This is a genomic window from Ruegeria sp. BC8 (genome assembly GCF_056535705.1).
Map to the genome: position 1 here is coordinate 2,657,559 of NZ_JBQFIV010000001.1, position 54,747 is coordinate 2,712,305.

The 54,747-nt window shown below is 62.2% G+C and carries 59 protein-coding genes (2 of these 59 running past the window's edge); 23 read left to right on the forward strand and 36 right to left on the reverse strand.

Annotation, left to right across the window (positions count from 1 at the left end; translation table 11 throughout):
* Together ACR3EK_RS13390 and mnmC2 are read right to left on the reverse strand one after the other, a co-directional pair.
* Nucleotides 1-422: the 5' end (the start) of a DMT family transporter gene (locus ACR3EK_RS13390; RefSeq protein ID WP_093964295.1), read on the reverse strand. 448 nt of this gene lie to the left of the window's left edge; the window shows 422 of its 870 coding nt (coding positions 1-422); it begins with the start codon at nt 420-422; its stop codon lies beyond the left edge, outside the window.
* Entirely contained in the window at nt 419-1,084 is a 666-nt protein-coding gene (gene mnmC2, locus ACR3EK_RS13395) for a tRNA (5-methylaminomethyl-2-thiouridine)(34)-methyltransferase MnmC2 (protein ID WP_170360866.1), read from the reverse strand. The genes ACR3EK_RS13390 and mnmC2 overlap by 4 nt, the downstream gene beginning before the upstream one ends.
* Before the next feature lie 55 nt (nt 1,085-1,139).
* Here mnmC2 and ACR3EK_RS13400 point away from each other — a divergent pair, with 55 nt between their 5' ends.
* Nucleotides 1,140-2,174, forward strand: coding sequence for an NAD(P)/FAD-dependent oxidoreductase (locus tag ACR3EK_RS13400; protein ID WP_480633608.1), 1,035 nt, complete (start codon nt 1,140-1,142; stop codon nt 2,172-2,174).
* Here the strand turns inward: ACR3EK_RS13400 and ACR3EK_RS13405 are convergent.
* The 4 genes from ACR3EK_RS13405 to ACR3EK_RS13420 form a co-directional block, all read right to left on the reverse strand.
* The gene (locus tag ACR3EK_RS13405) at nt 2,166-2,978 is read right to left on the reverse strand and encodes an HTD2 family dehydratase (RefSeq protein ID WP_480633609.1); all 813 of its coding nucleotides are present in this window, start codon (nt 2,976-2,978) and stop codon (nt 2,166-2,168) included. The two genes, ACR3EK_RS13400 and ACR3EK_RS13405, sit on opposite strands and share 9 nt — an antisense overlap.
* Before the next feature lie 38 nt (nt 2,979-3,016).
* On the reverse strand, nt 3,017-3,559 hold the full coding sequence (locus ACR3EK_RS13410; protein ID WP_170420042.1) for an NADPH-dependent FMN reductase: 543 nt from the start codon (nt 3,557-3,559) through the stop codon (nt 3,017-3,019).
* 137 nt (nt 3,560-3,696) lie between these two features.
* Nucleotides 3,697-4,368, reverse strand: coding sequence for a YiaD family glycine zipper/OmpA-like lipoprotein (locus ACR3EK_RS13415; protein ID WP_170341353.1), 672 nt, complete (start codon nt 4,366-4,368; stop codon nt 3,697-3,699).
* A 129-nt stretch (nt 4,369-4,497) separates the two neighbouring features.
* Nucleotides 4,498-5,145 carry an RluA family pseudouridine synthase gene (locus ACR3EK_RS13420; RefSeq protein ID WP_480633610.1) on the reverse strand — a complete coding sequence of 216 codons (648 nt, stop codon included), beginning with the start codon at nt 5,143-5,145 and terminating at the stop codon, nt 4,498-4,500.
* A 94-nt stretch (nt 5,146-5,239) separates the two neighbouring features.
* Here ACR3EK_RS13420 and ACR3EK_RS13425 point away from each other — a divergent pair, with 94 nt between their 5' ends.
* Entirely contained in the window at nt 5,240-5,650 is a 411-nt protein-coding gene (locus ACR3EK_RS13425) for a nuclear transport factor 2 family protein (protein WP_480633611.1), read from the forward strand.
* A gap of 7 nt (nt 5,651-5,657) precedes the next feature.
* The gene (locus ACR3EK_RS13430; protein WP_480633612.1) at nt 5,658-6,365 is read left to right on the forward strand and encodes an SGNH/GDSL hydrolase family protein; all 708 of its coding nucleotides are present in this window, start codon (nt 5,658-5,660) and stop codon (nt 6,363-6,365) included.
* On the opposite strand, the gene rarD is transcribed toward ACR3EK_RS13430, so the two are convergent.
* The 10 genes from rarD to ACR3EK_RS13480 all read right to left on the reverse strand — a co-directional run bounded on the left by rarD (nt 6,356) and on the right by ACR3EK_RS13480 (nt 17,544).
* A complete protein-coding gene (gene rarD, locus ACR3EK_RS13435; protein WP_170369206.1) occupies nt 6,356-7,261 on the reverse strand; it encodes an EamA family transporter RarD in 906 nt (301 codons plus the stop codon). The two genes, ACR3EK_RS13430 and rarD, sit on opposite strands and share 10 nt — an antisense overlap.
* Before the next feature lie 245 nt (nt 7,262-7,506).
* Entirely contained in the window at nt 7,507-9,960 is a 2,454-nt protein-coding gene (locus ACR3EK_RS13440) for a GcvT family protein (RefSeq protein ID WP_480633613.1), read from the reverse strand.
* An 87-nt stretch (nt 9,961-10,047) separates the two neighbouring features.
* Nucleotides 10,048-11,031, reverse strand: a complete 984-nt coding sequence (locus tag ACR3EK_RS13445; RefSeq protein ID WP_170342312.1) for a GlxA family transcriptional regulator — start codon at nt 11,029-11,031, stop codon at nt 10,048-10,050.
* A 9-nt stretch (nt 11,032-11,040) separates the two neighbouring features.
* On the reverse strand, nt 11,041-11,934 hold the full coding sequence (locus tag ACR3EK_RS13450; protein WP_480633614.1) for a homocysteine S-methyltransferase family protein: 894 nt from the start codon (nt 11,932-11,934) through the stop codon (nt 11,041-11,043).
* Nucleotides 11,935-11,946: 12 nt separating this feature from the next.
* A complete protein-coding gene (locus ACR3EK_RS13455; RefSeq protein ID WP_480633615.1) occupies nt 11,947-12,999 on the reverse strand; it encodes an alcohol dehydrogenase family protein in 1,053 nt (350 codons plus the stop codon).
* 12 nt (nt 13,000-13,011) lie between these two features.
* A complete protein-coding gene (locus ACR3EK_RS13460) occupies nt 13,012-13,488 on the reverse strand; it encodes a cupin domain-containing protein (protein ID WP_093964282.1) in 477 nt (158 codons plus the stop codon).
* A 15-nt stretch (nt 13,489-13,503) separates the two neighbouring features.
* Nucleotides 13,504-15,951, reverse strand: coding sequence for a GcvT family protein (locus ACR3EK_RS13465; RefSeq protein ID WP_480633616.1), 2,448 nt, complete (start codon nt 15,949-15,951; stop codon nt 13,504-13,506).
* A gap of 15 nt (nt 15,952-15,966) precedes the next feature.
* On the reverse strand, nt 15,967-16,347 hold the full coding sequence (locus ACR3EK_RS13470; RefSeq protein WP_170342302.1) for a GFA family protein: 381 nt from the start codon (nt 16,345-16,347) through the stop codon (nt 15,967-15,969).
* A 4-nt stretch (nt 16,348-16,351) separates the two neighbouring features.
* Complete coding sequence (locus ACR3EK_RS13475) at nt 16,352-16,975, reverse strand: LysE family translocator (RefSeq protein WP_480633617.1); 624 nt, start codon at nt 16,973-16,975, stop codon at nt 16,352-16,354.
* Nucleotides 16,975-17,544, reverse strand: coding sequence for a helix-turn-helix domain-containing protein (locus ACR3EK_RS13480; RefSeq protein WP_260063599.1), 570 nt, complete (start codon nt 17,542-17,544; stop codon nt 16,975-16,977). Before ACR3EK_RS13480 ends, ACR3EK_RS13475 begins: the two co-directional genes overlap by 1 nt.
* 56 nt (nt 17,545-17,600) lie before the next feature.
* On the opposite strand from ACR3EK_RS13480, the gene ACR3EK_RS13485 reads away from it, so the two are divergent.
* Nucleotides 17,601-17,933 (forward strand): DUF1294 domain-containing protein, encoded by a 333-nt coding sequence (locus ACR3EK_RS13485; protein ID WP_367647887.1) that lies wholly within the window; start codon nt 17,601-17,603, stop codon nt 17,931-17,933.
* 38 nt (nt 17,934-17,971) lie between these two features.
* Nucleotides 17,972-18,868, forward strand: a complete 897-nt coding sequence (locus ACR3EK_RS13490) for a cation diffusion facilitator family transporter (protein WP_170341329.1) — start codon at nt 17,972-17,974, stop codon at nt 18,866-18,868.
* A 5-nt stretch (nt 18,869-18,873) separates the two neighbouring features.
* Here ACR3EK_RS13490 and ACR3EK_RS13495 read toward each other — a convergent pair whose 3' ends face one another.
* Both ACR3EK_RS13495 and ACR3EK_RS13500 read right to left on the reverse strand, forming a co-directional pair.
* On the reverse strand, nt 18,874-19,329 hold the full coding sequence (locus ACR3EK_RS13495; protein ID WP_170342295.1) for a GAF domain-containing protein: 456 nt from the start codon (nt 19,327-19,329) through the stop codon (nt 18,874-18,876).
* A gap of 73 nt (nt 19,330-19,402) precedes the next feature.
* Nucleotides 19,403-20,575, reverse strand: coding sequence for an acetyl-CoA C-acyltransferase (locus tag ACR3EK_RS13500; protein ID WP_170341327.1), 1,173 nt, complete (start codon nt 20,573-20,575; stop codon nt 19,403-19,405).
* A gap of 100 nt (nt 20,576-20,675) precedes the next feature.
* On the opposite strand from ACR3EK_RS13500, the gene ACR3EK_RS13505 reads away from it, so the two are divergent.
* The 3 genes from ACR3EK_RS13505 (at nt 20,676) to ACR3EK_RS13515 (ending at nt 23,262) form a co-directional block, all read left to right on the forward strand.
* Nucleotides 20,676-21,014: an STAS domain-containing protein gene (locus tag ACR3EK_RS13505; protein WP_480633618.1), complete on the forward strand. Its 339-nt coding sequence runs from the start codon at nt 20,676-20,678 to the stop codon at nt 21,012-21,014.
* A gap of 20 nt (nt 21,015-21,034) precedes the next feature.
* Entirely contained in the window at nt 21,035-21,496 is a 462-nt protein-coding gene (locus ACR3EK_RS13510) for an ATP-binding protein (protein WP_170342288.1), read from the forward strand.
* A 188-nt stretch (nt 21,497-21,684) separates the two neighbouring features.
* Nucleotides 21,685-23,262 (forward strand): gamma-glutamyltransferase family protein, encoded by a 1,578-nt coding sequence (locus ACR3EK_RS13515; protein ID WP_480633619.1) that lies wholly within the window; start codon nt 21,685-21,687, stop codon nt 23,260-23,262.
* A 24-nt stretch (nt 23,263-23,286) separates the two neighbouring features.
* On the opposite strand, the gene hspQ is transcribed toward ACR3EK_RS13515, so the two are convergent.
* On the reverse strand, nt 23,287-23,613 hold the full coding sequence (hspQ, locus tag ACR3EK_RS13520; protein ID WP_170342283.1) for a heat shock protein HspQ: 327 nt from the start codon (nt 23,611-23,613) through the stop codon (nt 23,287-23,289).
* Nucleotides 23,614-23,800: 187 nt separating this feature from the next.
* On the opposite strand from hspQ, the gene ACR3EK_RS13525 reads away from it, so the two are divergent.
* Entirely contained in the window at nt 23,801-24,382 is a 582-nt protein-coding gene (locus ACR3EK_RS13525; protein ID WP_093964271.1) for a transglycosylase SLT domain-containing protein, read from the forward strand.
* Nucleotides 24,383-24,394: 12 nt separating this feature from the next.
* Here the strand turns inward: ACR3EK_RS13525 and ACR3EK_RS13530 are convergent, their stop codons facing one another.
* The 4 genes from ACR3EK_RS13530 to ACR3EK_RS13545 all read right to left on the reverse strand — a co-directional run bounded on the left by ACR3EK_RS13530 (nt 24,395) and on the right by ACR3EK_RS13545 (nt 30,567).
* On the reverse strand, nt 24,395-24,991 hold the full coding sequence (locus ACR3EK_RS13530; protein WP_170342281.1) for a LolA family protein: 597 nt from the start codon (nt 24,989-24,991) through the stop codon (nt 24,395-24,397).
* A 39-nt stretch (nt 24,992-25,030) separates the two neighbouring features.
* A complete protein-coding gene (locus ACR3EK_RS13535; protein WP_480633620.1) occupies nt 25,031-27,934 on the reverse strand; it encodes a DNA translocase FtsK in 2,904 nt (967 codons plus the stop codon).
* A gap of 13 nt (nt 27,935-27,947) precedes the next feature.
* Complete coding sequence (locus ACR3EK_RS13540; RefSeq protein ID WP_480633621.1) at nt 27,948-29,129, reverse strand: aminotransferase class I/II-fold pyridoxal phosphate-dependent enzyme; 1,182 nt, start codon at nt 29,127-29,129, stop codon at nt 27,948-27,950.
* Between the two features lie 109 nt (nt 29,130-29,238).
* A complete protein-coding gene (locus tag ACR3EK_RS13545; protein ID WP_480633622.1) occupies nt 29,239-30,567 on the reverse strand; it encodes an amidase in 1,329 nt (442 codons plus the stop codon).
* A 93-nt stretch (nt 30,568-30,660) separates the two neighbouring features.
* On the opposite strand from ACR3EK_RS13545, the gene ACR3EK_RS13550 reads away from it, so the two are divergent.
* Nucleotides 30,661-31,887 (forward strand): FAD-dependent monooxygenase, encoded by a 1,227-nt coding sequence (locus ACR3EK_RS13550; protein WP_480633623.1) that lies wholly within the window; start codon nt 30,661-30,663, stop codon nt 31,885-31,887.
* Here the strand turns inward: ACR3EK_RS13550 and ACR3EK_RS13555 are convergent.
* The 5 genes from ACR3EK_RS13555 to ACR3EK_RS13575 form a co-directional block, all read right to left on the reverse strand.
* On the reverse strand, nt 31,884-32,069 hold the full coding sequence (locus ACR3EK_RS13555; RefSeq protein ID WP_093964266.1) for a Trm112 family protein: 186 nt from the start codon (nt 32,067-32,069) through the stop codon (nt 31,884-31,886). The genes ACR3EK_RS13550 and ACR3EK_RS13555 overlap by 4 nt on opposite strands.
* Nucleotides 32,066-32,707: an LON peptidase substrate-binding domain-containing protein gene (locus ACR3EK_RS13560; RefSeq protein ID WP_480633624.1), complete on the reverse strand. Its 642-nt coding sequence runs from the start codon at nt 32,705-32,707 to the stop codon at nt 32,066-32,068. The genes ACR3EK_RS13555 and ACR3EK_RS13560 overlap by 4 nt, the downstream gene beginning before the upstream one ends.
* A 27-nt stretch (nt 32,708-32,734) precedes the next feature.
* On the reverse strand, nt 32,735-33,652 hold the full coding sequence (locus ACR3EK_RS13565; RefSeq protein WP_170341311.1) for a thioredoxin family protein: 918 nt from the start codon (nt 33,650-33,652) through the stop codon (nt 32,735-32,737).
* Between the two features lie 88 nt (nt 33,653-33,740).
* Nucleotides 33,741-34,529 carry an exodeoxyribonuclease III gene (locus ACR3EK_RS13570; protein WP_260063608.1) on the reverse strand — a complete coding sequence of 263 codons (789 nt, stop codon included), beginning with the start codon at nt 34,527-34,529 and terminating at the stop codon, nt 33,741-33,743.
* Nucleotides 34,530-34,721: 192 nt separating this feature from the next.
* Nucleotides 34,722-35,408 carry a response regulator transcription factor gene (locus tag ACR3EK_RS13575; RefSeq protein WP_093964262.1) on the reverse strand — a complete coding sequence of 229 codons (687 nt, stop codon included), beginning with the start codon at nt 35,406-35,408 and terminating at the stop codon, nt 34,722-34,724.
* Between the two features lie 162 nt (nt 35,409-35,570).
* Here ACR3EK_RS13575 and ribA point away from each other — a divergent pair, with 162 nt between their 5' ends.
* A complete protein-coding gene (ribA, locus tag ACR3EK_RS13580) occupies nt 35,571-36,665 on the forward strand; it encodes a GTP cyclohydrolase II (RefSeq protein WP_480633625.1) in 1,095 nt (364 codons plus the stop codon).
* Entirely contained in the window at nt 36,662-37,162 is a 501-nt protein-coding gene (locus ACR3EK_RS13585; protein ID WP_170420021.1) for a L,D-transpeptidase family protein, read from the forward strand. The genes ribA and ACR3EK_RS13585 overlap by 4 nt, the downstream gene beginning before the upstream one ends.
* Here ACR3EK_RS13585 and ACR3EK_RS13590 read toward each other — a convergent pair.
* Both ACR3EK_RS13590 and ACR3EK_RS13595 read right to left on the reverse strand, forming a co-directional pair.
* The gene (locus tag ACR3EK_RS13590; protein ID WP_480633626.1) at nt 37,146-37,805 is read right to left on the reverse strand and encodes a YggS family pyridoxal phosphate-dependent enzyme; all 660 of its coding nucleotides are present in this window, start codon (nt 37,803-37,805) and stop codon (nt 37,146-37,148) included. The genes ACR3EK_RS13585 and ACR3EK_RS13590 overlap by 17 nt on opposite strands.
* A gap of 103 nt (nt 37,806-37,908) precedes the next feature.
* Nucleotides 37,909-39,009, reverse strand: a complete 1,101-nt coding sequence (locus tag ACR3EK_RS13595; protein WP_480634026.1) for a porin — start codon at nt 39,007-39,009, stop codon at nt 37,909-37,911.
* A 280-nt stretch (nt 39,010-39,289) separates the two neighbouring features.
* Between ACR3EK_RS13595 and ACR3EK_RS13600 the strand changes: the two genes are divergently transcribed.
* The 5 genes from ACR3EK_RS13600 to ACR3EK_RS13620 all read left to right on the forward strand — a co-directional run bounded on the left by ACR3EK_RS13600 (nt 39,290) and on the right by ACR3EK_RS13620 (nt 44,578).
* Entirely contained in the window at nt 39,290-39,778 is a 489-nt protein-coding gene (locus ACR3EK_RS13600) for a DUF3576 domain-containing protein (RefSeq protein WP_170588615.1), read from the forward strand.
* A 72-nt stretch (nt 39,779-39,850) separates the two neighbouring features.
* Entirely contained in the window at nt 39,851-42,388 is a 2,538-nt protein-coding gene (leuS, locus tag ACR3EK_RS13605; RefSeq protein WP_480633627.1) for a leucine--tRNA ligase, read from the forward strand.
* On the forward strand, nt 42,375-42,875 hold the full coding sequence (gene lptE, locus ACR3EK_RS13610; RefSeq protein WP_170342238.1) for an LPS assembly lipoprotein LptE: 501 nt from the start codon (nt 42,375-42,377) through the stop codon (nt 42,873-42,875). Before leuS ends, lptE begins: the two co-directional genes overlap by 14 nt.
* Nucleotides 42,872-43,900 carry a DNA polymerase III subunit delta gene (gene holA, locus ACR3EK_RS13615; RefSeq protein ID WP_170342235.1) on the forward strand — a complete coding sequence of 343 codons (1,029 nt, stop codon included), beginning with the start codon at nt 42,872-42,874 and terminating at the stop codon, nt 43,898-43,900. Before lptE ends, holA begins: the two co-directional genes overlap by 4 nt.
* Nucleotides 43,901-43,981: 81 nt before the next feature.
* A complete protein-coding gene (locus tag ACR3EK_RS13620; RefSeq protein WP_170529704.1) occupies nt 43,982-44,578 on the forward strand; it encodes a glutathione S-transferase family protein in 597 nt (198 codons plus the stop codon).
* Here the strand turns inward: ACR3EK_RS13620 and ACR3EK_RS13625 are convergent.
* The gene (locus ACR3EK_RS13625; protein WP_480633628.1) at nt 44,575-45,765 is read right to left on the reverse strand and encodes a TIGR03862 family flavoprotein; all 1,191 of its coding nucleotides are present in this window, start codon (nt 45,763-45,765) and stop codon (nt 44,575-44,577) included. The two genes, ACR3EK_RS13620 and ACR3EK_RS13625, sit on opposite strands and share 4 nt — an antisense overlap.
* 48 nt (nt 45,766-45,813) lie before the next feature.
* Between ACR3EK_RS13625 and ACR3EK_RS13630 the strand changes: the two genes are divergently transcribed.
* Nucleotides 45,814-46,110 carry an HNH endonuclease gene (locus ACR3EK_RS13630; protein WP_170582585.1) on the forward strand — a complete coding sequence of 99 codons (297 nt, stop codon included), beginning with the start codon at nt 45,814-45,816 and terminating at the stop codon, nt 46,108-46,110.
* Here the strand turns inward: ACR3EK_RS13630 and ACR3EK_RS13635 are convergent, their stop codons facing one another.
* Genes ACR3EK_RS13635 through ACR3EK_RS13645 form a run of 3 tightly spaced genes read right to left on the reverse strand, consistent with a single transcriptional unit; the run spans nt 46,111 to nt 48,196 of the window.
* Nucleotides 46,111-46,845 (reverse strand): VOC family protein, encoded by a 735-nt coding sequence (locus ACR3EK_RS13635; protein WP_480633629.1) that lies wholly within the window; start codon nt 46,843-46,845, stop codon nt 46,111-46,113. It lies immediately after the preceding gene.
* Nucleotides 46,842-47,450 carry an enoyl-CoA hydratase/isomerase family protein gene (locus tag ACR3EK_RS13640; protein WP_480633630.1) on the reverse strand — a complete coding sequence of 203 codons (609 nt, stop codon included), beginning with the start codon at nt 47,448-47,450 and terminating at the stop codon, nt 46,842-46,844. Before ACR3EK_RS13640 ends, ACR3EK_RS13635 begins: the two co-directional genes overlap by 4 nt.
* Complete coding sequence (locus ACR3EK_RS13645; protein ID WP_170420014.1) at nt 47,447-48,196, reverse strand: SDR family oxidoreductase; 750 nt, start codon at nt 48,194-48,196, stop codon at nt 47,447-47,449. The genes ACR3EK_RS13640 and ACR3EK_RS13645 overlap by 4 nt, the downstream gene beginning before the upstream one ends.
* Nucleotides 48,197-48,329: 133 nt before the next feature.
* Between ACR3EK_RS13645 and ACR3EK_RS13650 the strand changes: the two genes are divergently transcribed.
* Entirely contained in the window at nt 48,330-49,853 is a 1,524-nt protein-coding gene (locus tag ACR3EK_RS13650; protein WP_222457603.1) for a DUF2125 domain-containing protein, read from the forward strand.
* Between the two features lie 78 nt (nt 49,854-49,931).
* On the opposite strand, the gene ACR3EK_RS13655 is transcribed toward ACR3EK_RS13650, so the two are convergent.
* Nucleotides 49,932-50,504 carry a hypothetical protein gene (locus ACR3EK_RS13655; protein ID WP_480633631.1) on the reverse strand — a complete coding sequence of 191 codons (573 nt, stop codon included), beginning with the start codon at nt 50,502-50,504 and terminating at the stop codon, nt 49,932-49,934.
* A gap of 162 nt (nt 50,505-50,666) precedes the next feature.
* The gene (locus ACR3EK_RS13660; RefSeq protein ID WP_480633632.1) at nt 50,667-50,858 is read right to left on the reverse strand and encodes a hypothetical protein; all 192 of its coding nucleotides are present in this window, start codon (nt 50,856-50,858) and stop codon (nt 50,667-50,669) included.
* A gap of 210 nt (nt 50,859-51,068) precedes the next feature.
* Here ACR3EK_RS13660 and ACR3EK_RS13665 point away from each other — a divergent pair, with 210 nt between their 5' ends.
* The 4 genes in view from ACR3EK_RS13665 to lpxK are tightly spaced (each overlapping or abutting the next) and all read left to right on the forward strand, a layout consistent with a single transcriptional unit that may run on beyond the window.
* The gene (locus tag ACR3EK_RS13665; RefSeq protein WP_480633633.1) at nt 51,069-52,415 is read left to right on the forward strand and encodes a TldD/PmbA family protein; all 1,347 of its coding nucleotides are present in this window, start codon (nt 51,069-51,071) and stop codon (nt 52,413-52,415) included.
* Nucleotides 52,402-53,202, forward strand: a complete 801-nt coding sequence (locus tag ACR3EK_RS13670) for a 3'(2'),5'-bisphosphate nucleotidase CysQ (protein ID WP_480633634.1) — start codon at nt 52,402-52,404, stop codon at nt 53,200-53,202. Before ACR3EK_RS13665 ends, ACR3EK_RS13670 begins: the two co-directional genes overlap by 14 nt.
* A complete protein-coding gene (locus ACR3EK_RS13675) occupies nt 53,199-54,434 on the forward strand; it encodes a 3-deoxy-D-manno-octulosonic acid transferase (RefSeq protein WP_170420009.1) in 1,236 nt (411 codons plus the stop codon). Before ACR3EK_RS13670 ends, ACR3EK_RS13675 begins: the two co-directional genes overlap by 4 nt.
* On the forward strand, nt 54,421-54,747 hold the 5' portion of the coding sequence (gene lpxK, locus ACR3EK_RS13680; RefSeq protein ID WP_480633635.1) for a tetraacyldisaccharide 4'-kinase. 672 nt of this gene lie beyond the right edge of the window; only the first 327 of its 999 coding nucleotides appear in the window; its start codon is at nt 54,421-54,423; its stop codon lies off the right edge, out of view. The genes ACR3EK_RS13675 and lpxK overlap by 14 nt, the downstream gene beginning before the upstream one ends.

The following is a 54,747-nucleotide window of genomic DNA, read 5'->3' on the forward strand; positions in this document are numbered from 1 at the left end:
ATCAGCACGCCAACGCATCCGACCCCGATGGCCGACCAGCGCCGCCAGCCGACCTTCTCGCCCAGCACCGGCCCGCTGAGCGCGGCGACCAGAAGCGGATAGCAGATGAACACCGCCTGGCTCTCGATCAGACCGAGAATGGTAAAGCCGTAGACGGCGACGCAGATCTCGCCGGCAAGCAGCAGACCGCGCAGAATCTGCAGGCCCGGTTGCCGCGTCCTGGCGGCGGCCGCCAGACCACCGGGTGCACGCGCCGCCAAGGCAATCACGAAAGCTGCAAAGAACCAGTATCGCAGCATGACCACCATGTAGGTGTTGTACGTGCCGGCCAGATGGCGCGAGATGCCGTCCTGCAACGCAAACACGATCGTGGCCGCGATCATCAGCGCAATACCCGCCCGCACGTTGTTTGTCTGGGTCATGCCTTGGTCGCCCGCGTCATGTGCCGTTTGCGGCCGTATCCCGGCGCGCGGGATACCGAAAACCCGGCTTCCTGCAACCCACGCCGCACGAACCCGGCTGCGGTATAGGTGGCGGCCGTCCCTTCGGGCGCTGTATGGGCCGCCACTTGCCGTATCAGTTCCGGCTGCCACAGCTCAGGGTTCTTGGCGGGCGAGAACCCATCCAGGAACCAGGCATCGGCGAGCCCGTCCCAAACAGGCAGGGTCTGGCGGGCATCACCTTCGATCACGGTCAGACGCAGCGTGTCCAAATCACAGCCGCCACCCTGCCATCGGTCAAGGAACCGGTCGGCCCAGGGCGCCAGCTCGGGAAAGGCCGCAAGCGCGCGCTTCATATCGGCAGGGGCCATCGGAAAGGCTTCGAAACTGGTGAACGTCAGCGGACCCGATTGTCCGGACTTCTCCCATTCCGACCAAGCGGTCAGCATGTTCAGTCCGGTTCCGAACCCCAGCTCGGCGATGTGAAAACCGGGGGCAAAGCGAGCGGGCAGATCGTTGCCTTGCAAAAAGACATGACGGGTCTCCTCCAGTCCGTTCTGAAGGCTGAAATAGGGGTCGTCGAAACGATCAGAAACAGGGACTGTCTCATCCCTCCACGACAATTTGGCGCGCTGGTCTGCCATCGGGAATTCCTGTAGCTAAGCGGCGCGACACTGAACAAGGAAAAGGGGATTGGCAATGGTCGATGTGACGATCCGCGGGGCTGGGATATTCGGCCTGTCCATCGCCTGGACCTGTGCGCGACGTGGCGCCAGGGTCCGGGTCGTCGATCCCTACGGCGCGGGTTCAGGGTCCAGCGGCGGGCTGGTGGGCGCCCTTGCCCCGCACGTTCCGGAAAACTGGAACGACAAGAAAGCATTTCAATTCGAAAGCCTGCTGATGGCCGAACCGTTTTGGCGACAGGTGGAGGCCACCGGCGGCGTTTCGCCCGGCTATGCGCGTCTGGGGCGGATCCAGCCCATCAACGACCCAAAGAGCCTCGACCTGGCGCATCAGCGTGCGGCCTCGGCCCGCGACCTGTGGCAGGGTCGGGCTGAATGGACCGTGGTCGAGGCGCGCTCGGTCGGATCGTGGTGCCCGCCCACCGCAACGGGTTTCGTCATCCACGATACGTTGAGTGCACGCATGCATCCACGCCGGGCCTGCGCCGCGCTGGTGGCCGCGCTGGCCGTGATGGGGGTTGAGGTCGTGCCCGAGGCCCCGGACACCGGGGCAGTCATTCATGCGACCGGGGTGTCCGGCCTGTTGGAACTGTCCGATGCTTTGGGCAAGGCGGTCGGAAACGGGGTCAAGGGACAGGCGGCACTGCTGCGGTTCGACGCGGGCCAGGTGCCGCAGCTGTTTGCGGAGTCGATCCATTTCGTGCCCCACGCCGACGGGACACTGGCCATCGGCTCGACGTCCGAGCGGGACTATGACGACCCGACCGGCACCGATGCTGCGCTTGACGATGTGATCCAGCGCGCGTTGCAGGCGGTTCCTGTTCTACACGGCGCGGAAGTGATCGAGCGTTGGGCCGGAGTCCGCCCCCGCAGCAAGAGCCGAGCGCCGATGCTGGGCGCACACCCGCTGCACAAGGGTCAGTTCATTGCCAATGGCGGCTTCAAGATCGGGTTCGGCATGGCCCCAAAGATGGCCGAGGTCATGGCAGACCTTGTACTGGACGGACAGGATTCGATCCCCGAAGGCTTCCGCCCCGAGGCGTCACTGTGACCGTGGAAGGGCCACGGCCTGCATGCACTGCCGCCCGTCCGGACCGCGGACCCATAAATCGTTCCCGTTTCGGCACAGCGTGGCAGCCTCGAGATGCATCAGCGGAGAGGACGCGCGAAAGGAAAACTCGGCCAGCGGCCCCATGAGATCAGTGGCGAGCAGCATCAGATGCTGCGCCAGAAGCGGTCCATGAACCACCAGCCCGGCATAGCCTTCGACATCGCGGGCATAATCAAGGTCATAGTGGATGCGGTGGCCATTGAAAGTCAGCGCCGAGTACCGAAACAGCAGCGTGGTGTCGAACGCGACCTGGCGCAGGTCTGTTTCGTCCGTCCGGGCAACCGGGGCCGCTGATTTTGGTGCATCGGCCGACGGATCCTCGCGATAAACAAGGTCCTGCCATTCGGTCAGGCACAGCGTATCGTCCTGCCAGATTTCGTGCTTGAGGGTCACAAACCCCAAGGGCCCGGTCCGTCCAGTTTTGGTGCTCACATTGCTCAAGGTCGAGCGGCGTTCGGCTGGTGTGCCAGCAATCAGCGGAGCGGCGAACCGTAATCGCCCACCGGCCCACATCCGACGCGGAAGACCGAGGTCGGGGACCAGCCCTCCGCCCACCGCGGGATGGCCGTCGCGCCCCAAGCCCTCGGGCGGGAGCGGTGACCAGAAATACAACTGGTGAAAAAACGGCGGCAGCGACGTGCCCATGCCGATCGAAGGTGCCTGCCCCAACGCCACCTGAAACGCCGCCGCCCGGGCAGGATCCATCACGTCGTATTGAATTTCCGAGGAAACTTGATCCGTCATGGGCGCACCCTAAGCAGGCTCGGCCAGCCCGACAAGGCTCAGAAACCTGCTTCGGCCCGCAGCTTCTCCATCAACTGGCCCAGCGTCCGTTCGTACCGGTCGCTGCGCAACCGACCTGCATCGTCGAACTCGTTCGAGCTGTCGGCCAGATGAATTTCGGGGCCCTGAAGGATCCGCGGCTGAAACGGCACCATGAAAGACCGCAGGATCATCTGCGCCCGTTCGCCTCCGGCCCGGCCCGCCGCCGCGGACATCACCGCAACCGGTTTGTCGGCCCAGGGATTGCCCTTGGTTCGGCTGACCCAGTCCAGCGCGTTTTTCAGAACGCCTGACGGCCCCTTGTTGTATTCCGGAGTGGAAATGACCACCGCATGGGCACCGGCGATCTGGTCCGCCAGGATCTGAACTTCGGCCGGGACCCCCTCGGCCTCCTCTGCATCTCCATCATAGAGTGGCAGGTTCAGATCAGCTTCGATGAACGTTCCCGCGCCGAACAGGCGCGCCGCTTCACGGATCAGGCGTCGATTGGTGGCGTTCTGCCGCAACGAGCCGGACAGGCCCAGAAGGATCGGTTCGGACATCAGGATATCTCCGTCATGTGTTTCGGCTGCAGTTTAGTCATCCCGACCGCAAACCATAGCCCGCCTGACGCGCAGTCAATGTGCAAAAAAGAAAGGGGCCGCTTGCGGCGGCCCCCGGCGGTTGGCAGTTGATCGGCTCAGGCGTTGCCGCTGGGCACGATCACGATCTCGACCCGGCGGTTCTGCGCCTTGCCCTCGGGCGTCAGGTTCGAGGCGATCGGTTGGTTTTCACCGCGGCCGATCGTGGCAATGCGCGCATAGCTGACGCCATTGGCCTGCAGAACATCCGCCACCGCATTGGCGCGGCGTTCGGACAGGATCTGATTGTAGCCGGCTTCACCATCGCTGTCGGTGTGCCCGATGATCTGTACGTTCGAGTTGGGATAGTTCACCAGGTTTTGCCCCACGCGGACCAGATCCGCTCTCAGCGCAGGCCGGACCGTGGCGCTGTCGGTGTCGAAGGTGATGTCATTCGGAACCGTGACGATTAGCCGGTCTCCGGCGTTGACGATCGTGATACCGTCATTGGCCAGTTGCTGACGCAGTTCGGCTGCCTGCCGGTCCAACTGGTTGCCGATCAACCCGCCGCCGGCAGCACCGATGGCCGCACCGGCAACGGCACCCAGCCCAGGGTTCGAGTCATTGGCGATGGCGCCAACACCGGCGCCAATCAGACCGCCCAGCAACGCTCCCTGCTTGGCGTTCTGGTTCGGGTCGTCCTGAACCCGCAACGTACCGGGGTCGGTACAGGCCCCCAGCACAAATGCGGCGCTCAGCCCGACCGGCAGCAAGAATCTGGAAATTTTCATGGGTTCACCTTCTGCTCCTGCACCCGTTTTTCCGGGTTACGTGTTTGACGTGATTATAGCACGCCTGACACAAACAGGCTCAAGCGACAAAAACGTGAGATCGGCGAATACCCGCCGCCCTCAAGGCGCTCAGAAATCCGGCAGAGCGCGAAATTTCATCGATATGCCATCCTCGGGGTGTTTGACGCGCAATTCCTCGGAATGAAGCATCAGTCTGGGGAAATCGCGCGCCGGTCCTTCGGCATAGAACGGGTCGCCCAGGATCGGATGGCCCAGTGCCTGCATATGGACCCGCAACTGGTGCGAGCGACCGGTTTTTGGAAACAGGCGAACGCGGGTGGTGTCCCCGTCGTACCGGACGACCCGCCAATCCGTGACTGCCGGCTTGCCGGTTTCGTGGCACACCATCTGGCGCGGCCTGTTGGGCCAATCCACGATCAACGGCAAGTCTACCGTGCCGGTTTTGGGTTCCAGCCGGCCCCACACGCGGGCGACGTAGGTTTTTCGTGTCTGCCGGTTTTCGAATTGCTGCCCCAGATACCGTTGAGCGTGCGGTGTCTGGGCAAAGATCATGACGCCTGAGGTATCGCGGTCCAACCGGTGGACCAGCAAGGCCTGCGGAAATGCAGCCTGCACACGGACCAGCAGGCAATCCGCCAGGTGCTCTCCCCGGCCGGGCACCGACAGCAGGCCCGCCGGCTTGTTCACCACGATCACCTGCGCATCCTCGTGCAGCACGTCCGGCGGCGTTTTGGGGGGATCATAGGTATCGCTCATGCGCGCTGCCTATCGCAGGGCGCCGCCTCCCGCAACGTCGTCCTTGCGATGAGAAGGCTTCTCGGCAACTCTCGCGCCAGGCAGAGGAGATGACATGCACCCGACGATCGAACGAATGCAGGAAGTGGTCGCCAAGGGCGACGAGAGCCTGATCCATGAATTGCTGGCAGAAGACGTGCAGTTCCTTCCGCCGACCTACTACAGCACCTGGACAGGCCGCGCCCCGGTGGCGGCGGTATTGGGTCATGTCGGACAGGTTTTTTCGGAGTTTCGCTATCGCCGGATCATGGGCGATGGCAAAGACTGGGCATTGGAGTTTCAATGCAAGGTGGGTGAACTGGACGCGGTTGGCGTTGACCTGATCACGCTCAACGATGACGGGCTGATTCAGACATTCGAAGTCGCCATGCGTCCCTTTAAGACCGTTGGCGCCCTGCGCGAGGCCATGATGGCCCGCGTCATGAAAGACCCCCGATTCCTGGAATTTCGGAACGCTTTGAGCTGAGCCACCCGTGCCCATTGACGCCGATCAGCTTCTGAGGGTTCCGCTGCTGCCGGTTCTGGCGGCACAGGCTCTGCTGTTGCGGCGAAGGGCCGTGCAGCTGCCCGAACCTTCCGGTGCGCGTGAGGGCCGGCAAGGCCGCGGGCCGAGACTTCGCCTGCTGATCGCCGGCGACAGTTCAGCCGCAGGCGTTGGGGCAGGCACTCAGGAACAGGCGCTGTCGGGCCAGCTGGTGAAACGGCTCAGCCGCCAGTTCAGCGTGGAGTGGCGCCTTGTTGCAACGACCGGCCACACGACCGGTGACACGATCGAAGACCTGCGCAGGATCGAAGGCCAGTTTGACGCGGCTGTTACGGCCTTGGGCGTCAACGACGTCACCCGAGCCGTGACCTGCAACCGGTTCAAACGGCAGCAGGCAGAGTTGATGCGCTTGCTTACCGTCGATCTGGGCGTGCGGACTGTGATCGTGACGGGCGTCCCGCAGATGGATCGGTTCCCGGCCTTGCCACAGCCCTTGGCATGGGTTCTGGGCCGGCAATCCGCGCGCCTTGACGAAGGGCTGAGAGAGGTGATCGCGAGCTTTCCACAGGCCCGGCATCTGGCACTGCACCTGCCCGACGATCCGGCCTTGGCCGCTGTGGACGGCTATCACCCAAGCCCCAAAGCCTATCGCCTTTGGGCAGAGCAGGCCGCGCGAATGATCCTCGATCAGGTCTGACCGCGCACCTGACGGATCATGGGCACTGAATAGACTACCAGTGCGGCCCAGATCAGCGGAAAGGCAATCATGCGCCCGCGGTCGATCTGCTCACCAAACAGCGTGATCGCCGTGATGAATATCATGGTCGGCGCGATGTACTGTAGGATGCCCATGGTCGAAAGTCGCACCAGCTTGGCCCCGTTGGCATAGACCAGCAGCGGAACGGCGGTCACGATACCCGCCCCGGCCAACAGTATGGTATCTGTTGCGGCGCCTCCAAAATGCCCGGTGCCCTGCACGCCCAACCAGGTCACATAAGCCAGCGCGGGAACCAGCAAAATCAAAACCTCAAGCAGGAAACCCTGGTTTGGTCCGATGGGCAACGAGCGCTTGAAGAACGCATAAAATCCCCAGCTGACCATCAACCCCAGCGCCGCCCATGGCAGACGGCCGGCCTCGACCACCAGAACCAGAACGCCCAAGGCGGCAAGCCCCACGGCAATTAACTGTGTTCGGGTCAGGGACTCGCGTAGCAGGATCGCTCCCAGCGCTATGCTGAACAGCGGGTTGATATAATACCCCAGCGCCGCGTCCAGAGCGTTGCCACTGGCGATCGCCCAGACATAGATAGCCCAGTTCACCGAAATCAGGGCCGCCGTCACGCATGCCATTCCCAACATGCGCGGATCGCGCAGCGCCGCCTTCAGATCACCGGTTCGCCCCAGCGCGACCAGCAACAGCCCGGCCACCGGCACCGACCAGATGATGCGATGCGCCACGATTTCGACGGGACCGATATGCGCCATTGCCTTCATGTAGAGCGGCAGAAAACCCCAAAGGACATACGCCGTAACAGCCAGCGCAAGGCCTTTTGGCGAATCCGTGTTCTGGGCTTGGGTCGGGCGCTCGGCCATGAATGGTCTCCAGCTGATACCCCCCGTCTTTAGGCAAAGTCCCTTGCCATTGAAACTCAGAAAAGCTTGAAGACGCTCATAACGAATTGTGATGGGTCGGCGGCCCTATCGTCCGGTGTGCGACCGGCAGAACCATGTTCGGCTATGCTTGGTTTTCCGGTAAAGTCTTGTCCAGATGGAGGCCTCGTCAAGAACCTCCATCCGGCGCTATGCAATTGCATAGGAGCAACGCCCCCAACCCGCCATCAGACCTTCACACGTTCGGATTTCGGATCGTACATGGGTTTGAGCGACGCCTCGGCGCGGACCTTTACTCCGCAGACGTCAATCTCGTATGTCGAGGACAGCACGTCGGCCGCGCTTTCGCCCTTGCAGGGGACATAACCCATGCCGATCGCGCCACCCAAAGTGTGGCCATAGTTTCCTGAGCTGATGTAGCCCACATATTCGCCATCTCGGATAATCGGTTCGTTGTGGAACAGCAGAGGTTCAGGTTCGGTCAGCTTGAATTGCAACAGCCGGCTGTGGGGGCCGCTGTCCTTGCGGGCAATCACCGCATCTCGGCCAATGAAATCACATCCCTTGTCCACCTTGACGGCAAAGCCGAGACCGGCGTCCACAACGTGATCTTCGCAGGTGATGTCATGGCCGAAGTGACGGAAGCCCTTTTCGATCCGGCAGCTGTCCATCATGTGCATGCCGCACAGCTTCAGGCCCATGTCCTGCCCGGCCTCGTGCAGCGTTTCAAAAACGTGGCCGGCCATATCCGACGACACGTAGACCTCCCACCCAAGTTCGCCCACATAGGTCACGCGGTGAACGCGTGCCAGGCCCATTCCGATCTCGATTTCCTGCGCGGTGCCGAATGGGTTTGCCGCGTTCGAGAAGTCGTTGGGCGAAACTTTTTCAAGCAAGGTCCGCGCGTTGGGCCCCATCACCGCCAGAACGCCTTCGCCTGCCGTGACATCGGTGATGACCACATTGAAATTGCCCGAATGACGCATCATCCACGTCTGGTCGGCCAGTCGCGTCGCCGCCGGGGTCACGACCAGATAGGCGGTCTCGGAAAGGCGGGTCACGGTCACGTCTGCCTCGATCCCGCCATGCCGGTTCAAGAATTGGGTGTAGACGATCTTGCCGTTTGGAACCGCGTAGTCGCCGCCACCGATATAGTTCATGAAAACCTGGGCATCGGGGCCTTCGACCCGAATTTTTCCGAACGAGGACATGTCATACATGCCCACGTTCTCGCGCACTGCACGGTGTTCGGCGGCCGAGTTTTCGAACCAGTTCTGGCGCCTCCAGCTGTAGCGGTATTCGCGTTCCTGCCCCTCATTGGCGAACCAGTTCGCGCGCTCCCAGCCGGCCAGCTCGCCAAAGACGGCCCCGTTTTCTTTCAGGTGGTGGTGGAACGGCGTCCGGCGCACGCCGCGCGCCGTGGCCTTTTGCCGATAGGGGTAGTGGTCGGCATAGAGCAGGCCCAGCGTTTCCTTGGACCGCTCGAATAGATACTGCTTGTTACCCTGGAAGGGCTGCATCCGGCTGATGTCCACGTCGCCCAGGTCAAAGGGTTTTTCACCCGAGTCCATCCATTCCGCCAGCGCCATTCCCGCGCCGCCCGCAGACTGGATCCCGATCGAGTTGAACCCGGCGGCGACCCAGACATTGTCCATCTCGGGCGCAAGGCCAAGGTGATAGGCGTCGTCGGGCGTGAAGGATTCCGGCCCGTTGAAGAAGGTATGGATGCCCGCCTCGGCCAGCATCGGCATGCGGTTGCAGGCGGCCTCGAGGATCGGTTCGAAATGGTCGAAATCCTCGGGCAGTTGGTCGAACTCGAAACTGTCGGGGATGCCGTCCATCGCCCAGGGCTTGGCGTTGGGCTCGAAGGCGCCCAGCAGGATTTTCCCGGCGTCCTCCTTGTAATAGGCGCATTCGTCCGGCACCCGCAGAACCGGAAGCTGGGTCAGGCCGTCGATGCCCTCTGTCACGATGTAGAAATGCTCGCAGGCATGCAGCGGAACGTTCACGCCCGCCATGCGCCCCACCTGATGCCCCCACATGCCGGCGCAGTTGACCACCATGTCACACTCGATATGGCCCGAGGCGCTGCCATCATCCGCCACCCAGTCGACGCCGGTAACTTTGCGGCCCTGCTTTGCGATCTCGGTGACCTTGACCCGTTCCTTGACGACGGCGCCGCGCTGACGGGCACCCTTGGCCAGCGCCAGCGCGATATTGGCCGGGTCGCCCTGGCCGTCCAGCGGCAGATAGACGGCGCCCTTGACCCCATCCAGATTCAGATGCGGATAAAGCTCGGCCACCCGCTCGTGCGAGATCTCCTCGACCTCGACCCCGAAGGCGCGGGCCATGGCGGCCTGGCGGTAGATCTCTTCCTTGCGCTCATCCGTCAGCGCCACGGTGATCGAGCCGCAGCGTTTGAAGCCGGTGGCGACGCCGGTTTCCTCCTCGAGCGCGCCATAGAGTTCCTGGCTGTATTTCGCCAATTTGGTCATGTTCGCGGTGGCGCGCAGTTGGGCGATCAGGCCAGCCGCGTGCCAGGTCGTGCCGCTGGTCAGCTGCTTGCGCTCCAGCAGAACAACGTCGCTCCAGCCCTTCTTGGTCAGGTGATAGGCCACCGAACATCCGATCACACCGCCACCGATGATCACCACGCGGGCCTTGCTGGGAAGATCAACCATTCCGAAGTCTCCAATCTCGAGTCGGCATAAGAGTGTCACGAACAGGCGACAAAGAATGCAGCAAAAACGTCAACTACGGCACAAAAATCACCGCAGCGCCGATTGGCGTTTCTGGCGGCGCAGAGCGAATGGCGTGATCCCGAAAAAGCTTTTGTAGACGGATGAGAAGCCGTTGGGAAAGCCGCAGGCGAGGCCGATTTCACGCACGCTCATAGTGGTATTCAAAAGCAGGTTGTTGGCCTTGGCCAACCGCATCTCCCGGTAGAACCCATTCGGTGTGGTGCCAAAGAATGTCTTGAATTTGCGCTCCAGCGAGCGGTTCGACATTCCAAGCTCTTCGACCAGTTGATTGATGGGCAACGGATCTTCGATATTGGCCTGCATCAACTTGATGCACTGATCCAGCCGGGCGTCCCCGGTCGTTGTCGTCTTGGCGCCCGAAAACGGCTGCAACGACGAAAAGTCGCGGATGTGTTCGTGCAGCATGATGTCAGCCACCGTCATCTTGGCCGGCCCCGAGATGTGACGCCCGATCACCGCCAAAGCAATATCGGCCGTGGCCCCCATTCCCGCGCAGGTCACGACCGGGCCCTGCTCGGTCGCGATCGAAAGCTTGGCCTCGAACCGGGCACCGCGTTCGCGGAAGATCGACGCGTTTTCCCAATGTGTTGCCATGTCGGGCGTGCCGTGTTCGTCGATATATCGGCTGGCGGCCTCGGCCAGCAAAAAGACCTGCGCACCGCGATAGGTATAGTCGGACACAACCCGGCCCAGCGACAGCTCGGGCTGGTCCGGGTCGGTGTTGCCGATCACGAACAGATAGTCGGCGTCCGGTTGGCGCGTAACGGGCTGGGTCGGAATGCTGGCGCCGCTGCTGCTGACGATGGTCCCTCCCTTGAGCGACCGATAGGCATAAGTGAACGGCGGGTGCGGGCAAACCCGATTGGCAAGACGCAGCACATCCACCACCGACGCCAGTTCCAGCAGAACGAAGCCCGGCGCGGTGATGATGTCAAAATGCCACTGCGCCTTGACGCCTTCGGGTTTTCCAGGGTCCGGTTTCTCCGCCATACCCGCCACTCACACGATCCTGTGCCCGGCCGAGCGCAGGGCGTTGGCCAAAGCTTCGATGTGCTCAGGGCCCACTTCGCAGCATCCACCGATGATCGTGGCCCCTTGGTCAACCCAACTCATCGCATGTACGGCATAGGCCGACGGGTCCAGATCGTGGCGCGCCTCCAGCGCGTCGACTGTCGGAGCGTCTTTCAGGAAGCCGTCGGAAATCCGGGTGAAACCATTCGCGTAGGCACCGTAGGGCTTTTCAAGTTTCGCAAGGATCTCCAGCGCCGCGGGCACCGCCTCGGGTCGGGTGCAATTGATCAGAACCGCCTGGGGATCGAAGCGTTCGACCAGTGGCGCGATCGCGCCCAGCGGTTCGCCCGACCTCAGCCGCGTACCGTCCTCGTCCATGACCGACAGGGCCAGCCAGACCGGCTTGCCACAGCCTTCAGTTCCACGCAGCGCGCCTTCGGCCTCGGTCACGGACGAGACGGTTTCGATCAGAAACAGGTCCACCCGGTTCTGCATCAATCGCACCAGTTCCGCGAATTTCTGCGCGGCCTCGTCGGGATCGGGGTTCAGATCGGGGCGATAGGTGGCCAGCAAGGGGCCCAGCGCACCGGCGATACGCCCCGCCCGCCCATAGCGCGCCAGTTCGGCCTGTGTCAGAGCCGCATCAATAAGTTGCTCCAGCTGGTCCTCGATCCCCGCTCGTACGAGGCGAGAGCGGTGCACGGCGTAGGTGTTTGTCGTCGCGACGGTTGCCCCGCGGTCGAAATAATCCCGATGGATCTCTCCGACCAACCCCGGCTCGTCGATCATTACGCGGGTTGACCACAAGGCGGTTGGCTGTTCGCCACGACGTTTGACCAGCTCTTGACCGATCGAACCATCCAACAGCGTGATGTCTGCCATCTCGGTGCCTCCTTACGGTATGAGAACCAGCTTTCCGGGCAGGGTCTTTGATTGAAAGGCCGTCTGCGCCTGCACGATCTCGCGCAGCGGGTAAGTCTTGGAAATCAACGGCTTGATCCGACCCGCGTTCATCAACTCGACCAACCGGCCGAAGACCTCGAAAGCCTGATGGGTGCAGCCGTGGATCGTGATGTCACGCAGGTAGATCTCGCGCAGGTCGGCCTGCACGATCGGGCCGGCGATGGCCCCGGACACGGCATATTGGCCGCCCGGCTTCAGCGTCCGGATCAGTCCGGGAAAGGCCGAGCCGCCGACTACGTCGATCACCACGTCAAAGCTGTCCGGCGGCAGCGGCGTGTCGCGGTCGAACGTCCCAGCCGCACCCTGCGCCCGCACCACTTCGGCCTTGGCCGCACTGGTCACCGCCCAGACGGTTGCTCCCCGCAAGGCTGCCAATTGCACGGCCGCCAGCCCGACGCCGCCCGAGGCGCCGGTGATCAGCACCTTGTGCCCGGCCGTCACGCAGGCGCGGGTCAACAGGTTCTCGGCCGTGCCAAACGCACAGGGGATGGCGGCGATTTCCACATCCGACAGCGGTGAGGCGGTCACGTCATAGAGGTCATCCGCCTCGAGCAGGCAGTATTGCGCAAAAGCCCCGTCGATCTCGGACCCAAGCGCGATGAAGCCTGTCGGGTTACCCGGGCGCGGGCGCGGCAGGTTGATCGGGCAGGTCACGCGTTGCCCCGGTTTGAAGCCGGCACCCGGCCCGATCTGCTCGACTATGCCGCAAAGATCTCCGCCTTGAATGCGGGGAAAGGACAGCGCGCCGCCCCACCCGCCGGCTTCGACCTCTTGGTCAACCGCGTCCGTCGCGCCGGTGACGTCCGAGGAATACCATCCGATCCGCGTGTTGATGTCGGTGTTGTTGACGCCTGCCGCGACCACGCGGACCAGAACCTGCCCGGGCCCGGGTACTGGAACCGGAATATCCTCGCGCCATTCCAGAACTTCTGGACCACCGTGACCTGTCAGATAGACACCGCACATCGTCTTTGGAGCATTCATTTCGCTGGCTTCTCAGGTCTGGTCGTCGGGATGGGGCGGCACCGGCCCCATCGGCACGATGTCGTAGCGGGCATTCAGATCGGCCATCTTGGCCTCGTCCTCAAAATCTGCCTGGGTCATGGTTGCCAGTTCCGCAAGGAAACCGTCAAACCCGGAGGGTTGAAAGATCATGAGCATTCGTGCCGGTTTGTTGTCGGCGACGCGGCAGGCATGCGGCACACCCGGCGGAACATGCATGGTGGTGCCCGGCGTGCACAGGTGCCAATCTCCGTCGACGTAGAAATCCACGGCGCCCTCAAGGAAATAGAAAGTCTCGGCGTGGCTGTCGTGGCGATGAAGGCCAAGCGCGAAGCTGGCCTTCAAGTTGTCTTCCATCAGGGTGTAGGCCCCGCCCGTGTCCTGACCGGAAACCTTCACGAAGGTATGGTCATTCTCCCAGTCATAGTTGGGACCCTCACCGGGTCCCTGCTTGGAATATCGCGGGCGCATATGGGCCTCCTTGTGTCAGGCGCGCAGCCGCTCGTTTGCGGGATCCCACAACGGCTGATCCTCCTGTACCACGGCGCGACACTTTTCGCCGTAGATTTCCACCTCAAGCTCGGTGCCCGGGTTGGCCAGATCGGCCTTGATCATACCCAGCGCGACGGACTTGCCGACACGATAGCCCCAGGCGCCCGATGTGGTCTCGCCCACGATCTGGTCGCCCTGCCAGATGCAGGACATGTAAGGCGCATCGCAGTCACCGGCCTCGACGACCAGCGTGACGAAAGACTTCTTCACTCCACGCTGCTTTTCCGCCAGCAACGCGGTCTTGCCGGGGAAATCCTGCGGCTTGTCGAACTTGACGAAGCGCTCCAGCCCGCCTTCGAGCAGCGAGTAGTCGGTGCTGAGATCTCCCTTCCACGCGCGGTATCCCTTTTCGATGCGCAGGCTGTTCAGCGCATACATGCCGAACGGCTTGGCCCCGGCGGCAAGGATCGCGTCATAGATCGCGGGCATGTGCTCGTTGAGCGCATGCACCTCCCAGCCCAGTTCACCGGCAAAGGACACACGGATCAGGTGGGCGGGCTGTCCGGCCACGGTGGCCGCCTGATGGGTCAGCCAACCCAGCGAGAGGTCGGCATCGGTCAGACCCGACAGGATCTCACGCGATTTCGGACCGGTCACGATCAGCGTGTCGCGGGTGGTGGTCACGTCCTCGACCGTGACGCCCGCGGGCATTGCGTTCATCAGGATGTCGCGGTCGTGCCATTGCGCGGTGGCGGCGGTGATCATCACGAACTCATCCTCGCCCAGGCGCATGCAGGACATCTCGGTCAGGATGCGGCCGCGATTGTCGGCGATGTAGACGAGGTTGATCCGCCCCACCTTGGGCAGGCCGCCGGTGACCAGCCCGCGCAGCGCCTCGGCCGCGCCTTCGCCCTTGACGACAAAGCGCGAGAAACCCGGCAGGTCGAGCACGCCGCAATGGTCGCGCACGGCCTCGCATTCTTCCTTGATCCGCTGCTCCCACGGACCCGAGCGGCCCCAGGTGTGGGTGCTTTCCTCGGAGGTGTCGTCGCCCGGCTGCGCGAACCAGTTGGCGCGCTCCCAGCCGTTGTAGGCCCCCATGACGCCGCCCAGTTCGTTGACCTTGGCATGCACGGGCGACAGCTTCTTGTCGCGCGCGGCGGGCCATTCGTGATGGGGGAAGTGCATGGCGTATTCGTTGCCGTAGACCTCCATGCCCTTCTGGTTGCAGTAGTCCTGATCGGTGTAATCGGTGTAGCGTCGCGGATCGACGGCCCACATGTCCCATTCGGTGGCACCATCCACGATCCATTCGGCCAGCACTTTGCCTGCACCGCCGCCTTGGGCGATGCCGAAGGTGAAGGTATGCGCCTCGAAGGCGTTCTTGACGCCGGGCATCGGCCCGATCAGCGGCAGGCCGTCGGGCGCATAGGGGATCGGCCCGTTGATCACGCGGCCCACGCCCGAGGTCGCCATCAGCGGCACCCGCTCCATTGCGTCAGTGACGATGTCCTCGATCCGGTCCAGATCGTCGTTCCACAGCTGAAAGCTGAAATCCTCAGGCATCGGGTCGTCCTCGGTCATCCAGTGGCCCTTGCAATTGGGCTCGTATGGGCCAAGGTTGAAGCCGTGCTTTTCCTGTCGCAGGTAGTAGGAGATATCCACGTCGCGCAGCAGCGGCAGCTTGCCACCGTTTTCCTTGGACCAGGCTTCGACCTCGGGGATCTCGTCGGTCAGCAGGTACTGGTGGCTCATGACCATCGCGGGCACGGTGCGGCCGCCAAAGGGTTTGAACCATTCGCCCACGCGCTGCGCGTAGTAGCCGGCCGCGTTGACGACATAGTCGCAGTCGATGTCGCCTTTTTCGGTGTGGACGGTCCAGGTGCCGTCGTCATGCTGGGTCACGCCGGTGGCCGGGCAGAACCGGATGATCTTCTGCCCCATGTCGCGTGCGCCCTTGGCCAGCGCCTGGGTCAGCTGCGCAGGGTCGATGTCCCCATCGGTCGGGTCATACAGAACGCCCTCAAGATCATGAGTTTCCAGGAACGGGTAGCGTTCCTTGGCCTGCTCCGGCGTCCACATTTCCATCGGGATTCCCTGGTAGCGGCCCATCGACATGGCCCGCTGGAACTCCTGCATCCGCTCTTTGCTGTGCGCCAGACGGATCGAGCCGGACACGTGGTAGTTCATCGGGTAGTCGACCTCTTCGCCCAGACGTGAATACAGCTCGGTCGAATAGCGCTGCATGTTCATGATCGCCCACGAGGTCGAGAATGTCGGCACGTTGCCAGCCGCGTGCCAGGTCGACCCTGCGGTCAGCTCGTTCTTTTCCAGCAGAACGCAGTCGGTCCAGCCCTTTTTGGCCAAATGGTACAGCGAGGACGCCCCTACGACGCCGCCACCGATGATGACCACGCGGGCCTTGGTCGGAAAATCGCTCATGTTTCTAGATCCCTGTCATTGTGCCCTTTGGGGCAGTTCATCCGTGATGTCGTAGTAGTCGCCCTTGTCCGCCACGAAGATGTGGCGAGCCAGTTTCAACTGAGTGGGCTGGTCCAGAGCCCCCATCGAAACCGAAATCGTGTCTTCGTCCTTGTGCTGCCAGAACAGAAAGCTCCCGCATGCCTTGCAGAAACCACGCCGGGCCGTGTCCGAAGCCTGAAACCACCCCAGCGTATCGCTGCTGTTCAGGGTCAGGTTGTCCTGGTGGGTCGCGGTCGAGGCCCAATAATGCCCTGACTGCCGACGGCATTGCCCGCAGTGGCAGGCCGAGGGCGGTGACAGCTCTCCGTTGATCGTGAAGGCCACCGAACCGCAAAGGCACGATCCTTTTTGCATGGCTCTATCCCTTTCCTGCAGGTGTCGCGCTGGTTCCCAGCAGGGCGCCATAAATGATGAAACAGGTGGCCATGACGCGGCGCACCCAGACGTTGAACACGGCGCCCAGTGCCGCCCGCCCCATCACCGCACCCAACAGTGTGAACCCGGTGTAGCTGAGCGTCGTGATGATCAGCGCCGTCGGCATGATGATCGCCATTTGCTGCCAGATCGGCACATCAGGCTGCACGAACTGGGAAAACCCGGCCAGGTAACCTGCGACGCTCTTTGGATTGATCGTGGCGACGGCCAAGGCATGCAGGTAGACATGGCGGGCCGGGCGCTGGCTGGCCGGCGCGGGACGCGCGGCGTTCATCCACCCCCGGAGTCCCATCCAGATCAGGAACCCCGCCCCGATCAGTTTGGCCACGAAAAACCCGGTTGGCGAGGCCGCGATCAGGGCTGTCACCCCCAGAGCCGACAGGATCAGAAAGGCGCTGGCTTGGGTCAGGATCGCCAGAACCCCAAGCATTGCCTTGGGAAATGGCAGGCTCATCCCGTTCGAAATGCAATTCACCGCATTCGGACCCGGCGTGGTCACGAACACCACCCAGAACAGCGCGAATATGGTCCAGGCCTCAAAGCTCATCAGTACACCGGCGGAGCGATCACCCAGACGGCCACGGCGGGTTCGTCGTAAGGGTTCGCCCATTGATAGGGTTCGTGCTTGATTCGAAAGCTGTCCCCGACGCCGACAGTGAAATTTCGGCCTCCGATCGTAAGGTCAAGGCGGCCCGCGATCATGTATCCAACCTCCTGCGTCGGACGGTTGGCCGGGGTCTGCATCCGGGAATGGGGCTCAAAGGTGGAATGCACCATCTCGAAATCATCGGTCAGGTCAGGCGACAGCAATTCCTCGATCAGCCCTTCCTCGCCCGACCCCATCGGCCGGCGCGAACCGGCGCGCACCACATAGCCCTGTTCCCCGGCCAGAACGCCGGTATGGGCGAACAGCATCGACATCGGCACACCCAGGCATTCCGCGATCAGGCGCAGATCCGAGATCGACGGAGCAGACAAATCGCGCTCGACCTGGCTGAGCCAGCCCACCGACCGGTCCAACCGCGAAGCGATATCGGTTAGCGTCAACCCGCGCGCCTTGCGCAGCGCGCGAATGTCCGCCCCCAGCGTCGCAGCGATATGGGCCTGGTCGTTCACGCTACCACCCCCGATTCATGAAATTTACGTCACATTTTTCACGATGTCCCGAATCGGTGAAAATTCCAAGAGATTTTTCACTACCGATCCTGATCCTTCCACGCTATGGCTGCGGAATGTGGATCGTCATTCTGTATTTCTGGGCCATCAACGCGTTGACTTTGCTGGTGTTCGGCTGGGACAAGCTGCGGGCGATCCGACGCAGGCGGCGTGTCCCGGAGAAGTGGCTTTTGCGACTGGCGCTGTTGGGCGGCAGCCCCGCAGCTTTGTTGGGTCGCTGGATATTCGGGCACAAGACCCGGAAAAAGCGGCTGACGACTGTGCTGTATGCCATTGCGGCTCTGCAGGCGGGCGCGATCTACCTGTTCCTCACCTACAGTTCTGTTTGAAACTGGCAATTGGCAGTGCGATCGGGCAATGGTTGCACATGATTGACAGAACTTCGTCCCAGGCGCTGGCCATCGGGTCAGTGGCGGTGTCCCTGCTGGTGCTGCTGCTCAAGGTCCTGGCATGGCATTTGACCGGGTCGGTCGCTCTGTATTCCGACGCAATGGAGTCTTTGGTCAACGTGGTCGGCGCGCTGCTGGCGTGGTTTGCCATTCGGATGGCAGAGCGTCCTGCCGACAGCAATCACCCTTTCGGACATCACAAGGCCGAGAACTTCTCGGCCATCGCCGAGGGGACCCTGATCGTTCTCGCCGCAATCCTGATCATTCAGGAAGCCTGGGGCGCCTTGTTCGCGCCTCACCTGGACCAGCTCGGACCGATCGGACTGGCCGTGAACGCAGCGGCCATGGTCCTGAACCTGGTCTGGGCCCGCGTCTTGATCTCGGCGGGTCAGAAACGGCGCTCGCCGGCCATGACCGCCAATGGGCGCCACCTGATGACCGACGTCTGGACCTCGGCCGGGGTCTTGTTGGGACTGATCCTGGTATTGCTCACAGGCTGGGCCGTTCTTGACCCGTTGCTGGCCATTCTGGTGGCCGCGAATATTCTGCGCGAAGGTTGGAAGGTCATTTTCCATTCGGCCGGAGATCTGATGGATTCAGCTGCCCACACCGAGGACACGGACATCATCGAGGCCGCCGTTCGGAACTCGTCTCAGGGAGCCTTGCAGATCCACGATCTGCGCACCCGTCGGGCCGGCAAAGCCGTGTTCATCGAATTTCACCTGGTCGTCGATCGCAACATGACAGTCGGTGACGCCCACGACATCTGTGACGCGATCGAAGATGCAATCGCGGAAAAGCTGCCCGAGGCCCGGACCATCATTCACGTGGAGCCGGACTCTCAGCTCAAAGCCTCGGGAATCGAACCGGAATAAAGGTTCTACAGACGCCCGAAAACCTGCGCGAGGATACGCGACAGCCCATCGGCATCGGCCTGCTCGAACGCATCGGGCTGATCGCTGTCGATATCAAAGACCCCGATGACCTGCCCCGCAGAGTCCCGCACCGGCAGAACCAATTCGGACCGGGTCGACGAGGCACAGGCAATGTGCCCCTCAAACGCATCCACATCCGGGACCAGCTGAACCTCTCCGGTCCGCGCTGCTGCCCCGCAGACCCCGCGCGAGAACGGAATGACCAAACACCCATGCCCGCCTTGATAGGGTCCGATCTTCAACAACTCCGGCTCGGTCACACGGTAAAACCCTGTCCAGTCAAAGCGGTCGTCGCTGTGATGCACCTCGCAGGCGACGGTGGCCATCAGAGCGACCTGGTCAGTTTCACCTTCCGTCAGGGCTTCGATGGTTTTGGACAAGAGCGCGTAGTCAGCTTTCATGGGGTCATTTCCAATGTGCAACCGGGCCGCAACCTCTGCGGCCCGGTTCAGCTAATGGCAAAATGCCAAAGCGTCAAACCCGCTCGATCGCGATTGCGGTGCCTTCGCCGCCTCCGATGCAGATCGCGGCCACTCCGCGCTTCAGGCCACGCTTCTCGAGTGCATTTAGAAGCGTCACCATGATACGTGCACCTGAGGCACCGATCGGATGACCGAGGGCGCAGGCGCCTCCGTTGACGTTGACCTTGTCGCGCGGCAGGCCCATTTCGTGCATGAAGGCCATCGGAACAACGGCAAAAGCCTCGTTCACTTCCCACAGGTCCACGTCGTCCTTGCTCCAACCGATCCGTTCCAGCAGCTTCTGCGCGGCCGGGACCGGAGCCGTCGTGAAAAGGCCGGGCGCCTGGGCGTGGCTCGCGTGGCCCAGGATGCGGGCACGTACATTCAGGCCGCGCGCCTCGGCCGTGTCAGCCGCAGCAAGAACCAGCGCCGCTGCGCCATCCGAGATTGACGAGGAATTGGCCGCCGTCACCGTGCCATCCTTGCGGAATGCCGGCTTCAGCGTCGGTATCTTTTCCGGTCGCGCCGATTTGGGCTGCTCGTCCGAATCCTGAATGATTTCACCTTTGCGGCTTCGGACCGTGACGGCTGCGATCTCGTCCGAGAAGGCCCCACTGGCCTGCGCTTCGAGCGCATTCGACAGCGATTTCAACGCGTATTCGTCTTGCGCCTCTCGGGTGAATTGATAAGCCTCGGCGCAGTCTTCGGCAAAAGTGCCCATCAGGCGGCCCTTGTCATAGGCATCTTCCAACCCGTCCAGGAACATGTGATCCACCACCTGGCCGTGACCGATACGAGCCCCGCCGCGCATCTTGGGCAGCAAGTAGGGCGCATTCGTCATGCTTTCCATCCCACCCGCAACCATCGAGTCTGCATGGCCAAGCGCGATCTGATCGAACGCCATCATCGCCGCCTTCATGCCCGACCCGCACATCTTGTTCAGCGTGGTCGCAGGCACCTCTTCACCCAGACCTGCCGCAAACCCTGCCTGCCGCGCCGGAGCCTGCCCCTGACCGGCGGGCAGAACGCAGCCCATCAAAACCTCGTCGACCGTCTGCGTCTTGGCGTTTTCAAGCGCCGCGCGAATGGCGACGCCACCCAGTTCCGCCGCAGGCACGCCGTCGAACATTCCTTGAAACCCGCCCATCGGCGTCCGGGCCGCACCAGCGATCACAACCTCTTTCATGTGACGACTCCTCCTTTTGTCGAGTGCTTGGATACCGAATGGTAAGAAATGCCGTCTAGCGTATTTCTACGATCGATCGACGGAATCCGAGGGGAGTCACGTGGCACTGAGCAGCAAAACGACAGGCGAGACGCAGATCATCACAGTCGACGCCGCCCGCATCGACGCCGCCATGGCGATACAGTTCAAGGAAGACATGCGGACCCAAACCGCAGATGGCGCCAGTCGGATCATCCTGGACCTGTCTGCGGTCGAGTTCATAGACTCCAGTGGATTGGGCGCGATCGTGGCGTCCATGAAGCAACTTGGAAATGGGCGCAGGCTGGAACTGGCGGGATTGCAGCCTGTCGTGGCAAAGGTTTTTCGGCTGACGCGGATGGATACGGTTTTCAAACTGCATCCCAACTTGGATGACGCGCTGGCCTCCGAGTTGGAGTGAAGCGTCAGGGGGCAAATGGCGTGACAGTCAACTGCGAAGACGGCCGACTCGAAGTGGCGTTCCCTGCCGTCGAAGCCGAGGCCAGCCGCGCCATCGCTTCGTTGCACGCGGGGCTGTCGAATCTCGGTTTGCCGGGGCAAAAGACTGCCGACATCAAGATCGTGTTGGCCGAGGCGATCAACAATGTTGTCGAACACGCCTATGCTGAGCGCGCGCCCGGAATGGTTCGGGTTTCCGTGCTGGACTCCAAAGATTACCTGGAGGTCCAGATCACTGACACCGGGCACCCCTTGCCCGGCCTGAAGATGCCTGATGGCATTCCTGCCAGTGTGGAAACCGATACTTCAAACCTGCCCGAAGGTGGATTCGGTTGGTTCCTGATCCGCACATTGGCCGACGAGGTGCGGTATGACCGCAGAAACGGCCAAAACCTGCTATTCTTGCGGTTTGAGCGCACAAAAAAAGCGGATCGGCCACAATAACGCCCAGATCGGACCATTGTCGCGCCGCAAACGACGGGCAGAAACAAGGGGTAGCTCAGATAGCTTCCCTCGGCGCCATGTGTCACAGCCCCCACCCAGTGAACGGCGCCGAGGACCTTCTCCTTGAAATGACTGGACATCAGCCAACGGCACCCTAGTGTCGACGCGTTCAGGAGGAGACCCATTCCATGCGCGATTTCCACGCCCCCGGCCGTTCCGAGGTTTTGTCGACCGAAGGGATGTGCGCAACCTCGCATCCGCTGGCTGCAAAGGTGGCGCTGGATATTCTGGGCCGCGGCGGAAACGCAATGGACGCGGCCATTGCCGCGGGCGTACTTCTGGGCATCTGCGAACCGCAGATGACAGGTCTGGGTGGCGACTGTTTCGTTCTTTACAATCGCGCCGGCGAAACGAAGGTTCGCGCGCTGAACGGATCCGGGCGGGCGCCCGCTGGAGCCTCGGCCGAAGATCTGCGGGCCCGTGGGTTGGCTGCTGTGCCACTTGACCGCCCCGAAGCGGTGACGATCCCCGGGGCTGTCGATGCATTCTGCCACCTGTCAGAGGCCGAGGGTCGATTGGGGATCGAGGCCCTTCTTCAACCTGCAATTCACTATGCCGAAACGGGCGTTCCGGTTGCACCCCGCGTCGCGCTTGACTGGTCGATCGGGGCCGAAACGCTGCAGGGCGCAGCCCGGGATCACTATCTGATCGACGGCCGCGCCCCAACGACAGGTCAGATGTTCCGCGCTCCGGGTCAGGCAGAAGTCCTGCGTCGCGTGGCCCGAAATGGGCGTGACGCCTTTTACGAGGGCGAAATCGCCGATGACATGCTGGCCGCGTTGAATTCTCGAGGCGGGATCCATTCGGCCACCGATTTTCACGACACAAAGTTCATCGAAGCCTCACCGGTCGGAGGTGACTACCGCAACGCTGAACTGCTGGAACATCCGCCGAACGGACAAGGCGCGACTGCGATCCTGCTTCTCAACATCCTCAAGCATTTCGACATTGCAGGCATGGACCCGTCGGGCGCCGAACGGGCGCATATCGAAGCCGAGGCGACCAAGCTGGCCTACGATGCACGCAACCGGTTCATCGCCGACCCGGATCAGTCGTCGCGCATGGAACATTTTCTGGCGCCGGAAACGGCGGCAAAGCTGGCCGAGCTGATTGATCCCCGGCGCGCCATGACTGCCGCAGCGCCGCTGACCGAAGCCGTGCACAAGGACACAGTTTACGTCACGGTCGTCGACCGGGACCGTATGGCTGTTTCTCTGATCTATTCGATCTTCCACAGCTTCGGATCGGGCATCGCCTCGGAAAAATTTGGCATACTCCTGCAGAACCGCGGATGTGGTTTCAACCTTGAACCGGGACATCCGAACGAGCTGGGCGGCGGCAAGCGCCCGATGCACACGATCATTCCCGCGATGCTGAAGCAAAACGGTCAGATAGCCATGCCGTTCGGCGTGATGGGCGGGGCCTATCAGCCGACAGGCCACGCGCGCCTGGTTTCCAACCTTCTGGATTTCGACTTGGGGCTGCAGCACGCCGTCGACGCACCCCGCGTTTTTGCCGACGGTTCGATCTTGAAGATCGAACCCAGTTACGATCGCAGGATCGCGCAACAATTGTCGGAAATGGGGCACAATGTCGTCGAAACGGAAACGCCTCTGGGCGGCGCCCAGGCGATCCGAATCCGTCAAAGCGGAGTATTGGAGGGCGCCAGCGACCCCCGAAAGGACGGTTGCGCTTTGGGTTACTGACGCCGCAACGGCGTCAACACCGTATCAGTTCAGTTGGAAGTGCAGCGGATAGCTGCCGTCCTGAAACGGCCCGAACATGTTGGGAATATCAGGATGATCAACAGGTTCGCCAGACTGGTCGGCAATCAGATTTTGCTCTGATACATAAGCCACATAGAAGGATTGATCGTTCTCGGCCAGCAAATGGTAGAACGGCTGATCCTTGATCGGGCGGCTGTCTTCGGGAATTGCCTCGTACCATTCCTCGGTGTTCGCAAATTCCGGATCCACGTCAAAAATCACCCCTCGGAAGGGATGTTTCTTGTGACGAACCACCTGGCCCAGGCGGTACTTTGCATTTGTCTTCAGCATTGTCTCAGCCCCCAAGGCACTTACTAAACCTTTCCGCCGGCAATTGCCAATCATTGATCTGAAATTCGCGGAAACAGTCTGTGAACCTATGCCTGACAGTCGACGGCCTGCTGCAGGGTTTCTTATACGATTGTGATTTCCTCGGCCTGCAATCTGCGCTAGAATAAAGAAAAAAGGCACGAGGCACATGAGCAGAAAACTTCTCGTACTCTTCGGGGTGCTGTTTTTGGCATCCTGTGGGGGCGGCGCACAGCGTCCGCCCAGCAACCTCAATGACGCTTGCGCCATCGCGCGCGAGCGGCCGGACATGATCAAGGCGTTCAAGAGCACCGAACGCAAATGGGGTGTTCCGGTCCATGTCCAGATGGCAACCATCTACCAAGAAAGCCGCTATCGTCACGACGCCCGGACGCCCCACAAATATGTTCTTGGGGTTATTCCGATGGGCCGTCAGAGCAGCGCCTATGGCTTCAGCCAGGCCCTGGACGGAACCTGGGAAGAATACCAGCGCGAAACCGGGAAGCGGCGCGCCAAGCGTGACCGCATTCGTGACGCATCAGATTTCGTCGGTTGGTACATGAACAAAAGCAGTCAGAAGATCGGCATCTCGACCAGCGACACGCGGAACCAGTATCTGGCGTATCACGAAGGTCGCGCGGGTTACGCACGCGGCAGCCATTACGGCAAGACCTGGCTATTGAACGTGGCCAATGACGTGGACGCACGTGCGCAGATGTACCAGGCGCAGCTGTCCAGCTGCCGCTACTGAAAGAGCTGCGGGTCAGCGGTTTTCTGACCCGCGCCGCGCCTTGTTCGAAAACAGGCCGCTGTCGATTCTGACATCTTCGTTGAGGGGGCCCAGCAGCACCGTGGTTTGACCCCCGGCGTTGTCGTAGATGACCCATTTCCTCAACTCGATCGGATTTGCCGTGAACATCAGCTCGATCCGCCCGGACTCGGGGTTTTTCGGGTCCTGCGCGGTGACGACCGTGGCTGTGCCATCAAATGTGTGGCCGACTACCATGTTGGCCTGCGACAGGTTCACGTTGCGCGCCAGAACCAGCGACAGCGGTGTGCGCTTCAACGGGTACTGCTCGGGCGGCTGGTTCGATTTGGGGTCGAACACCATCACGGTGCCGGCATTGGCCAGCACCACCGCGCTGTTGGGCGGATCGTATTCGAACCGCATCTTGCCGGGGCGCTGCAGCCACAGCTTGCCGGTACTCAGCGATCCGTCATCGTTGACTTGGGTAAACGTCGTCTGAACGGCCTTCAGTCCGTTCAGATAGTTCGAGATCTGCGACAAGGGCAGCTTGTCGGCGGCCCAGGCTGCAGGGGCAGTCAAAGCAAGGGCAAGGGCAAAGGCAATCTGTTTCATGACACACAGATATGCGCTCTGCCCTTGTTATTAAATATCCTACTGTTCCGGGACGAGGATTTCGCGTTTGCCCACGTGATTTGCTGCCGAAACAACGCCTTCGTCCTCCATCTGCTCGACCAGCCGTGCAGCCTTGTTGTAGCCGATGGCAAGTTTCCGCTGGATGTACGACGTTGAACACTTGCGATCCTTGATCACGATGGCAACCGCCTGATCGTACAGGGCATCCTCACCATTGGTGTTACCGCCGGTGTTCAGCCCCAGAACCGCGTCGATATTGTCGGCCTTGTCCTCGGACGGGCCGTCCAGCACGCTGCCGACATAGTCGGGCGGGCCATACTGCTTGAGGTGGTTCACGACCTCCTCGACCTCTTCATCGGACACGAACGGCCCGTGGCAGCGGGTGATCTTGGCGCCGCCGGCCATGTACAGCATATCGCCCTGCCCCAGCAGCTGTTCGGCCCCCATCTCTCCCAGGATGGTCCGGCTGTCGACTTTCGACGTCACCTGGAACGAGATCCGGGTCGGGAAGTTGGCCTTGATCGTGCCGGTGATGACGTCCACCGATGGGCGCTGCGTGGCCATGATCAGGTGGATGCCCGAGGCCCGTGCCATCTGCGCCAGACGCTGGATGCAGGCTTCGATCTCCTTGCCGGCCACCATCATCAGGTCGGCCATCTCGTCGACGATGACGACGATATAGGGCATGGCCTTGGGTTCGAACTCTTCCGTCTCGAAAACGGGTTCTCCGGTTTCGTCGTCGAACCCGGTCTGGACCGTGCGGCTGAACATCTCGCCCTTGGACAGCGCGTCCTTCACCCGGCCGTTGTAGCCGGCGATGTTGCGCACGCCCATCTTGGACATCTTGCGATAGCGGTCCTCCATCTCGCCGACGACCCATTTCAGGGCAACCACCGCCTTTTTCGGGTCGGTCACGACCGGCGACAGCAGGTGCGGGATGCCGTCATAGACGGAAAGTTCCAGCATCTTTGGGTCGATCATGATCAGGCGGCATTCGTCCGGTGTCAGCTTGTAGAGCAGCGACAGGATCATTGTGTTGATCGCCACCGACTTGCCCGAACCGGTCGTCCCGGCGATCAGCAGGTGAGGCATCTTGGCCAGGTTGGCCACGACCGAGTCTCCGCCGATATCCTTGCCCAGCGCCAGCGGCAGCGCATGGGTGCCGTCGCCGAAATCGCGGCTTGCCAGGATTTCGCGCAGGACCACCATCTCGCGGTTCTCGTTGGGCAGTTCGATACCGATGACCGAACGTCCGGGCAGGGTCGAGACACGCGCCGACAGCGCCGACATAGACCGGGCGATATCATCGGCCAGCCCGATCACGCGGCTGGCTTTCAGGCCCGGTGCGGGTTCCAACTCGTACATCGTGACGACAGGGCCGGGGCGGACACTGACGATCTCGCCTTTGACCCCATAATCATCCAGCACGTTCTCCAGCATCCGCGCGTTTTCCTCCAGCGCTTCGTCACTGAGGTGATGACGCTGAATGCCCGACGGGTTCGTGAGCAGGCTGAGTGGCGGCAGTTCGAAATCCGTGTGCCGCTCTTCGAAAGACAGGCTGGGCTGCGCTTCGGCCTGAGCCCGTCGCGACGGCAGAACGTTGCGCCGGACTGGCTGCGCCACAACCGGCTTGCGCGGTTCGGCAACCGGGATCTTCATCGCGGGGCGTGCCTCGGCGATTGGGTCCTCTGCATCCTCGAACACCTGATCGTCGTCGATATCCTCATGCGCATATGTCGAAAGCCGGTCTTCCGCGAACGTCTCCATTTCCGCAGAAGGCTGCGTCGGGTGACCTGTCAACGGCGGCTCGGGCGGCAGCCCGGCAGCAGTCAACGGAGGTTCGGGCGGAAGGTTGCCCGCTCGCGGCGCATTCAGGATCAGCGGGTCAGGGCCGCGGCCGCGCCCCTTGGTCAGCGGGCGGTTCGGATCGGGCTCGGGCGCGATTTCACCGGTGGCGACCTTGCGGTTCTGGATCACCGCGGAGATCTTCGAGCGGATCCGGTCCTCGCCCGGCATCTCGTCATATCCGGTAACGGGTTCCGGATCGACCAGTTCGGGTTCGGGCATCGGCTCAGGGCGGCGGATCAGGCCGGGCATGCGCGCAAGCAGGCCCGTTTTGACGGGCTCGGGGGCTGCGATCTCGGGCTCTTCAAAGACCGGATCGGCATAGGCCAGTTCATCCTCGAATTCGGCACCGGCGGCTTGGGTTGCCTTGCGTTCCTGCCACTTTTCCCGGCGCGCCTGTGCGGCCCGGGCGGTGGCCGACGCCCCCTGCCCCAGCGCGGTCATCAACATGTCATAGGCCATCACCAGACCCAGCAGGAAAGCCCGGAACCCGCGCCGGACATCCGACTTGGTGAAGCCCAGCACAAAGACGCCCAACGCCAGCATTCCGGCCGCCATGGCCAGCGACATCAGCTTGACCATGAAATGCGACGAGATCGGCAACAGCGTAAGCAGCGCGCCCATTACCGTATCGCCGAACAGACCGCCCAGACCAAAGCTGTGCGTCGCGCGCCATTCGGCGCCGGGCACCAGGGTTGCAGCATAGACCGAGAGCACGGCGATCCAGATCGGCGCGAAAATCAGGCGGGCCACGGCGCGATCCTCGCCGAAATGGCCGGCAAAGCGCACGCCCCAGCCGACCAGCACCAGCGCGATGCCAAAGCTGCCCCAGCCCACGATCATGAACAACGGCGCGGCGATCGAAGCGCCGAACCGGCCCAGCCAGTTCTGCACCGGCGCGTCGGTCGAGACCATCCAGTTCGGATCATCCGGCGTGTAGGACCAGATCATCGCCGCGGCGGCCAGGCCGGCCAAGATCAAGGCGATCCCGATCAGTTCCTTGCTGCGCCGCTCGATCGCGGCCTGGGTGGTGCTGTCCAACAATGGGTCGCGGTTGCGCGCGTTGTAAGATGCCATGTGCCCTCGTACCTCACGAATAGATGCAGTCGCGGAGCGTGATCAGCCCGCGCTGCATCTCTGTTTTTGGGGCCACCATCGCGACCCTGATAAAGCCTTTGCCCGGGTTCTGCCCCGGATCCCCTTGTGAAAGATATGCGCCCGGCAGGACCCGAACCCCGGTTTCCCGCCACAGCTTCAATGCGGCCTGCTCGCCATCCTCGACGGGCAGCCAAAGAAAGAACCCCGCCTCGGGCGGCATATAGCCCTGAACGCCCGCAAACACCTGATCGGCGATCGCGTATTTTTCTTGATACAGCGCGCGGTTTTCTTGAACATGCGCCTCGTCGGCCCAGACCCTGGCCGCGGCGGCCTGCAACGGCGACGGCAAGGGCGCCCCGGCATAGGCGCGCAACTGCTTGACCCGCTTGATACTTTCCGGCCCGCCCGCGATCAGCCCCGACCGCAGCCCCGCCAGGTTCGAGCGTTTCGACAGCGAGTTGAACAGCGTGATCCGCTCGGGGTAGGCGCCCAGCTCCTGCGCGACGGTCAGGATGCCGGTGGGCGGCGCGTCGCGGTAGATTTCGGAATAGCACTCGTCGGCGAAGATGCGGAAATCGTACCGCTCGGCCAGCCGGATCAGATCGGCCCAGTAGTCGCGCGAGGCGACGGCACCCTGCGGGTTGGCGGGCGAACAGATATAGGCCACGGCGGTGCGGTTCAGCACATCCTCTGGAAGGCCGGCATAGTCCGGAAGATGCCCGGTGGCCGCGGTGGCGGGCACGAAATACGGCTGCGCCCCGACCGAGATCGAGGCCACCATGTAGACTTGGTAGAACGGGTTGGGGCACAAAACGATCGGCTGCTGGCCGTTCTTCTGCTCGGGGCAAAGCGCCATGGCGGCGTTGTACAACCCCTCGCGCGTACCGTTCAGCGCCATGATGTTGGTTTCGGGGTCCATCCGCACGCCATAGCGGCGGTCGATCCAGTCGGCGATGGCCCCGCGCAGCGCGTCGGACCCCTCGTTCGGCGGGTATTTCTGAAATCCGGCGGCGCTTTCCACAATGACATCGGTCACCCAGGCCGGAAAGTCATGCTTGGGCTCGCCAATCGTCATATGCACGACATCGCCACCCGGCGCGTGATGGTCGAGCAGGGCGCGTAGACGCGGAAAAGCATAGGCCGGTAGGTTCGAAAACCGCTCGGGGAAATTCATGACTGCTGCCTCGATACCGGGATCATTGGCGCCCCGGTTTTCCAGCAGATTACAGGCCGAACCCCCGCGCGTCCAGACAAAGAGGTTCCGAATCAGGGGATTGTGGCATTCAGGTCAGAACAGCCTCGGCCGCCGCACCTAGCCGCAAAAGCGCCTCTTCCGAGCCCGGATAGCCCAACATCATCAGCCCGCAGGACGGTATCGTGGTGGGCAGCGACAGCGCCGCCAGCCCCATCAGGTTGCCGATCCGGGTGTTGCGCAGGGCCAGAAGGTTCTCGGTGACGTAGTAGTCATGGTCGTTCATCAGCTGGTCCAGATCCGGCGGCAGGATCGGCGCGGTGGGGGCCAGAACCGCGTCAAAGCCGGCGGTGGCCGCGTCCCAGGCCGACCGGCAGGCTTTCAGCCGCGACCACGCGGCCACGTAATCCGGGCCGGAATGCCCCTTGCCCGCGCGGAACCGTTCAAGGATTTCGGGATACATCGCCTCAGGGTTGGCCTCGATCACGTCGCGCCACAGGCCATAGGCTTCGGTGGTGTAAAGGACACCGGACAGGCCCATCGCCTCGACCAGTTCCGGCACCTCCAGCGGCACGATTTCGGCCCCTGCATCACGCAAGCGGTCCAGCGCCTCGGCATAGGCCTGGCGTGGCGCGTCGCGCAGATCGTCCTGCGCGATGGTCTGCAGATCGGCAAACCGCCGCCCCTTCAGGCTGGCGCCCCGCAGATCGGCCGGCGTTCCGCCTTCCAGCAGCGCCAGCATCTGCGCCGCATCCTCGACCGACCGCGCCAGCGGGCCGACCGTGTCGAACCGCAGGCACAGGGGCACCACGCCCTCGAGGCTCAACCGCCCCGACGTGGTTTTCAGCCCCACCAAGTCGTTCCACGCGGCCGGAATGCGCACCGATCCGCCCGTATCCGAGCCGATTCCGCAGGCCGCCAGACCAAAGGCCACCGACGCCACCGCACCCGAGGACGACCCGCCCGGAACCGCCTTTTCGTCATTCACGCAGGGCGGCGTCGCGGTGACGGGGTTCAGGCCAAGGCCCGAGAAGGCCAGCTCGCTCATATGCGTCTTGCCCAGACAGACCGCGCCCATGGCCGTCGCGTTGCGCAGAACGGTTGCGTCATGGTCGGGAACCCGGCCGCGCAGCAGGGCCGATCCGGCCTCGGTTCCGATCCCGGCGGTGTCGAACAGATCCTTCCAGCTGATCGGCACCCCATCCAGCAGGGACCGGCGCAGCCCTTGGGCCGCCCGTTCGTTGGCCGCGCGGGCTTCGGCGCGGGCGCGGTCATGCGTGACGCGGGCATAGATGCGGTCGCGGTGCGGATGGGCGTCGATGGCCGCCAGATAGACCTCGGTCAGTTCCTCGGGATCGATCTGACCCATGCCGATCCCCCGGCCCAGGTCACATGCCGTCATGGTCAGCCAGTCCTGCATCTTTGCCCCCTCGTCGGAAAAATTCGTGTTTCGGCGACGGTAGCGACAGGACTGCACATGGACAATCCCGAAAGGGCGCGCATATTGCACCGCATGACACAGGTTTCCGATATCGTGATCGTGGGCGGCGGGCTGAACGGCCCCGCCCTGGCGCTGGCGCTGGCGCAGACCGGGCACAGCGTCACCGTGATCGACGCGCTGGCCGAGAAGGTGCGCAAGAACGCGGCATTCGACGGGCGTGCCTATGCGCTGGCGCTGGCCTCGCAACGGTTGCTGGCCGCGATCGGCATTTGGGAGCGGGTCGCGGACCACGCCCAGCCGATGTTGGAGATCAAGGTCACCGATGGCCATGCGGGCGCTGGCCCGTCGCCGTTTTTCATGCATTTCGACCATGCCGAGATCGAGGAAGGCCCGATGGGCTATATGGTCGAGGACCGTCACCTGCGGCGCGCGTTTCTTGCGGCGATGGAGGCAGAACCGGCGATCACTCGGGTCGATGGCAAAACCGTGGTTGCGCAGGAAACCGGGCCTGGTGGCGTGACCGTGACGCTGGATGACGGATCGGCGCTGTCCGGTCGGCTTCTGGTGGGGTGTGACGGCCGCCGCAGCGGCACCGCCGCCCGCGCCGGGATCAAGCGGACCGGATGGGACTACGGCCAGACCGCGCTGGTCTGCGCCATCGAACACGACCTGCCCCATCACGGCATCGCACATCAGTTCTTCATGCCCCCCGGCCCGCTGGCGATCCTGCCGCTGACCGGCAATCGCAGCTCGATCGTCTGGAGCGAACGCTCTGACACCGCGCAGCGCATCAACGCGCTGGACGAGGCCGAGTACCTTCAAGTTCTGCGGCCCAGATTCGGCGATTTTCTGGGTGACATCCGCCTGCAGGGCGACCGGTTCACCTATCCGCTGAACCTGACCATCGCCAATTCCTTCATCGCCGAGCGGCTGGCGCTGGTGGGTGATGCGGCCCATGGCATGCACCCGATCGCCGGTCAGGGGCTGAACGCCGGGCTGCGCGACGTCGGCGCTCTGGCCGAGGTGCTGACGCTGGCCGGGCGACGCGGCGAGGACATCGGCTCGGTGCTGGTTCTGGAGCGCTATCAGGAATGGCGCCGCTTTGACACGGCGGCCCTGGCAATGGCGACGGATGTGTTCAACAAGCTGTTTTCGAACGACAATCCGATACTGCGGCTGGGGCGCGAGATCGGAATGGGCATCGTGGGCTCCCTGCCCGGTCTGCGCCGCGGCTTCGTGCGCGAGGCCGCCGGTTTGACAGGCGACCTGCCCAAGCTGCTGCAGGGCCGCCCGATCTAGTCGAGCTTGCGCGCCTCATCTACCAGCATCACCGGAATCCCGTTGCGGATGGGAAAAGCCAGACCAGCGGCTTTCGAGACCAACTCCTGCCGCTCGGCGTCATATTCCAGCGTGGTATGAGTCTGTGGGCAGATCAGCGCCTCGAGCATGTGGCGGTCGAATCCCGGTTCCGTTTCAGTCATTGCAGTTGTTCCTCGTTTGAACCCCCGCGCAGCGAGAATTCGATCAGTGTGACAAGCGTTTCGCGCCGGGTGCGCAGACAGGGCGCCTCAAGCAGGGCCTGCTTGTCCTCAGGGTCGAAGTCCAGAAGCATAGACAGGGAATTGACCAGCAATTCGTCATCCGCCTCGTTCAGTGACTCCCAATCGGTCGACAGTTGGCGGGCGGAAAAGTAACTCCCCAGCAGACGCAGGAAACCGGACCGGTCGAACGTATCGTCAATTTCCCCTTTGCCCAGATCGCGGTCGAACCCGTCCCAGGTAACGGCGCAGCGACGATACGGGGTGAAACCATCCATTTCGGATTGGATGCGAAACCGGGATACACCGGACAGAGTGATCAGATAGCGCCCGTCTTCGGTCTCGGAAAACTGCGTGACACGTCCGGCGCATCCGATCCGATGCAATTTGGTGTCGTCGTTCTGACAAGGGTTCGGCTGGACCATGCCGACCAACCGCTCTTTGGTTTTCAAGGCGTCATCCAGCATTTGCAGGTAGCGAGGCTCGAAAATATGCAGCGGCAGGCGTGACCGGGGCAGCAACAGCGCCCCGGGCAGAGGAAACACGGACAACGTGTCCGGCAGATCGGCGGGATGCATCATGTTTCCGATTCTAGCTCTGATGCGCGGTTAGGCAAATATCATCGAGCTGAGTTTGCGGCGACCGTTCAAAACGATCGGGTCATTGGCCTTGAGCGCATCAAAGATGGTGAACAGCTGTGCCTTGGCTGCGCCATCATTCCATTCCCGATCGCGGCGAAACAGCTCGAGAAGCTGGTCAACCGCCTCGGCTGCCTTGCCGTTGGCATAGAGCGCCTGCGCCAGGTCGAACCGAGCCTGATGGTTGTCGGGATCTGCTTCGACCGCTGCCGTCAACTCGGCCACCGGCCCGGCATTTGCGGCCTGCTTGGCCAGTTCCAGCTGCGCGTGGGCAGCTTCCAACTCGGCCGTCGTTGAAATCTCGGCCGGAGCGCCGTTCAGGATCGCCTCGGCCTGATCAAGGTCACCCATCGCGATATGCGCCCGCACCAGGCCGCCATAGGCCGCGGCATGTTTGGGGTCTTCGCCAAGAATGGCGGCAAAGGTCTGGGCCGCATCCACTGCCGCGCCATCATTCAGCATCTCTTCGGCGGCCTCCACGGCCTCGTCCAGCTGGCCGCCCGGGCTCTGGCCCCCGGCAGCCTCGATCACACGGTCGATAAAGGCCTTGATCTCCGATCCTGGCAATGCGCCTTGGAATCCGTCAACCGGCTGCCCCTTGAAGAAGGCATAGACGGTCGGAATCGACTGGATACGCAATTGCGAGGCGATCATCTGCGCCTCGTCCACGTTGATTTTCACCATCTTGACCGCGCCCTTGGCCGCGGTCACGGCCTCTTCCAAGGCCGGACCCAAGGTCTTGCACGGACCGCACCAGGGCGCCCAGAAGTCGACGATAATGGGCAATTCCTGCGATGCCTCGACGACATCGGCCATGAAAGTGGCCTCGGTTCCGTCTTTGATCAGATCGGTGGCTGCGGGGCTGCCTGCGCCGTTCAGAAGTTCCATGGCATTCACTCTCCGGATTCAGTCTTGGGCCTTATATGCAACCAGCCGACCGGGAAACCAAGGGCCGAGTTGCGGAATCCCGCACCGATCAAAGATCGAAACTGGCAAAGACGGGCGCGTGGTCGCTGGGCTTCTCCCAGCCGCGCGCGTCACGCAGGACGCGGCTGGAATGGCCGGCGTTCGAGATATCAGGCGTCGCCCAGACGTGATCCAGGCGCCGCCCTTTGTCAGCCGCATCCCAGTCGCGGGCGCGATAGGACCACCAGCTGTAGAGCTGTCCCTCGGGGATGTCCTGCCGGGTGATATCGACCCAGCCGCCCGCATCCTGCGTCTCGGCCAATTGCTCGACCTCGATCGGCGTGTGCGACACGACCTTGAGCAGTTGCTTGTGCGACCACACGTCATCCTCGCGCGGGGCGATGTTCAGGTCACCGACCAGAATGGATTTCTGCGGCTTTTCGGCGTGGAACCAGTCGCGCATGTCGGTCAGGTAATCCAGCTTCTGGCCAAATTTCTCGTTCACCTCGCGATCGGGAACGTCGCCGCCTGCCGGGACGTAGAAATTGTGGATGATCACCCCGTTTTCCAATCGCCCCGCCACATGCCGGGCATGGCCCAGCCCGGCAAAGTCCTGATCGCCCAGATCCGTGATCGGCAGGCGCGACAGGATGGCCACGCCGTTATAGCCCTTCTGACCGCGGGCGATCATGTGGGTGTAGCCCAGTTCCGCGAATCCCTCTGTCGGGATCTTGTCGACCGGCGATTTGCACTCTTGCAGGCAGAGCACGTCCGGCGCTTCTTCCTGCAGCAGCTTCAGCACGATGGGCTCGCGCAGGCGAACGGAATTGATGTTCCAGGTGGCCAGAGTGAAAGGCATGATCGGGGTTCCCTTGTCGCGACTCGGGCAAACTAGCGCGGCAGGTGCCGGGGTGCCATCCGAAAAAAAGCCGGGCCAAAGGCCCGGCAGTCCAACAGGGAGGTACATGTCATGACCCGGACATGCACGGGATGGGATTATCCTAAAGATGCCTGCAGAGTATCACTTTGATCCACATCAATCCACCTATGGTTACGACACCAGTCGATATCCACCAGATTCTGTGACCAAAAGGCGCGCATTGGAGGGATCGGGCTCGATTTTCTGACGCAGGCGGTAGATGTGCGTTTCCAGCGTATGTGTGGTTACACCGGCGTTGTAGCCCCAGACCTCGTGCAGCAGCACATCGCGCGCCACCACGCCGTCGGTCGAGCGATACAGGAACTTGAGAATGTTGGTTTCCTTCTCCGTCAGCCGAATCTTGCGGTCGTCCTCGGTGATCAACATCTTCATCGCCGGCTTGAAGGTGTACGGCCCCAGGACAAAAACGGCATCTTCAGACTGTTCGTGCTGGCGCAGCTGCGCACGGATCCGGGCCAGAAGCACCGGGAACTTGAACGGCTTTGAAACATAGTCGTTGGCACCCGCATCCAACCCCAGGATCGTATCGGCATCGCTGTCATGGCCGGTCAGCATCAGGATCGGGCTTTTGACCCCCTGCTTGCGCATCAGGCGGCACAGCTCGCGCCCATCCGTGTCGGGCAAACCCACATCCAGGATCACAAGGTCATAGATGGCTTCGCGCGCCCGCTCCATCGCGGATTGGCCGTCGGAGGCTTCGAATACATCAAAGTCCTCGGTCATCACCAACTGCTCGCTGAGCGCCTCGCGCAGGTCTTCATCGTCATCGACCAGCAGGATTTTCTTGAGTTGCGCCATGTCCCGGTCCTCCTAAACCTTTTGCAACACTTGAGCGTGGAAGATGCAATCAACAAGTTTTGCTGCAATGCTCTCACGCCCTCGTGTCTGGTGGGCCGGAAATGTTTCACATTTCCTTTCGAACGGGCTAGGACGAGGGTCGAACGTTACAGGATAACATCAATGAGTCTCATTCCAGACATCGCCGAGTTGCTGGCCCGGGCGCGTGCCGACCTTCGGATGGGCGTTCCGGTCGTGCTGACGGATGACGGGGATTTCAGCGTTGTCGCCGTCGCCGCAGAGACACTCAACCCGCAGCGTCTGGCGGACCTGAGGGGTCTGGGCGACACGCCTGTGGTTGCCATCACCGGACGACGGGCCGAAACGCTCAAAGCCCGCGCCTATGACGGTGATCTTGCTCGGGTCGTGATTCCGGCCGAGGCTGATCTGGGGTGGGTGCAGGCGGTTGCAGACCCGTCCGATGACCTGAATGCCCCGATGAAGGGGCCCTTGATGACTCAGCGCCAGGGCAATGCACACCTGCATCGCATCGCAATCGCACTGACCAAATCCGCCCGCCTGCTGCCCGCCGCGGTGGTGGTTGCAGTCGAAAACGGCCAGGCCTTTTCGGCGACACACGGTCTGACCTGCATCGACCACACACGCGCCGCGCCGCATCTGGCCGATCGCAGCCCCTTGCACGAGGTGGTCGCCGCGCGCCTGCCGATGGAGGTGTCCGAGGCCGGTCGTCTGCACGTCTTCCGCCCAGAGGACGGTGGCGAGGAGCACTATGCCATCGAAATCGGCCGCCCGGATCGCTCGAAACCTGTTCTGGCTCGGTTGCATTCCGCCTGTTTTACCGGTGATCTGATGGGCAGCCTGAAATGCGACTGCGGCCCGCAACTGCGCGGTGCCCTGGCCCAGATGGGGGCCGAGGGGCATGGGATTCTGCTGTATCTCAACCAGGAAGGTCGCGGGATCGGCCTGGCCAACAAAATGCGCGCCTATTTCCTGCAGGATCAGGGCTTCGACACCGTCGAAGCCAACCACCGGCTTGGGTTTGAAGATGACGAGCGCGATTTCCGCCTTGGATCGGACATCCTGAAATCGCTCGGGTTCAGCTCGGTCCGGTTGCTGACCAACAACCCGGCCAAGATCGCAATGATGGAACGGACCGGTATTGCCGTTACCGAGCGTGTGCCGCTGAAGGTCGGGGAAACTGCCCACAACCGGGCCTATCTGGCGACCAAGGCCTCGAAATCGGGCCACCTGCTGTGAGCCCTCTTGATCTGGTGGTAACGCCGACCGGAGTGCGGTTCTTCGGCCGCAGGTTTCCCTGCACCATCGGCAAAGGTGGCCTGAGCAACCACAAGCGCGAGGGCGACGGGGCCACCCCCACAGGGCACCACCACATTGTCGGAATGCTGTACCGCCCGGATCGGATTGCGCCTCCCGCCCCGTGGGCTTTGCCCATCGGGCCGGGCGATCTGTGGTCGGATGACGATAGGGATCAGGACTACAACCAACACGTTCGGGCGCCCTATCCATGCAGTCACGAACGCCTGCGTCGGGCTGACCCGCTGTACGATCTGGTGCTGATTACCGATTGGAATTGGCCCGTCGCCACACCGGGCAGCGGATCAGCGATCTTTCTGCATCAGTGGCGCAGACCGGGTTATCCTACCGAAGGCTGCGTGGCGTTCCGGCGCGACCATCTGCACTGGATCGCGCGGCGCGTCGCACCCGGAACCCGGATCATCATTCCGCGGATTTGACCCGGTCACCAAAGATGGCCGACCCCACCCGGACATGAGTTGCACCCAGCGCGATCGCGGTTTCAAAATCGCTGCTCATCCCCATGGACAGGCCATCCAGCCCGTTCCTGCCCGCGATCTTAGCCAGCAAAGCAAAATGCAGCGCGGGCTCCTCGTCGACGGGCGGAATGCACATCAACCCACGCACCGGCAGGTCAAGTGATCGACATTCGGCGACAAAATCATCGGCCTCGGCGGGCATAACCCCGGCTTTCTGGGCCTCTTCGCCGGTATTCACCTGAATGAACAGATCAGGACACTGCCCCAGTTCTTGCGCCAGCCGCGCAAGGGTTTTGGCCAGTTTGGGACGGTCGACCGAGTGGATCGCGTTGCACAGCTCCATCGCCTGCCGCGCCTTGTTGGTTTGCAGCGGACCAATCAGATGCAGATCAATATCGGGATAGCTTTCACGAAAGGCGGGCCACTTGCCGGCGACCTCCTGCACCCGGTTTTCACCAAAACACCGGTGACCCTGCTTCAACACGGCCTCGACCCGATCGTTGGGCTGCACCTTGGATACGGCAATCAGCCGGACCGAGCCCTTGGGGCGGCCGGCTGCGGCTTCGGCCTTGGCGATGCGAGCGGTGATTTCTTGCAGCGACATGGATTCCCTCTGTTTCCATTTGTCCGCAGAAAAACACCATGTCAGCACAAAAGAAAAGGGCGGGTCCGAAGACCCGCCCTCAAACCTTGCGGTTCAGATCAACTTAGAAGTTGAACTGAGCACCGAAGTCAGCCCGCAGCTTGCTGTCGCCGTCGCCAACTTTGGTTTGGCCAATACCACCGCGCAGGGATGCTCCGCCGCCCAGATCGTAAATCGCGCCAATGCCATACGCCTGCTTGTCGTCATCAGCCGAGCCGTCGCCGTAGGCGAAGGTCAAGGTAGTTGCAGCACCCAGATTATAGGCCGCCGACAAGCCATATGCAGTGCCGTTCTTGGAAGCATCCGCAACGTCGTCATCTGCAACAAACAGAGTGCCCGAGAAGTCACCCCACTCGCCGCCCAAAGTCAGAACGGTCAAGGTGTCTTTCTCGCCGCCAGGCGCAGCTTCAGTTTGGCCGTACGCAATAGCGGCAGTGATGTTGCTAAAGGTGTAGGTTGCACTGATATCCCAGCGGTCCAGACCTTTTGTTTCGGTTAGCACACCACCCGGAGCGGACCATGAGTCGGCACCTTGATCATAGGACGCACCAAAGGCGAAGTCGCCAACAGCGTACTGGAAGAACACACCATTCACGCCAGCACCGGTCGACGTGTATGCTGCGAAGTCGTAATCAACTGCTGCATACTGGCCAATGAAGTTTTCCAGCCCCGGCTCGTTACCGTAGTAGTTTGCCAAGTTGTCGAATGAGCCAGCAATGTTACCAGCGTCAACACGCAGACCGCCGTAGATGACCGAGAAGCGCGCACCGTTCAGGCCTGCTTCACCAGCTTCACCATCGTTGGTATCATCAGCCTGCAAACGAACACGAGCTTCAAAGCGGACGCCACCATCGGTTTCCGCGATGCCGTCGATGTTCAGACGGAAGCGGGAGACCAGGATGGTCTCTTCAACCGGGCGGTCCAAAACTGCTTGGCCGGTCACCGAAGTCGTCGTGGTGGTCACACCAGTGATTGTTGCCCCACTAGCTGTGGTCAGCGTAACACCAGTTGTCGTGCTAGTGTTGGTAAACTGCACTGTTGTTTTAACGCTGTTGTCTTCTTGGTAGCTGATACCAAAGCGGCCATAACCGCTGAACTTAACTTCGGCCGCGGCAACCGATGCGGTTGCGATCAGTGCGGTCGATGCGAAGAGAACTTTTTTCATCTTGTTTCCCTCGGTTTCAATAATTTCTACTCGACACATACCTGCTGCATATGTCTCAGCACGCAGACCGTTTCGCTCTTTTTGCCCCTGTTGCGCAAGCATGCCTTGGACAGCTTTGGTTCTTTGGCCCCAAATTGGTGCAAGGATGCCACAGTCGAATTCGCCCCGATTTTCCAGTGACACTGGTACGTAAGCCAAGAATAGGGTTGTTGCAGCACAGTACGTTGTCTAGGAGTATCTCCTAGCAAAGCAAAACATGTGAAAACAGGACCTGCCGACGATGCGCCTGCTAATGATTTTGGGTTTGACCGTTTTGACTGCCTCCGTTTCTGCGTGCGGGCAGAATCGTGGCGCGCCTCCGAATGAAAAGTACTTGAATGTGGATGGCACTTCTAGTGAAGCCCGCGAGCTCAATGATCCGAATCGCTCGACCATCTGGGATGTGTTCGGCCCCAACAACTCGGAACAGGCCACCAATGTGAACCGCTATCTGTGGGCGGCGTCGCTGGATGTTCTCAGCTTTTTGCCGGTGCAGGAGGTGGATCCGTTTACCGGCGTGATCATAACGGGTTACGGCAAGCCACCGGGCGGCGGGCGGTCCTATCGGGCAACGGTGCACATCAGTGATCCGGCCCTGGCGGCGCGGTCCCTGTCGGTGGCGCTGCAGACCAGCGGAGGCGCTCCGGTCAGCGCGGCGACCACGCGTGCGGTCGAAGATGCGATTCTTTCGCGGGCGCGCCAGCTGCGGATCGCGGACAACAAGCTCTAGCAACCCGCAGAAAATCACAATATTACCACGCCGGGCCCCTGCCCGGCGTTTTCATTCACGAAGGACCGCATGATGTCGCGTTACTCGGCCAACGAAATCGAAGCAAAATGGCAAGAGGCCTGGGACAAGGCCGGGATCTTCACCGCCAAACGGACGGCGGACAAGCCGAAATACTATGTGCTGGAAATGTTCCCCTATCCGTCGGGGCGCATCCACATGGGGCATGTGCGCAACTACACCATGGGTGACGTGATCGCGCGCCACAAGCTGAGCACCGGGCACAACGTTCTGCACCCGATGGGCTGGGATGCTTTCGGGATGCCGGCGGAAAACGCGGCCATGGCCATCGGCGGCCATCCCAAGGACTGGACCTATGGCAACATCGCCGACATGCGCGCGCAGATGAAGCCGCTGGGCCTGTCGATCGACTGGTCGCGCGAATTCGCGACCTGCGACCCGGAATATTATGGCCAGCAGCAGGCGCTATTCCTCGACATGCTGGATGCGGGGCTGGTCTATCGCAAGAACGCCGTGGTCAACTGGGACCCGGTGGACATGACAGTTCTGGCCAATGAACAAGTCGAAAACGGCCGCGGCTGGCGCTCGGGCGCATTGGTGGAGCGGCGCGAGCTGACCCAGTGGTTCTTCAAGATCTCCGAGTTTTCGGAAGAGCTTCTTGATGCGCTGGATACGCTCGACAATTGGCCCGCCAAGGTGCGGCTGATGCAGGAAAACTGGATAGGCAAGTCGCGCGGTCTGGAGTTTTCCTTCGAGCGCACCGACGACAGTGCACCCATCACCGTCTATACCACGCGGCCGGACACGCTGTTGGGGGCGTCTTTCGTGGGTATCTCGCCCGATCACCCGATAGCCAAGCAGCTTGAGGCCGAGAACCCCGAAGTCGCTGAATTCGTTGCCGAATGCCGCAAGGGCGGCACCACGGAAGAGGCCATCGAGACCGGCGAGAAGCTGGGTTTCGACACCGGCATCCGCGTCAAACACCCGCTGGACCCGAACTGGGAACTGCCGGTCTGGATCGCGAATTTCATCCTTATGGATTACGGCACCGGCGCGATCTTTGCCTGCCCCGCGCATGACCAGCGCGACCTGGATTTCTGCCGCAAATACGACCTGCCGGTAATCGACACCTTCTTTGCCCTGGATGACGATACGCCGGTGGACAAGATCGCCTTCGTCCCGCCGAAAGAGCAGAAGGTGCGCTGGGTCAACCATTTCGCCGGTCTGACCGAGGCCACCGGACAGGAAGCCATCGACGCGACTATCGACTTTGCCGAGAAGGCCGACTGGGGCAAAGGCGTGACGAAGTACCGCCTGCGCGATTGGGGCCTGTCGCGCCAGCGCTACTGGGGCTGTCCGATCCCGGTGGTACATTGCGACGATTGCGGCGTGGTGCCCGAAAAGAAGGAAAACCTGCCGATTCGCCTGCCCGACGATGTCACCTTCGACAAACCGGGCAACCCGCTGGATCGTCACCCGACCTGGCGGGACTGTGCCTGCCCGTCCTGCGGCAAACCGGCCAGGCGCGAAACCGACACGATGGACACGTTTGTCGATTCGTCGTGGTATTTCGCCCGTTTCACCGCCCCGCGGGCGGAAACGCCGACCGATCTGGCCGAAGCCGGGTACTGGATGAACGTGGACCAGTATATCGGCGGCATCGAACACGCGATCCTGCATCTGCTGTACTCGCGGTTCTTCGCCCGGGCCATGCATCTGACGGGGCATCTGCCCAAAAAGGCGATCGAGCCGTTCGACGCGTTGTTCACCCAGGGCATGGTCACCCATGAAATCTATCAGACCCGCGACGACAAAGGCCGCCCGGTCTATCACCTTCCCGAAGAGGTCGAGGACGGCAAGCTGAAGGCGACGGGCGAGCCGGTCGAGATCATCCCCTCGGCCAAGATGTCGAAATCGAAGAAGAACGTGGTCGACCCGGTCAGCATCATCTCGGCCTTCGGGGCGGACACCGCGCGCTGGTTCGTTCTGTCCGATTCGCCGCCCGAGCGTGACGTGGAATGGACCGCCGCCGGCGCCGAGGCCGCGCACAAGCACCTCAGCCGCGTGCACCGCATCGTGTCCGAGATCGCCGCGTCCGACGCCCCGGCCAATGCCGAGGACGAAGCGCTGCTGCGCGAGATGCACAAGACCATCCATGACGTGACCGGCGGGGTCGAATCCTTCGGCTTCAACGCCTCGATCGCCAAGCTCTATGCCTTTACCAACACGCTGGCCAAATCCAAGGCGGGCGCGCAGGCCAAGCGGCAGGCGGCCAAGACGCTGGCGCAGCTGATGTCGCCGATGACGCCGCACCTGTCCGAAGAGCTGTGGCAGATGCTGGGCGGCGAAGGGCTCGTGGCGCTGGCGCCCTGGCCGGTGGCGGACGAGTCGATGCTGGTCGATGATACCGTCACCCTGCCCATCCAGATCAACGGGAAGCGCCGTGCCGAAATCAGCGTGGCCAAGGATCTGGACAAGACGCAGGTTGAAAGAATCGCGCTCAGCACCGAAGCTGTGCAGAAGGCGCTGGATGGCGCTGCTCCGAAAAAGGTGATCGTTGTTCCGGGCCGGATCGTGAATGTCGTTGTTTGACCGCAGAAACCTGCTGCTTTCGTTGGCGGCGTTGACCGTGGCGCCCGCTTGTGGGTTCCAGCCGGTTTATGCCCCGGGCGGCGCTGGCAGCGAATTATACGGCAAGGTCGCCGTGTCAGCACCAGATTCGGTCGAAAGCTACCTTCTGGTGCAGAATCTGGAGCAGTCCCTCGGGCGCAGCGTCAGTTCAGCCAAGGATTACAGCCTGAATGTGCAGGTCTCTACGGTGACCCGCGGGGCCGCCATCACGACCTCGAACGAGACCAACCGGTATTCGATTGACGGGCGCGCCAGCTATACGCTGAGATCCAATGAAACGGGCCAGATCCTTGTGTCCGGCACTGTGGCCGATTTCGTAGGCTACTCCGCCGCGGGGTCCACCGTTTCCACGCTCGCTGATGAACGGGATGCCAAAGAGAGGCTGATGGTCATCCTGTCCGATCAGATCGTCACGCGCCTGTATTCCGCACCGGGCCTGGCTTCATGAAGCTGTCCCCGCGCGACGCCGAGGGGTATTTCGCCAAACCTGACCCCGACAAGACGGGATTGTTGATCTACGGCGCCGACGCGATGCGCGTCGCGCTCAAGCGCCAGCAGGTATTGGCCGCGCTGTTGGGCCCGGGTGCCGAAGAGGAAATGCGCCTGACCCGTCTTCCGGCCTCGGATCTGCGGGCGGATCCTGCCCTTCTGCTGGATGCCGTGAAGGCTGTCGGGTTCTTTCCCGGCGCGCGCGCCGTATTCGTCGAGGATGCAACCGACGCCGCAACCCCGGCGATCACCGCCGCGCTCGAGGATTGGGCGCCAGGCGACGCTCAGATCATTGTGACCGCCGGGCAGCTCAAGGCCAGCTCGAAGCTGCGCAAAGCGTTCGAAGGCCATCGGGCCGCCTATGCGGTCGGGATCTATGACGATCCACCGTCGCGCGCGGAGATCGAGCGTGTTCTGGCCCAAGCCGGACTTGCGAGCGTTCCCCGTGACGCGATGTCCGTGCTCAGCGATCTGGCCACCGAACTCAGCCCGGGCGACTTTGCGCAAACCGTTGAAAAGCTGTCTCTGTACAAACGCGGTGATGCCTCAGACGTTGCCGTCGAAGACATCGAGGCCTGCGCGCCGCAATCCAATGAGGCGGCCCTGGATGACGTTCTCAACGTCGTTGCCGAAGGCCGATCCGGTGAAATCGGGCCCCTGATCCGGCGGTTGCAGGCGCAGGGAACAAATGCGGTGTCCCTGTGCATCGGCGCGACCCGCCATTTTCGCACGCTCTATGCCTGCGCCTCGGACCCCGGTGGCGCAGCGCAAGGGATCGGCAAACTCCGGCCGCCGGTTTATGGCAAGCGGCGTGACCGCATCCTTCGGCAGGCGCAGACTTGGGGCGCGCACAAGCTGCAGACGGCTTTGACCGTGCTGACGGATACGGATCTGTCTCTCCGGTCGGCAGGGCAGACTGCCCCGGCCATGGCCCTGGTCGAGCGCGCTCTGATCCGGCTGGCCATGCTGGCGCGGTCACGCTGAATTGAACTGACGGCGCGTCCGACTTGACGCGGCGGCGCAGTCCCCCACCCTGACGCCAGAGCAACCACGCAGGAGCATGACATGTACAAGATCTACGGGCGCATCCAGAGTCGTGCCTCTCGGGTGATCTGGCTATTGGAGGAACTGGGGCAGGACTATGAGTGGATCGATGCGGGCCCGCACGACCCGCGCGTTCTGGACCTGAACGGCACGGGCAAGATTCCTGTCCTGCAAGATGGTGATGCAGTCATTTCGGACAGCGCGGCGATCATGACTTATCTGGCGGACAAGCACAGGGCCTTCACCTACCCCGCCGGCACCCCGGAACGGGCCGAGCAGGATTCGTTGTTGCACGCGCTGTTGGAAGAATTCGATGCTCCGCTGTGGCTGGCCGCCCGCCATATGTTCATTCTGCCCAAGGACAAACGCGTTCCACAAGTCGTCGAAACCGCCCAGTGGGAGTTTGACCGCAGCTTTCAACACATGGGACAGCGATTCAAAGGGCCATTCCTTCAGGGCGAGCAGATGACGATCGCGGACATCCTGTGCGTTCACTGCATGAGCTGGGCAAAGTCGGCTGGATTCCCGATGAATTCAGACAGCCTGAAAGCCTACGGCAAGCGCGTTCGCGAGCGTCCGGCCTACAAGAAACTGGGTGAAATGGCCAAATCCGCCTAATCCGCTTGGGACAGCCCGGCCCATTCTGCAGCCGAGCGCCCCGCCCAACGACCGGTCGCCAGGCATGCGGTCAGCAGATAGCCACCGGTCGGGGCTTCCCAGTCCAGCATCTCGCCTGCGCAAAACACGCCGGGCTTGGCTTTCAGCATCAGCCCCGAGTCCAGCCCGCTTCTCGCAACCCCGCCTGCGGTTGAAATGGCTTCGTCCAGCGGGCGCAAGCCTGCGTTGCGAACAGGCAAAGCCTTCAAAGTCTTGACCCAATCATCCCGGCGCAGATTCTGCCCGTGTGTCATTTCGTGGAACAAGGCGATCTTTGGCGGCGGCAGGCGCAGGCCGTTCTTCAACCAACGCGTCAATGTGGTTTTCTGGGCAGCTGTCGACAAACGCCTGGACAGATCCTGGATCGTGCGGTCCGGCACGAGGTCCACATACAGATCAGCACCCTGCCGAAGCGCGGGTGTCAGCGGGTAAAGACCGCCCCCTTCCAGACCTTTGTCTGAAATGACCGCCTCGCCACGGCTGGCAAGGTTGCCCGCGCGCCACCGAACAGATTTCAGCGCCTGACCGAAATACGCGGCCATATGGGGGCTCCATTCGACGGACAGTGCGGCGTTCGATGGTGCAAAAGGGAACAGCGGAACCCCGGCATCGGCCAGAGCCGGCGCCCAGGCGCCATCCGACCCCAGACGCGCCCAGCTGGAACCGCCAAGCGCCAGAACCGTGACGTCAGCAACCACTTTCTGCCGACCTGCCGGCGTATCAAAGACCAGCGCGGGGCCGTCCCAACCCAGCCAGCGCCAACGGGTACGGATCTCGACCCGCATCTCTTCCAGCCGCGCCAGCCAGGCGCGCAGCAATGGCGAAGCTTTTTTTGATTTGGGAAATACCCGCCCTGTGGACCCCGTGAACAGATCTTGACCCAAGTCCCGCGCCCAGCTTTGCACGCTCTGCGCATCGAAGGCGGCAATCATTGGGTGCAACCAGTCCGCCGCATCGCCGTAGGCCGAAATCAGGCGGTCAAACGGCTCGTCCTTTGTCAGGTTCAGACCGGACTTCCCCGCCATCAGGAATTTGCGGGCCACCGAGGGTTTGGCCTCGGCAACCAGCACATTGTGCCCGGCCCCGGCAAGTTCTTCGGCGGCCATCAGCCCGGCGGGGCCTGCCCCGATCACCACTGCCTGTGCCATATCTGCCCTCTTGCCTCACTTGCGTTCAGCCGCGACTGTGTTCCGGTGATGACGAACAGCGATCCGATCTGCCCGCTCTGCAACCGCCCGATCCCGAACGGGACCGGCAGCCTGCACCATCTGATCCCAAAACTCAAAGGTGGCAAGGGCGGTCCCACGGTTCTGCTGCACAAGATCTGCCACAAGGAGGTGCACGCCACCCTGACCGAAGCCGAGCTTGCGCGAGACTTCAACACTGTCGAAAGCCTGCGCACGCATCCCCGGCTGAACCGATTTCTGGACTGGGTACGCAAACGTCCGCCTGGATTTCAATCCAAAGTCCCGGGCCGACGCCGCGGCCATTGATCAGGCTGGCAGGAACGGGTCACCCATCGGGTCTGTTTCCGTTGCAGACAGGCCCTCGACCTCGATGCCCAGAAAGTCTGGCGCGGGAACGATCCGCGCATCGGGAATATGCTGATATTCCAGAGTGGTATAGGGACGTTTCCACAGCCATTCGCGATTTGCGACCGCCCAGAGATCAGGGTCCGGCGGCACCTCGGTCGTGAAGGCATAGAAATGCAGATCAAACCCGTGCGAGGCCACGTCCTGCATGGAAAGCAGGCGCAGGCCCAAATCCCTGCAAAACGCATCCTCTGCCGAAATGTCGCCGGTCCGCAGAGTGATCTGGCCCACGGCGGCCTGTCCGAACGGGTTCTCATCCCGCTGCTTTTTGGGCCGCTTCCCCTCAAAATCATGCTGAAGAAGCTCGATCGAGAAGCCTTCGGGGTCCGAGAGGTGGCACATGTAACCGATATCTCGAAACTGGGCCGGACGGCTGACGTTGATGCCAGCGCGCCGAAGCCATTCCGCCGCTTGATCGAGATCTGGCAAGGTGATGCCGATCTTCCAGTATCTCTGACCCCGGTCGTGGGCGTATCCGCCGCCTTCGGGCAACAGCAGAAGGTCGGCGCTGGGCCCCGGATAGCCCACTCGCCGCGCATCTCCCTCGGCACGAACGACCATGCCGAAGTTTACCTTGTAGAACTCGGCCAGCCGTGCGGGATCAGCCACACGCAGGCGAAGGGCAGCGATCCTCATACGCACATCCCGGCGATACCGGCCGCCGTCTGCGGATCAGCGGCTAGGCTGTCCGCAACCAGGTCCCGCGCGGTCTGCATCAGATCTTCCGGAGCGACCACCCGGTCCACCAGGCCAAAGGCAAGCGCTTCGTCCGCCGTGACCTTCTGGCCTGCCATCAGGATCAACTTGGTCCGGGCGGGGCCGATCAGCGCCCGCATGCGTTTCACGTCCGATGGCTGCGGCAGGAACCCCAACCGCATGACCGGGTAGAAGACCTTGGCCGTGGGCACCGCGATGCGCAGGTCACAGGCCAAAGCCATACCGTTGGCCCCGCCCGCCATGGTGCCGTTCAACGCAGCGACGGTCAGGCAGGGCAGCGCCGCGATGGCTCCGGACAAACGCTCCCACAGGTCCGAGGTCGCAAGGCCTGCCCGCGCCTCGTCCAGATCGGCGCCGGCACTGAACACCTTGCCCGCTCCGGTCAGGATCAGGGCGCGCGCCTCTTGGGCCGCTTCCGCGATCTGCAGCAGGTCCGACAACATGGCCCCGGTCAGGGCATTGGCCTTGCCGGGGTTGTTGATCGTGACCGTCCACAGACCGTCCTGCTGGGTCAGGTCGATCACGTCAGGCCGATCCTCTGGCGAATGTCATCACGGCGCAGCGAAATCTCGGTTCCCAGAAACTCGTCCGCATCTTCCGAGCACATCCACAGCAGCGCCCGCGCCGGCCAGTCGGCCGGGATGTGATCGTCCCAGTCCAACTGGCTGACCGGGTTGATGCCGCTGGCCTTGATGACCCGCTGCATGTCGGTCGCCACCGTGCCCGGGGACAGACCCATGGCACGTATGCCGTGATGCGCCTCTTCCAAATGCAGACATTCGGTCAGCATTTTCGCCCCGGCCTTGGACGCGCAGTAGTGGCTCCAGGCCTCGACCGGGTTCGAGGCGGCTCCGGAGGAAACGGTCAGGACCGTCCCGCCGCTGGCCGCCCGCATCAGCGGCAGAACCGCGCGCATCCCGTGGAACACACCTTTGAGGTTGATGTCGATGGCCTTGCTCCAGGCTGCTGGATCGGCATTTGACAGGTGAAAAATCGGATCGATCACACCCGCATTGCCGATCAGCACGTCCACGCGGCCAAAGCGGTCGGCGCAATCCGCAACCGCTTGTTCCACCTGCGCAAAATCGCTGACGTCGCAGGACAGCGCGATGGCGTTCTCACCCAGTGCCGCGGCCAATGCATCGATCTGATCATGGCTGCGCGCTACCAGCGCGACATTGGCGCCGGCTGCGGCAAATACGCGCCCTGCTTCGGCGCCGATGCCGCGGCTGGCTCCGGTGATCAGTACTGTTTTGCCCTTCATGTGCATCCTGTAATCCTTTTGGATTGAAATCGGGTAAAGTGGTACCGCGCAAACGGGGAAATCGTCCAGCCCTTGCCCCTTGACGGCAGCCGCGACAACCACGACCATGCGCGCAATTTTTACCGAGAAGGGTTCCCTAATGTCCGTTTTCTTCCGCCGCAGCTGCGGTGCCGCGCTGGCCTATGCCGTTGCAACCCAAGGCGCTTTTGCCGATCTGTCCGCCAACGATGTCTGGTCGGATTGGCAGGCCTACATGGGCAGCATGGGGTACACCATCACCGGAGAGCAGAACACCTCTGGCGACGTCACCACCATCACGAACATGACCATGAAGATGGACCTTCCCGAGGGAGAAGGCTCGTTCGACATGGTCGTTCCGGAAATGACCCTGACGGAAAACGGCGACGGAACGGTCAGCATCGAATTCCCCGAAAGCTTCCCCATGACGGTATCCGGCCAGGCCGAGGAGGAAGAATTCTCGGTGGATATCCTGTACTCGCAGACCGGGTTGAAAATGCTGGTTTCGGGGTCGCCCGACGACATGACCTATGACTACTCTGCCAGCAAGCTGGCGCTGGCGCTCGACAACATCATGGTCGATGGCGAAGCGATGCCCGACGACGCGCTGGATCTGGGTTTTGAGATGATCAACCTGGCCGGTGCATCCCGAATGCAGATCGGAGAGGGCCGCAAGGTCGACCAGAATTTCACCGCGGCAAACCTGACCTATGACCTGAATTTCCAAGACCCGGAAACGGGCGAAGATGCACGCATCAACGGCAAGCTCGACCAGCTGGAGTTTGAAGGCAAGAACGTTATCCCCGAAGGCTTCAGCCTGGCGGACGTGGAAGGCGCATATGAGGCTGGTTTTGCCTTTGACGGGATCTTCACCTACGGCGCCGGCCAAACCAGCATCGCAGGCACCAGCGAGGGCGAGGCTTTCTCGATGGCCAGCAGTTCGGACGGTGGCCGCTTCGGTGCCAGTATCGACGCCGAGCGTCTGGCGTATGACGTCGAACAGAACAATGCAAAGCTCGAAGTAACCACGGCAGACCTGCCGTTTCCCATCGAGATTGCAATGGCGAAGGCCGGTCTGAAACTCGAGGCACCCATCCAGGCATCCGAAGAGGTTGAGCCGTTCGGCTTTGCGATGAACCTGACAGACTTCACCATGTCCGACATTCTGTGGAGCATGTTCGACCCCGCAGGCGCGTTGCCACGCGATCCAGCCACGATCGCGCTGGATGCGACTGGCACCGCAAAGGTCCTCCTGAACTTCTTGGACCCGGAAGTTGCCGAAGCATTGGAAGGCTCGGACGAAGTTCCGGCCGAACTGCATTCGCTCAAAATCAATGAACTGCTGGTCTCGATGGTAGGCGCCAAGCTGACCGGAACCGGTGATTTCACCTTCGACAACTCAAACACCGAAGAGTTCGGAGGCGTTCCGGCACCGGCGGGTGAGGCAAACCTCCAGCTGGTGGGTGCCAACGCCCTGATCGACAAGCTGATCGGAATGGGGTTCATGTCCGAGAACGACGCCATGGGTGCGCGCATGATGATGGGGATGATGGCTGTTCCCGGCGACCAGCCAGACACGCTGAACTCCAAGATCGAGTTCACCAAGGACGGCCAGATTTTGGCCAATGGTCAACGGATCAAGTAAGCTCGCTTGGCCTGACCTTCGACCAAGGGCGCGGTGTTCCGCGCCCTTTTTCTTTGGTCCGATGCAATCTCGGGCTTTTCAGGTATTCAAATCAAGTTCCTGCACCAAAGCCCGGGCCATCCGACGCGTGACTTTGCGCCCATCAAAAAAGGCCTGATTGGGCAGGTCTTTTGCAATCGGCTTCATGTAGAAACGATAGAAGCCCTCGTAGAATTTGTAGTTGGTTTCGCACAGAAAAAGTCGGCCCGTCTTTGCGCATGGTAAAATGTCATGCGCAAAGAAACCGACGCCGACCGCCTTTTTTACCGCGCTCGCAATTTCCCTGATCTGATCGGTGTTCGGAACAACCAGCTTGGAATGGAAATGGTTCAAGAGCTTGGCGTCGAGGGGCGTTCCACGAGTTCGAACGTTTGGCTGCGGCCCCGCTCTAACCCACGAAAACAGAACCTGGTCGCCCACCGCTTGCGCACGAATGCAGACGTGCCACATCTCACCTTCATACGCGTGACGACAATCGACATACTCGGTGTTGTAACGATCCGGGTCCAACTCTGCGGCATTCCCGACAAGCTGAACCGGAACATGAGCGTTCGAAACTTTGTTCGAGAACGCAGTTTCAAACGAAGACCCTGTCTCGATAAGCCGGGGCATTGGAACCCCTGCCGCTGTCAGAACCTTGTTCTGACGGATCTTGTGCCCGACGACGCGGCCATGTTCGACCGAGTGCAAAATCCTGTGGCCCAGTGCCTCGATTTCAGATTCCCGCGCACGCAGCCAGTCAACTTTTTCGTTCTGAACGACAAACAGCTCGTTTTAGTGAAGCAGAACGTAACTCTGCGGGTCGTCGATCGCACCGCGTGCCATCAATTCGGCGAAGGGCAAAACCTCGGAGGGAACGCCCAGCTTACCCATCACCCGAGTCAGGCGCACGATGATGTTGCGGGACCCTTTGCCCTTGGCCAGGACGCCGGGCTCGTCAAACTCAACCACATAGAAGCGCGCCAAACCTCATACCTCAAATTTCAGTGCCGCCGGGCGACCGGTCTTTCTCTGCAGTCAGCTTACCCTGCAGCTGCGGCCCTTCCCAGCGGGATCTATTTCCCTAGACCCCGATTTCCGAACGTGCCGTCACCATCCGTGACGCATTGGATACATCCAAGGGCTTGCGAGGCGGGTTGACCAAGGCTAGGTCCAATACAATCAATTGGAGGCACCATGACCCGATCACCCGAAGCAATCAGCCACGAAATGCTGGACCTGGCCCGCAAGGCCGGAGCCGAAGCGGCCGACACGATCGTGATCGACGGATCCTCGGTCTCGGTCGAGGTGCGTGGCGGCGCTTTGGAGCACGCCGAACGCGCCGAAAGCACCGACGTGGGGTTGCGTGTTTTCATCGGCAAGCAGCAGGCCATCGTGTCAGGCTCGGACAGTCGTCCCGAAACGCTTGCCGCCATGGCCGAACGGGCCGTGGCCATGGCGCGCGAAGCGCCCGAGGATCCATTTGCCGGTCTGGCAGATCCGGAACAACTGGCCGGCGATTTTTCCGTTGACTCCTTGGAGCTTTTTGACCCCACGCCCGAACCTTCAGCAGACGCTCTGATGCATGACGCGCTGACCGCCGAGGCTGCGGCCCTGGCGGTGGAAGGTGTTACCCAGGTATCTGATGCGGCGGCATCCTATGGCACCCACCGGGTTCATCTGTCCGCGACAAATGGATTTTCCGGTGGCTATGCGCGCAGCAGCCGCTCGGTTTCATGCGTGGCGATCTCGGGCGAAGGCACCGGGATGGAACGCGACTATGACGGAGACAGCCGCAGCTTTCAGTCCGACCTGCGCAGCCCCGACGAGATCGGCCGGATCGCGGGCGAGCGTGCCGTGCAGCGAGTGGGCGCCCGAAAGCCGGAAACAGGGCGTTTCCCGGTATTGTTCGAGGAGCGGATCTCGTCCTCATTGATCGGGCATCTTCTGGCGGCCAGCAACGGCGCGGCGGTGGCCCGCGGTGCCTCCTGGCTCAAGGACAGCCTGGGCCAGCGGGTGCTGCCTGCACATCTGTCGCTGATCGAAGACCCCCATCGCCCCAGAATTGCGGGATCGCGCCCGTTTGATGCCGAAGGATTGCCGACCGCGCGCCGGATGATCGTCGAAAACGGCGTGCTGACCGGATGGACCCTGGATCTTTCAAGCGCGCGCAAACTGGGCATGAATTCCACCGGGAACGCCGCCCGTGGCGTGTCCGGTCCTCCATCTCCCAGCAACTGGAACCTGAGCCTGACCCAGGGTGAATCCAGCCGCGACGACCTGCTTCGCGACATGGGAACGGGATTGCTGGTGACTTCGATGATCGGTTCCACCATCAACCCCAATACCGGCGATTACTCACGCGGTGCGTCGGGTTTCTGGGTCGAAAACGGCGAGATCTCGCACCCGGTCAACGAATGCACCATTGCCGGAAACCTGCGGGACATGCTGATGCGGATCATCCCGGCCAATGACGCGCGTACCTATCTGTCCCGGGTTGTGCCCTCGCTTCTGATCGAAGGGATGACACTTGCCGGAAACTGACCTGTCCCTGCTGATCGACGCCGCACGTGAGGCCGGCCGGATTGCCGTCGCCTATGCGGGCCGCGAGATGCAGAGCTGGGACAAACCCAAGGGCGCCGGGCCGGTGACCGAGGCTGATCTGGCCGTCAACGCGATGCTGGAACAACGCCTGCCCAGCGCGCGGCCCGGATATGGCTGGCTGAGCGAGGAGACCGAGGACAATCAGGACCGGTTGACCCGTGACCGGGTGTTCATCATCGACCCGATCGACGGCACCCGCAGCTTTGCCGAAGGGTCGCGCACCTGGGCGCATTCATTGGCGGTCGCCGATCACGGACAGGTCATTGCCGGCGTGATCTACCTGCCGATGCGCGACATGCTTTTTGCTGCTGCGCGGGGACAGGGGGCAACCCTGAACGGTCAGCCGATCCGGGTGACCGCGGCGGCCACAGAGGCCGAAGCCGAGGTTCTGGCCGCAAAACCGAACCTGAAACCGGATCATTGGCAGGACGGGGTCGCGCCGATCTTCCGTCGGGCCTATCGCCCGTCGCTGGCCTACCGAATGGCACTGGTCGCACAGGGCAGGTTCGACGGGATGCTGACCTTGCGCCCAAGCTGGGAATGGGACATCGCGGCCGGAGACCTGATCCTGCGCGAAGCAGGCGGCACCTGTACAGACCGTACCGGGCGCACTTTGCGGTTCAACAACCCCAACCCACGGCTGAACGGTGTTGTTGGCGCCGGGTCCGAATTGCATAAGGTGCTGATGGGCCGACTGGATCAGCCAATTCAGGGGCACCGGGCATGAGCAAACCGCGATCCCTCAGCCTGGCGGCCTATCGCGCGTTGTCCTGGGGTGTACCCAAGCCCCCCGGATACAACACACCGCCTCGCCCCGCGGGTGAGTTGCTTTGGATTCATGTTGCCAACGAACAGCGCCTGCGCGCGGTGAACGACTTTTGCAAGCGGCTGCAGCAGTCCCGGCCAGGGCTGTCGATTCTGTTGACCGTCCCACCTGACGCTGACCTGACACGCTGGGCAGGCTGCGACATGGAATTGGTTCCGCTGCCTGACGAAAAAACCGGCGCGGCGCGTGGATTTCTGGAGCACTGGCAGCCCGACATGGGGCTGTGGGTCGGCGGCGGCCTGATGCCCAACGTGATCACCCGCGCGGCCGAACGCGGTATACCCATGGTCCTGCTTGAAGGCGAGAACGACGTTCGTGTTGCCTTTGTCGGGAAATGGCTGCCGGACATCAACCGCTATACCTTTGACTGCTTCCGTGCGATCCACGTCACGTCCGAGGATGCAGCCCGGCAAATCCGACGTCTGGGCGTCCCGGCTTCGAAGGTGGCGCTGTTTCCGCCGCTCAGTATCAGCCCCACCCTTCGCCCTTGGCCCGAGGACGAACTGATCGAGACGAACCATGCGTTGGCAGGGCGGCCGGTCTGGCTGGCGGCGTGGGTCGACGCCAAGGAATTCATCTCGGTTCTCAGCGCACATCGGCAGGCCATGCGGATGCTGCCGAGGCTGGCACTGATCCTGCATGTCGCGGACATGTCCGAGGCGGCGCCCCTGCGCAAAAGGCTGGAAACGATGGACCTGCGCTGTGCCAACTGGGAAGATGGGGACATGATCGAAGACATGACCCAGGTCATCCTTGCGTCGGACCCCGAGGCCCTTGGCCTTTGGTATCGCGTCTCTCCGGTGACGTTCATGGGCAGCACGCTCGAGTCGGGAATAGGCGGGCATGACCCGATCGCGGCCGCAGCCCTGGGCTCGGCCCTGATCCATGGACCAGACGTGAGCGGCCACAAGGCCCTGTATGACGCGCTTGATGGTGTAGGAGCCGCTCGAGAGATTCGCACCGCCACCGAACTGGGCGACACTGTCGTTGAATTGCTGGCCCCGGACCTGGCCGCGAACATGGCCCTTGCCGGTTGGCAACTGGTGACCGAGAGCGCGCCCCAGGTGGATACTCTGATCGACATGGTACAGGAACATCTGGACCAGCACGGAGCGGAACATGAGGGCGCCTGAATTCTGGAACAACGCGCCGGACCACCCCGGCCTGCGCGCAAGGCTGCTGGCGCCGCTGGGCCGCGTCTATGCGCGGGCAACGGCCCGGCGGGTGGCGTCGGGGCCCGAGTTTGATCCGGGTGTGCCCGTGATCTGCGTCGGCAACCTGAATGCTGGCGGCACCGGAAAAACGCCGACGGCGATCTGGGTTCTTGAACAGCTGCGCGACGCGTATCACACGCCGCATGTGGTCACCCGCGGCCATGGCGGATCGCTTGAGGGGCCGGTTCGGGTCGACCCGGTCCGACACACGGCGGCGCAGGTCGGAGACGAG

Coding starts and splice junctions, on each gene's coding strand:
- ACR3EK_RS13420 (WP_480633610.1), bottom strand. CDS start 5,145: ATGAGCGATACCTATGATCCCCCCAAAACGCCGCCGGACGTGCTGCAC.
- ACR3EK_RS13450 (WP_480633614.1), bottom strand. CDS start 11,934: ATGGCAGACATCACGCTGTTGGATGGTTCGATCGGTCAAGAGCTGGTC.
- ACR3EK_RS13445 (WP_170342312.1), bottom strand. CDS start 11,031: ATGGCGGAGAAACCGGACCCTGGAAAACCCGAAGGCGTCAAGGCGCAG.
- ACR3EK_RS13595 (WP_480634026.1), bottom strand. CDS start 39,009: ATGAAAAAAGTTCTCTTCGCATCGACCGCACTGATCGCAACCGCATCG.
- ACR3EK_RS13675 (WP_170420009.1), top strand. CDS start 53,199: ATGAGCAAACCGCGATCCCTCAGCCTGGCGGCCTATCGCGCGTTGTCC.
- ACR3EK_RS13530 (WP_170342281.1), bottom strand. CDS start 24,991: ATGAAACAGATTGCCTTTGCCCTTGCCCTTGCTTTGACTGCCCCTGCA.
- ACR3EK_RS13515 (WP_480633619.1), top strand. CDS start 21,685: ATGCGCGATTTCCACGCCCCCGGCCGTTCCGAGGTTTTGTCGACCGAA.
- ACR3EK_RS13455 (WP_480633615.1), bottom strand. CDS start 12,999: ATGAATGCTCCAAAGACGATGTGCGGTGTCTATCTGACAGGTCACGGT.
- ACR3EK_RS13490 (WP_170341329.1), top strand. CDS start 17,972: ATGATTGACAGAACTTCGTCCCAGGCGCTGGCCATCGGGTCAGTGGCG.
- ACR3EK_RS13465 (WP_480633616.1), bottom strand. CDS start 15,951: ATGAGCGATTTTCCGACCAAGGCCCGCGTGGTCATCATCGGTGGCGGC.
- holA (WP_170342235.1), top strand. CDS start 42,872: ATGAAGCTGTCCCCGCGCGACGCCGAGGGGTATTTCGCCAAACCTGAC.
- ACR3EK_RS13400 (WP_480633608.1), top strand. CDS start 1,140: ATGGTCGATGTGACGATCCGCGGGGCTGGGATATTCGGCCTGTCCATC.
- ACR3EK_RS13655 (WP_480633631.1), bottom strand. CDS start 50,504: ATGCCCCGGCTTATCGAGACAGGGTCTTCGTTTGAAACTGCGTTCTCG.
- ACR3EK_RS13665 (WP_480633633.1), top strand. CDS start 51,069: ATGACCCGATCACCCGAAGCAATCAGCCACGAAATGCTGGACCTGGCC.
- ACR3EK_RS13590 (WP_480633626.1), bottom strand. CDS start 37,805: ATGTCGCTGCAAGAAATCACCGCTCGCATCGCCAAGGCCGAAGCCGCA.
- ACR3EK_RS13545 (WP_480633622.1), bottom strand. CDS start 30,567: ATGCAGGACTGGCTGACCATGACGGCATGTGACCTGGGCCGGGGGATC.
- ACR3EK_RS13650 (WP_222457603.1), top strand. CDS start 48,330: ATGTCCGTTTTCTTCCGCCGCAGCTGCGGTGCCGCGCTGGCCTATGCC.
- ACR3EK_RS13470 (WP_170342302.1), bottom strand. CDS start 16,347: ATGCAAAAAGGATCGTGCCTTTGCGGTTCGGTGGCCTTCACGATCAAC.
- ACR3EK_RS13475 (WP_480633617.1), bottom strand. CDS start 16,975: ATGAGCTTTGAGGCCTGGACCATATTCGCGCTGTTCTGGGTGGTGTTC.
- ACR3EK_RS13645 (WP_170420014.1), bottom strand. CDS start 48,196: ATGCACATGAAGGGCAAAACAGTACTGATCACCGGAGCCAGCCGCGGC.
- ACR3EK_RS13560 (WP_480633624.1), bottom strand. CDS start 32,707: ATGATGCATCCCGCCGATCTGCCGGACACGTTGTCCGTGTTTCCTCTG.
- ACR3EK_RS13620 (WP_170529704.1), top strand. CDS start 43,982: ATGTACAAGATCTACGGGCGCATCCAGAGTCGTGCCTCTCGGGTGATC.
- ACR3EK_RS13415 (WP_170341353.1), bottom strand. CDS start 4,368: ATGAAAATTTCCAGATTCTTGCTGCCGGTCGGGCTGAGCGCCGCATTT.
- ACR3EK_RS13425 (WP_480633611.1), top strand. CDS start 5,240: ATGCACCCGACGATCGAACGAATGCAGGAAGTGGTCGCCAAGGGCGAC.
- ACR3EK_RS13495 (WP_170342295.1), bottom strand. CDS start 19,329: ATGAAAGCTGACTACGCGCTCTTGTCCAAAACCATCGAAGCCCTGACG.
- lptE (WP_170342238.1), top strand. CDS start 42,375: ATGTCGTTGTTTGACCGCAGAAACCTGCTGCTTTCGTTGGCGGCGTTG.
- ACR3EK_RS13460 (WP_093964282.1), bottom strand. CDS start 13,488: ATGCGCCCGCGATATTCCAAGCAGGGACCCGGTGAGGGTCCCAACTAT.
- ACR3EK_RS13635 (WP_480633629.1), bottom strand. CDS start 46,845: ATGAGGATCGCTGCCCTTCGCCTGCGTGTGGCTGATCCCGCACGGCTG.
- ACR3EK_RS13525 (WP_093964271.1), top strand. CDS start 23,801: ATGAGCAGAAAACTTCTCGTACTCTTCGGGGTGCTGTTTTTGGCATCC.
- leuS (WP_480633627.1), top strand. CDS start 39,851: ATGTCGCGTTACTCGGCCAACGAAATCGAAGCAAAATGGCAAGAGGCC.
- ACR3EK_RS13625 (WP_480633628.1), bottom strand. CDS start 45,765: ATGGCACAGGCAGTGGTGATCGGGGCAGGCCCCGCCGGGCTGATGGCC.
- ACR3EK_RS13405 (WP_480633609.1), bottom strand. CDS start 2,978: ATGACGGATCAAGTTTCCTCGGAAATTCAATACGACGTGATGGATCCT.
- ACR3EK_RS13630 (WP_170582585.1), top strand. CDS start 45,814: ATGACGAACAGCGATCCGATCTGCCCGCTCTGCAACCGCCCGATCCCG.
- mnmC2 (WP_170360866.1), bottom strand. CDS start 1,084: ATGGCAGACCAGCGCGCCAAATTGTCGTGGAGGGATGAGACAGTCCCT.
- ACR3EK_RS13550 (WP_480633623.1), top strand. CDS start 30,661: ATGACACAGGTTTCCGATATCGTGATCGTGGGCGGCGGGCTGAACGGC.
- ACR3EK_RS13565 (WP_170341311.1), bottom strand. CDS start 33,652: ATGGAACTTCTGAACGGCGCAGGCAGCCCCGCAGCCACCGATCTGATC.
- ACR3EK_RS13440 (WP_480633613.1), bottom strand. CDS start 9,960: ATGGTTGATCTTCCCAGCAAGGCCCGCGTGGTGATCATCGGTGGCGGT.
- ribA (WP_480633625.1), top strand. CDS start 35,571: ATGAGTCTCATTCCAGACATCGCCGAGTTGCTGGCCCGGGCGCGTGCC.
- ACR3EK_RS13500 (WP_170341327.1), bottom strand. CDS start 20,575: ATGAAAGAGGTTGTGATCGCTGGTGCGGCCCGGACGCCGATGGGCGGG.
- ACR3EK_RS13600 (WP_170588615.1), top strand. CDS start 39,290: ATGCGCCTGCTAATGATTTTGGGTTTGACCGTTTTGACTGCCTCCGTT.
- ACR3EK_RS13555 (WP_093964266.1), bottom strand. CDS start 32,069: ATGACTGAAACGGAACCGGGATTCGACCGCCACATGCTCGAGGCGCTG.
- ACR3EK_RS13540 (WP_480633621.1), bottom strand. CDS start 29,129: ATGAATTTCCCCGAGCGGTTTTCGAACCTACCGGCCTATGCTTTTCCG.
- ACR3EK_RS13410 (WP_170420042.1), bottom strand. CDS start 3,559: ATGTCCGAACCGATCCTTCTGGGCCTGTCCGGCTCGTTGCGGCAGAAC.
- ACR3EK_RS13535 (WP_480633620.1), bottom strand. CDS start 27,934: ATGGCATCTTACAACGCGCGCAACCGCGACCCATTGTTGGACAGCACC.
- hspQ (WP_170342283.1), bottom strand. CDS start 23,613: ATGCTGAAGACAAATGCAAAGTACCGCCTGGGCCAGGTGGTTCGTCAC.
- ACR3EK_RS13570 (WP_260063608.1), bottom strand. CDS start 34,529: ATGCCTTTCACTCTGGCCACCTGGAACATCAATTCCGTTCGCCTGCGC.
- rarD (WP_170369206.1), bottom strand. CDS start 7,261: ATGGCCGAGCGCCCGACCCAAGCCCAGAACACGGATTCGCCAAAAGGC.
- ACR3EK_RS13575 (WP_093964262.1), bottom strand. CDS start 35,408: ATGGCGCAACTCAAGAAAATCCTGCTGGTCGATGACGATGAAGACCTG.